At 41.4% G+C, this 40,875-nt stretch carries 38 protein-coding genes and 1 pseudogene; 16 read left to right on the top strand and 23 right to left on the bottom strand.

Going from position 1 to position 40,875, the window contains the following annotated elements; all coding sequences use genetic code 11:
• Positions 1–115 (top strand): IS3 family transposase (locus tag MF4642_RS17385; protein WP_413772799.1); only part of this gene is annotated, 115 nt, incomplete at its 5' end.
• Positions 116–276: 161 nt separating this feature from the next.
• A complete protein-coding gene (locus tag MF4642_RS12710) occupies positions 277–630 on the top strand; it encodes a hypothetical protein (RefSeq protein WP_078426454.1) in 354 nt (117 codons plus the stop codon).
• Positions 631–711: 81 nt separating this feature from the next.
• On the opposite strand, the gene MF4642_RS12705 is transcribed toward MF4642_RS12710, so the two are convergent.
• The 8 genes from MF4642_RS12705 to acnD form a co-directional block, all read right to left on the bottom strand.
• Entirely contained in the window at positions 712–918 is a 207-nt protein-coding gene (locus MF4642_RS12705) for a hypothetical protein (protein ID WP_078389051.1), read from the bottom strand.
• A gap of 230 nt (positions 919–1,148) precedes the next feature.
• On the bottom strand, positions 1,149–1,724 hold the full coding sequence (locus MF4642_RS12700) for a DUF4126 domain-containing protein (RefSeq protein WP_004983081.1): 576 nt from the start codon (positions 1,722–1,724) through the stop codon (positions 1,149–1,151).
• 118 nt (positions 1,725–1,842) lie between these two features.
• A complete protein-coding gene (locus tag MF4642_RS12695; RefSeq protein ID WP_004695201.1) occupies positions 1,843–1,986 on the bottom strand; it encodes a zinc ribbon-containing protein in 144 nt (47 codons plus the stop codon).
• A gap of 130 nt (positions 1,987–2,116) precedes the next feature.
• Positions 2,117–2,536: a type II toxin-antitoxin system tRNA(fMet)-specific endonuclease VapC gene (vapC, locus tag MF4642_RS12690; RefSeq protein ID WP_005400269.1), complete on the bottom strand. Its 420-nt coding sequence runs from the start codon at positions 2,534–2,536 to the stop codon at positions 2,117–2,119.
• A complete protein-coding gene (locus tag MF4642_RS12685) occupies positions 2,536–2,766 on the bottom strand; it encodes an antitoxin (protein WP_078426453.1) in 231 nt (76 codons plus the stop codon). Before MF4642_RS12685 ends, vapC begins: the two co-directional genes overlap by 1 nt.
• 104 nt (positions 2,767–2,870) lie before the next feature.
• Positions 2,871–3,404, bottom strand: a complete 534-nt coding sequence (locus MF4642_RS12680; RefSeq protein ID WP_078426452.1) for a hypothetical protein — start codon at positions 3,402–3,404, stop codon at positions 2,871–2,873.
• 102 nt (positions 3,405–3,506) lie between these two features.
• On the bottom strand, positions 3,507–3,794 hold the full coding sequence (locus MF4642_RS12675; RefSeq protein WP_078426451.1) for a hypothetical protein: 288 nt from the start codon (positions 3,792–3,794) through the stop codon (positions 3,507–3,509).
• Between the two features lie 75 nt (positions 3,795–3,869).
• Entirely contained in the window at positions 3,870–6,476 is a 2,607-nt protein-coding gene (acnD, locus tag MF4642_RS12670) for a Fe/S-dependent 2-methylisocitrate dehydratase AcnD (RefSeq protein ID WP_078426450.1), read from the bottom strand.
• Positions 6,477–6,737: 261 nt separating this feature from the next.
• Between acnD and MF4642_RS12665 the strand changes: the two genes are divergently transcribed.
• A complete protein-coding gene (locus tag MF4642_RS12665) occupies positions 6,738–7,460 on the top strand; it encodes a YgfZ/GcvT domain-containing protein (RefSeq protein ID WP_078426449.1) in 723 nt (240 codons plus the stop codon).
• A 74-nt stretch (positions 7,461–7,534) separates the two neighbouring features.
• Here MF4642_RS12665 and MF4642_RS12660 read toward each other — a convergent pair whose 3' ends face one another.
• Both MF4642_RS12660 and MF4642_RS12655 read right to left on the bottom strand, forming a co-directional pair.
• The gene (locus tag MF4642_RS12660) at positions 7,535–8,725 is read right to left on the bottom strand and encodes a PQQ-dependent sugar dehydrogenase (RefSeq protein WP_078426448.1); all 1,191 of its coding nucleotides are present in this window, start codon (positions 8,723–8,725) and stop codon (positions 7,535–7,537) included.
• Between the two features lie 342 nt (positions 8,726–9,067).
• Complete coding sequence (locus MF4642_RS12655; protein WP_004695190.1) at positions 9,068–9,313, bottom strand: hypothetical protein; 246 nt, start codon at positions 9,311–9,313, stop codon at positions 9,068–9,070.
• Between the two features lie 292 nt (positions 9,314–9,605).
• On the opposite strand from MF4642_RS12655, the gene MF4642_RS12650 reads away from it, so the two are divergent.
• A complete protein-coding gene (locus MF4642_RS12650) occupies positions 9,606–10,412 on the top strand; it encodes a tetratricopeptide repeat protein (RefSeq protein ID WP_078426447.1) in 807 nt (268 codons plus the stop codon).
• A gap of 40 nt (positions 10,413–10,452) precedes the next feature.
• Here the strand turns inward: MF4642_RS12650 and MF4642_RS12645 are convergent, their stop codons facing one another.
• From MF4642_RS12645 to MF4642_RS12635, 3 genes are all read right to left on the bottom strand, one after another.
• Positions 10,453–11,376 carry an AEC family transporter gene (locus tag MF4642_RS12645; RefSeq protein ID WP_078426446.1) on the bottom strand — a complete coding sequence of 308 codons (924 nt, stop codon included), beginning with the start codon at positions 11,374–11,376 and terminating at the stop codon, positions 10,453–10,455.
• Positions 11,377–11,485: 109 nt separating this feature from the next.
• Entirely contained in the window at positions 11,486–12,601 is a 1,116-nt protein-coding gene (locus MF4642_RS12640; RefSeq protein WP_078426445.1) for an NADH:flavin oxidoreductase/NADH oxidase, read from the bottom strand.
• A gap of 108 nt (positions 12,602–12,709) precedes the next feature.
• Positions 12,710–13,990 (bottom strand): carbohydrate porin, encoded by a 1,281-nt coding sequence (locus tag MF4642_RS12635; protein ID WP_078426444.1) that lies wholly within the window; start codon positions 13,988–13,990, stop codon positions 12,710–12,712.
• A 344-nt stretch (positions 13,991–14,334) separates the two neighbouring features.
• Here MF4642_RS12635 and mutM point away from each other — a divergent pair, with 344 nt between their 5' ends.
• Together mutM and MF4642_RS12625 are read left to right on the top strand one after the other, a co-directional pair.
• Positions 14,335–15,189, top strand: a complete 855-nt coding sequence (gene mutM, locus MF4642_RS12630; protein ID WP_078426443.1) for a bifunctional DNA-formamidopyrimidine glycosylase/DNA-(apurinic or apyrimidinic site) lyase — start codon at positions 14,335–14,337, stop codon at positions 15,187–15,189.
• The gene (locus MF4642_RS12625; protein WP_004695176.1) at positions 15,186–15,470 is read left to right on the top strand and encodes a peptidylprolyl isomerase; all 285 of its coding nucleotides are present in this window, start codon (positions 15,186–15,188) and stop codon (positions 15,468–15,470) included. The genes mutM and MF4642_RS12625 overlap by 4 nt, the downstream gene beginning before the upstream one ends.
• A gap of 57 nt (positions 15,471–15,527) precedes the next feature.
• On the opposite strand, the gene MF4642_RS12620 is transcribed toward MF4642_RS12625, so the two are convergent.
• From MF4642_RS12620 to typA, 3 genes are all read right to left on the bottom strand, one after another.
• On the bottom strand, positions 15,528–15,857 hold the full coding sequence (locus MF4642_RS12620; RefSeq protein ID WP_078426442.1) for a gamma-glutamylcyclotransferase family protein: 330 nt from the start codon (positions 15,855–15,857) through the stop codon (positions 15,528–15,530).
• A gap of 126 nt (positions 15,858–15,983) precedes the next feature.
• On the bottom strand, positions 15,984–16,418 hold the full coding sequence (mscL, locus tag MF4642_RS12615) for a large conductance mechanosensitive channel protein MscL (RefSeq protein WP_078426441.1): 435 nt from the start codon (positions 16,416–16,418) through the stop codon (positions 15,984–15,986).
• A gap of 200 nt (positions 16,419–16,618) precedes the next feature.
• The gene (typA, locus tag MF4642_RS12610) at positions 16,619–18,457 is read right to left on the bottom strand and encodes a translational GTPase TypA (RefSeq protein WP_004695169.1); all 1,839 of its coding nucleotides are present in this window, start codon (positions 18,455–18,457) and stop codon (positions 16,619–16,621) included.
• Between the two features lie 171 nt (positions 18,458–18,628).
• Here typA and MF4642_RS12605 point away from each other — a divergent pair, with 171 nt between their 5' ends.
• The 3 genes from MF4642_RS12605 (at position 18,629) to MF4642_RS12595 (ending at position 22,565) form a co-directional block, all read left to right on the top strand.
• Positions 18,629–19,999 carry a uracil-xanthine permease family protein gene (locus MF4642_RS12605; RefSeq protein WP_058870215.1) on the top strand — a complete coding sequence of 457 codons (1,371 nt, stop codon included), beginning with the start codon at positions 18,629–18,631 and terminating at the stop codon, positions 19,997–19,999.
• 67 nt (positions 20,000–20,066) lie between these two features.
• Positions 20,067–21,092: a class I SAM-dependent methyltransferase gene (locus MF4642_RS12600; RefSeq protein ID WP_058870216.1), complete on the top strand. Its 1,026-nt coding sequence runs from the start codon at positions 20,067–20,069 to the stop codon at positions 21,090–21,092.
• Positions 21,093–21,101: 9 nt separating this feature from the next.
• The gene (locus tag MF4642_RS12595; protein ID WP_078426440.1) at positions 21,102–22,565 is read left to right on the top strand and encodes an amino acid permease; all 1,464 of its coding nucleotides are present in this window, start codon (positions 21,102–21,104) and stop codon (positions 22,563–22,565) included.
• 692 nt (positions 22,566–23,257) lie between these two features.
• On the opposite strand, the gene omp38 is transcribed toward MF4642_RS12595, so the two are convergent.
• Entirely contained in the window at positions 23,258–24,283 is a 1,026-nt protein-coding gene (gene omp38, locus MF4642_RS12590) for an outer membrane protein Omp38 (RefSeq protein ID WP_078426439.1), read from the bottom strand.
• A gap of 374 nt (positions 24,284–24,657) precedes the next feature.
• On the opposite strand from omp38, the gene MF4642_RS12585 reads away from it, so the two are divergent.
• The 3 genes and pseudogenes from MF4642_RS12585 to MF4642_RS12575 all read left to right on the top strand — a co-directional run bounded on the left by MF4642_RS12585 (position 24,658) and on the right by MF4642_RS12575 (position 27,095).
• Positions 24,658–25,182, top strand: a complete 525-nt coding sequence (locus MF4642_RS12585) for a GspH/FimT family protein (RefSeq protein WP_078426438.1) — start codon at positions 24,658–24,660, stop codon at positions 25,180–25,182.
• A gap of 100 nt (positions 25,183–25,282) precedes the next feature.
• A complete protein-coding gene (locus tag MF4642_RS12580; protein WP_078426437.1) occupies positions 25,283–26,458 on the top strand; it encodes a thiolase family protein in 1,176 nt (391 codons plus the stop codon).
• Between the two features lie 184 nt (positions 26,459–26,642).
• Positions 26,643–27,095 (top strand): annotated as a pseudogene (locus tag MF4642_RS12575) (VOC family protein).
• Between the two features lie 14 nt (positions 27,096–27,109).
• On the opposite strand, the gene MF4642_RS12570 reads toward MF4642_RS12575, so the two are convergent.
• The 6 genes from MF4642_RS12570 to MF4642_RS12545 all read right to left on the bottom strand — a co-directional run bounded on the left by MF4642_RS12570 (position 27,110) and on the right by MF4642_RS12545 (position 35,175).
• A complete protein-coding gene (locus MF4642_RS12570; protein WP_058870222.1) occupies positions 27,110–27,463 on the bottom strand; it encodes a DMT family transporter in 354 nt (117 codons plus the stop codon).
• 106 nt (positions 27,464–27,569) lie between these two features.
• Complete coding sequence (locus MF4642_RS12565; RefSeq protein WP_058870223.1) at positions 27,570–28,055, bottom strand: DUF934 domain-containing protein; 486 nt, start codon at positions 28,053–28,055, stop codon at positions 27,570–27,572.
• Positions 28,048–29,691 carry a nitrite/sulfite reductase gene (locus tag MF4642_RS12560; protein WP_078426436.1) on the bottom strand — a complete coding sequence of 548 codons (1,644 nt, stop codon included), beginning with the start codon at positions 29,689–29,691 and terminating at the stop codon, positions 28,048–28,050. Before MF4642_RS12560 ends, MF4642_RS12565 begins: the two co-directional genes overlap by 8 nt.
• Before the next feature lie 381 nt (positions 29,692–30,072).
• On the bottom strand, positions 30,073–32,475 hold the full coding sequence (locus tag MF4642_RS12555) for a glucose/quinate/shikimate family membrane-bound PQQ-dependent dehydrogenase (RefSeq protein WP_078426435.1): 2,403 nt from the start codon (positions 32,473–32,475) through the stop codon (positions 30,073–30,075).
• Between the two features lie 184 nt (positions 32,476–32,659).
• The gene (locus tag MF4642_RS12550) at positions 32,660–33,937 is read right to left on the bottom strand and encodes a carbohydrate porin (protein ID WP_078426434.1); all 1,278 of its coding nucleotides are present in this window, start codon (positions 33,935–33,937) and stop codon (positions 32,660–32,662) included.
• A 119-nt stretch (positions 33,938–34,056) separates the two neighbouring features.
• Positions 34,057–35,175, bottom strand: coding sequence for a CaiB/BaiF CoA transferase family protein (locus tag MF4642_RS12545; RefSeq protein ID WP_078426433.1), 1,119 nt, complete (start codon positions 35,173–35,175; stop codon positions 34,057–34,059).
• Positions 35,176–35,384: 209 nt separating this feature from the next.
• On the opposite strand from MF4642_RS12545, the gene MF4642_RS12540 reads away from it, so the two are divergent.
• The 4 genes from MF4642_RS12540 (at position 35,385) to MF4642_RS12525 (ending at position 40,737) form a co-directional block, all read left to right on the top strand.
• Positions 35,385–36,395, top strand: a complete 1,011-nt coding sequence (locus MF4642_RS12540; protein ID WP_004695134.1) for an AraC family transcriptional regulator — start codon at positions 35,385–35,387, stop codon at positions 36,393–36,395.
• Between the two features lie 190 nt (positions 36,396–36,585).
• Positions 36,586–37,791: an acetyl-CoA C-acetyltransferase gene (locus tag MF4642_RS12535; protein WP_078426432.1), complete on the top strand. Its 1,206-nt coding sequence runs from the start codon at positions 36,586–36,588 to the stop codon at positions 37,789–37,791.
• Positions 37,792–38,074: 283 nt separating this feature from the next.
• Complete coding sequence (locus MF4642_RS12530; protein WP_078426431.1) at positions 38,075–40,207, top strand: 3-hydroxyacyl-CoA dehydrogenase NAD-binding domain-containing protein; 2,133 nt, start codon at positions 38,075–38,077, stop codon at positions 40,205–40,207.
• Between the two features lie 188 nt (positions 40,208–40,395).
• Positions 40,396–40,737 (top strand): hypothetical protein, encoded by a 342-nt coding sequence (locus tag MF4642_RS12525; protein ID WP_078426430.1) that lies wholly within the window; start codon positions 40,396–40,398, stop codon positions 40,735–40,737.
• The last annotated feature ends 138 nt before the right edge of the window (positions 40,738–40,875 follow it).

Raw genomic sequence — 40,875 nt, 5'->3', positions numbered from 1 at the left:
CTGGGTATATTGGTTCAATAAAAAGCGTGTACACAGTGCACTGGGTTATGTATCGCCTTTTGAGTTTGAAGCAATGTACTATGATAAGATTAACCCGTTAGGTCAGGTGGCCTAACTTAAATAAAAAAGTCTCCGACAAACCCGGTACGGTTCAGAAGTCTATTTGTAGAATGTTCTACAATTAAAAACAGATGACTGTATCCATGTCATGTTTTGATTGCTGCCGTTGAAAACTTTCGGCTAAAGTGAAGAAAGACCATTCAAATACGCTTCATCATGAAAACCAAAACTGCCCTGCTGATGCTGTGCCTTGCGCTTTCCCTCAGTGCATGCAAAGTGTTAAAAACACATATCGTCAAAGTTACTAGCTCAACCGAAGCACAGCCAAATGAAGTATTGTTAAAAACCACCAAAGGCTATGTGTACTTATCGACACAGAACATGACGGATAAACAAAAGCACATCCTAAAAAATCTGCGTCCTTTTCAGTGCTTAGAAGTTAGAACACCTGAACAGTTTGCTATGCAAAATCGAGTGGTTCGATTTTCTGACTTTAAAATTCGTGCTTTAGTCGAAGCTGACCGAGAGTGTCGAAAAATTAAGGTCACGACCCGAATTGAAATTCATTAATGTTGTAATACTTAAAAAATAGAACATCCATATCCAACAATGAAAAGCTCAGCATAATTTGCAGAGCTTTTTTGCTTTTGGCTATTTGAAACAACACTTGTCACAGCCTTCGACTTTTTCTCTGGGCCAGTTCATTCTTGCCCGTTTATAAGCCAGCTCGTAATTGGCAAAATAACCAATCAGAATTTGATCCTCCGAGCTGGGTAAGTCGGCACAGCCTAAGGATGCATTATGAATATGATGGATGCCTTTTTCACTAGGGTGTTCATTTACAATAAATTTTATCATTTACAGTTCCCCAAATAATTTTTATAAAGTTCAACTACAAACAAAACCATACAAAAAGTATGTATTTATAAAATTAAACGGATGCCGTATGAAAATCAATCATTATTTTAAAAGTGAAACTGACCTCTAAGCCATATCAAGTTAAAAGGATTGATGTCCACTAACCAAAAAATTAGCCACGCTATCTTTAAATTTAAAGACCCAACAACACCATAAGAAAACTGCTGAAACTATAAAGGTGTGCTGATACTTTCTTGTTTTTTACGTTTAAACCAACGTACGGCCCAGATCGCCAAAATAATGCCTACAATCACCACCAAGACAGGAACCAGTAGTGAAAGCACGGACAGTAAAACGGCTCCGACCCACTCCACTGTAGACACCAGTGGGTTGGCAACCCCGCCTGTCGTCGCGGTTGAAACCCCACGGACAGCAACGGTACTCATTTGCACAGCACCTGCTGTACCGCCACCGATAATGATTGCCGCTGCCCAACTGGCAAACTGCGACATTTCCCCACTACTGACTGCCATAGTGGTGAGTGTGCCTGCGACCATCGCGGCTGGCGTTGCAATGGTGTCTAAAGCGTTGTCGACCCATGGTATGTAATAGGCTGCGATTTCACAGACAGTTGCAATCGCTAATGCGATACATACCGATGGCATACTTAACCATTCAAAACCTTGCATGGGTTCGAACCATCCCATAATAGATGCAAGGCTCATGACCAAGAGTGGGACAAAGACACGAAAGCCACAGGCAGCACTTAAGCCAATGCCGATACAAAGTCCTAATATGGTTTCCATGTACTTTTCCTATATCGCCTAAGTCGGGATGTTTTTATCTTTTTTATAACTTAGCAAAAAGCCCTATCGGGTGATAGGGCTTTTCTTTTAAACAGTGGGTAACTGTTAAATCTTTGGCTTAGGCATTCTTATTGTTAAATTGATTGCCTTGGCATTTGGTACACGGGGGTAAACGATCTGTACCAATTTCTAAGTAGACGCGGTGTCCGCATTGAACACAAAAATAGAAGCCTGTTCCAGGTTTTTCGCCAGCAGTAACCATTTTTGTTCTCCATATGTTTAGAAAATGGTCTTACTAGTATATGCATTTTATGATGAATGTCTATTGATCATTTCGACAAATGATGATGGCATTTGGGCAAGAAATAATTTCCATAGAAAATCTAAACGTCTTACAAGGTGTTAGTCACCCAATTTTCGATCTGCAATCCATCGACACGCAAAAATTCTTTTTCATTATTGGTCACCATCACCCAATTATTCGCACGTGCATGCGCGGCAAGCCACAAATCATTCGCACCAATAATCTGCCCCTTGGATGAAAGATCGTGACGTATTTGCGCATAGTGGTCAGCGACATATTCATCTAACTCAACCACTTGAATCATTGAGGTTAATTCATCTATCACTTTGAGGGCTTTTTCTTTTTGCTGACTTTTCTCTGCACCAAAACGCAACTCCCCCAAAGTAATGACTGAAATTAAAATATTTCGATGTGGGAGATGTTTTTCAAAATGCTGACGGACAATTTCAGGTTGATGTTTGATGATGTAGATACAAATATTCGTATCCAATAAATATTGTGTCTGCATTAGAACTCTTCTCGTTCCTGTGGTGGTTCATCCACTCTTTCTTCTGCATAAAAGTCATTCGGCATTTGCGCTAATACTTTAAATAACCGATCTACGGTAACTGATTTTTCACGCAGAATCACTTCATCGCCACGACGGAAAATTTCGACTTCTGTACCTTCAAAGCGAAATTCTTTGGGTAAGCGAACAGCTTGACTTCGACCAGTCATAAAAACTTTTGCGGTAGTCATAAGGCTACTCCATCAGTTTTGATATATATCTTATGATAGGTATTTTTTGAGTGTTTTTCAATCAACCATCTTGAATAATTGTTGAATTCAGTTCGATTTAACTTTTATTTCAATTCATCAGGATCTTTTAAATTTAATCTAATTAGATCCCCTTTTTCCAAAGTAAGATTACTATTAGATAAATCCTTGCGTATAGCCTGATAAACTTGATCAACTGCAAACAGAATATTTTCTGAACTCTGACCTGCTATTCTTCTAAAGTTTAAATATGCTTTAATCACTTCGGGTGATGCCCATAATATTAAACCTCTATTCAATTGTACAAACTTCTTCTTTAGATCATCTGGTATTTCTGTACTTGGCATTTCTTCTTCATTAAATTTTTCAACAATTTCAAAAAACAAATTATAGACCTCAATTTTACTTGCCCTATGACTCTCTGCAATATCCCTACTTTTTGATTGCCATTGAGCATACCAAAGTCCTATAAAACCTAAAGATGCTGTAATTAAGGCCGCCCCAACACTTGGGTTTAGACTTTTGAGCCAACCTAGAAAAAAATATATAAAAATCGATAAAATAGCTAATAGTATAACTATTATAAAAATACCTAAAAATACTCGTTGTTTTTTTGTCATTAATTTTCTTCTTTAAAACTTGCTGAATACCAATATGCAACCAATGCATTAGGTCACCTAATTTTACTTCTCAAAAACATTACTAACTTCTACTAAAAGAATTTAATTTTCAAAGTATTCAACTAAATTCCTCAAAGCAATTTCATCATCTAAATAGCATTGAAAAATATTAGAAATAGTATTGATTTTTACCCGATTAAGTGCCGTTGAATAGTCAAATTTGAATCGACATTTTCCAATAGTTTTAGCATCAAAAAAAATTTGAACTTTACTTTTCGAATTAGCTATTTGATAACATCTAACTTTATCAGTTGCATCTATTCTCTGAGACTCTTTGATTCTCGCCCCCATCGCTTTTAAAAATATTGACGCTCGTTGTCCACTTAACATTTACTTCTACCATAAAAAACCCCACATAAATGTAGGGTCTTTTTACAACAATATCAATTATTTCAGCTTAAAGTCTTAAGCCACATTCCCTTCCAAGAAATCTTGCGCAAAGCGTTGTAATACACCACCCGCTTCATATACAGACACTTCTTCTTCAGTATCTAGACGACAGGTTACAGGTACCTCAATAATTTCACTCTTACCATCTTCCGTCGCACGCTCAATGACTAAAGTTAACGTCGAACGCGGCGCAATATTACCAATCACGCTATAAAGTTCAGTACCATCTAAACCTAAAGTTTTACGGTCAACACCCGCTTTAAACTCAAGCGGTAACACGCCCATACCCACTAAGTTAGTGCGGTGAATACGCTCAAAACCTTCAGCCACAATCGCTTCAACACCAGCTAGACGCACACCTTTTGCAGCCCAGTCACGGCTAGAACCCTGACCATAGTCTTTACCTGCAATGATAATCAAGGGTTGCTTACGATTCATATAAGTTTCAATCGCTTCCCACATACGCATCACTTCGCCTTCAGGCTCAACACGTGCTTTCGAACCTTGCTTGATCGTACCGTCCGCACGAACCACCATTTCATTAAACAGTTTCGGATTCGCAAAAGTTGCACGTTGTGCCGTCAAATGGTCACCACGGTGCGTTGCATACGAGTTAAAGTCTTCCTCAGGCACGCCCATTTTATGTAGATACTCACCTGCTGCTGAATCCATCATAATTGCATTCGATGGTGACAAATGATCTGTAGTGATGTTGTCAGGCAAGATTGCAAGCGGACGCATATTTGCCAGTGTACGAGGTGCAGCCAAAGCCCCTTCCCAGTACGGCGGACGGCGGATATAGGTACTTTGCGGACGCCAGTCATACAAAGGACTTGCCGCTTTCTCAGTGACACCCAAGTCAAACATTGGAATGTACACTTTACGGAACTGTTCAGGTTTTACCGCTTCTTTGACCAGCGCATCAATTTCTTCATCTGAAGGCCAGATGTCTTTGAGGTAAATTGGGTTACCGTCTTTGTCGTTTCCTAATGCATCTTTTTCAATATCAAAACGAATGGTTCCTGCAATCGCATACGCAACAACCAGCGGAGGAGATGCCAAGAACGCTTGTTTTGCATAAGGATGGATACGACCATCGAAGTTACGGTTACCTGAAAGTACCGCAGTTGCATACAGGTCACGGTCAATAATTTCTTGTTGTAATTTAGGATCTAAAGCACCTGACATACCGTTACAGGTGGTACATGCATACGCCACGATACCAAAACCGAGTTTTTCTAAATCAGTCAATACGCCTGCTTCTTCAAGATATAAAGCAGCAGCTTTAGAACCCGGTGCAAAAGAAGATTTCACCCAAGGTTTACGTGTTAAGCCCAATTCATTGGCTTTACGAGCCAACAAACCTGCTGCAACCGTATTACGTGGGTTTGATGTATTGGTACAAGAGGTAATGGCAGCAATAATCACAGCACCATCAGGCATTAAGCCATCGGTACGATTTTCAACAACACCTGCAATGCCTTTTTCTTTTAAATCAGCAGTAGATACACGTGCATGTGGGTTTGATGGACCTGCAATATTACGTGTTACTGTTGAAAGATCGAAGCGAAGTACACGTGGATATTCTGCTTGTTTCATATCCGATGCCCAAAGACCAATTTCTTTGGCATAGTTTTCAACCAGTGCAACTTGCTCAGCTTCACGACCAGTCAGGGTTAAATAATCAATCGTGTTTTGGTCAATATAGAACATTGCCGCAGTTGCGCCATATTCAGGTGTCATATTGGAAATCGTGGCACGATCACCCACTGACATGCTGTCAGCACCTTCACCAAAGAACTCAAGGTACGCACCGACAACACGTTCTTTACGTAAGAATTCAGTCAATGCTAAAACGATATCTGTTGCAGTGATCCCCGCTTGACGTTGTCCAACAAATTCAACCCCGATAATGTCTGGTAAGCGCATCCAAGAAGCTCGACCTAACATCACATTTTCAGCTTCTAAACCACCGACACCAATCGAAATGACACCGAGCGCATCGGTATGTGGCGTGTGTGAATCTGTACCGACACAAGTATCTGGGAATGCCACGCCATCACGGTTTTGCACCACTGGAGACATTTTCTCCAAGTTGATTTGGTGCATGATGCCATTCCCCGCAGGAATCACATCGACATTTTCAAAAGCGGTCTTAGTCCATTCGATGAAGTGAAAACGGTCTTCGTTACGACGGTCTTCAATAGCACGGTTTTTTTCAAAGGCATCTGGATCAAAACCACCGTATTCCACAGCAAGAGAGTGATCGACAATCAATTGTGTTGGCACCACAGGATTCACTTTAGATGGGTCACCACCTTGGTCTGCAATCGCATCACGTAAACCTGCAAGGTCAACCAATGCCGTTTGTCCAAGAATGTCATGGCACACCACACGTGCAGGATACCAAGGGAAATCGTGATCTTGTTTTGAGAAAATCAGTTCTTTTAGTGACTGCTCCAAAATAGCAGGATCACAACGACGCACTAACTGTTCAGCCAATACTTTTGAGGTGTATGGAAGTTTTGCATAAGCGCCTGGCTGAATCTGTTCAACGGCTTCTCGCACATCAAAGTATTCTAGCTGGGTGCCTTGCAGTGGTTTGCGGTGATTATTGTTCATAGCGTTCCTGCCTTTGGTGTTTCATTTTTCTTCACTGTCTTTACTAGACCATTCATCTTTGTCTGCTAGGCATACTACACTGTCGAAAACCCATTTCCCAAATCGTTTATATTTCATAAACTTAGATATAAAAATAGGGGGTTTTGAAATATTTAGTTACATTAACTTTTAAATATTTACTCTAAATATGATTTTTTCTGAAAAATAGCGGAAAATAGCCCTAATTCTTTAGTATTAGATTTTAAGGTAGGCGAGCAATTCATGAGCGATCTAGCTTTCTCCTCTTTCACTTTAATTGGTGTAGATGCACTCAAATTTTTACAAGGCCAAGTGACGGTCAACGTTGAAACTTTAGCTGAAAATACAACGCAATACACCGCCATTTGCGACTTGAAAGGCCGTATTCACTTTGGTTTGTGGCTGACAAAACGTAACCCTGAACATTTTGAAATTGTCACCACTCAAGACCAGTCGGAAGAGTTTGCCAAGCACATTAAAAAGTTTGGTGCTTTCTCTAAAATGAAACTTGAATCTATGGGTTCAGTTTTTCCAACCTTCACGCAAGACCGTACCACCTTCTCTGCTGAGCCTACAGATATTGCAGCATGGCAAGTGCAAGCCATCACCCATGGTGAAGCGTTTATCGAACAAGCGATTGAGCATGTGTTTCAACCTCAAGAGCTACGTTTACACCAACGTGAGGGCGTGCACTATGACAAAGGGTGTTACTTGGGTCAGGAAGTGATTGCACGTTTATGGTTTAAAGCCAAACCCAAAGCATGGTTGCATTTAATTCAGGGTACAGGCAGCGCGCCTGCACAAGCTGAACAGTTGAATAAAGGTATTCAAGTGGTGAATAGCGCTGCGATTGATGGCGGTTATGTCGCGTTGGTGGTGGCACGTCCTGAGTCTTTGAGTGAACTGGATGTGACAGTTTTAGACTTACCAGAACGCTTAAATGGTGATGTGGCAAGACCACAGTAAATCTTTAAATTTTATGCTGTTATGATAAATGAGCCTCTAAAACTTATTCTTGCTTTTAGGGGCTTTTTTAAAACTTAAAGTGATGAGGACTCTTTCTTCCTCACATAATAAATCACTCCACCCTTATCATCTGAAAAATAAAATGAATTTGCATCTATACGGTAAATATCCGCAGGTCGACCATTCACCTTATTCCCCACTAAAAAACCATCCATAAAGGTTTCAAGTTTTTGCCCTTTACGCATAATCACAATTTTATAGCCATGACCAATTGTGGCATCCGTAGAACCATGAAGAGCCACTAAAAAAGAGTTTTTAATGAGGTCATCCGTATTTGGATGATCAAAATAGTCAAAGCCTAGTGCTGATGAATGTGATGGGAAATAGGCATAAGGAGATGGTACATTTTTACATCCTGTTGGACGTTTAAAATTTGGATCTGCAAAAATTTTACCATTAAACGAATAACAAGATGGCCAACCATAATCTGCATCACGCTTGAGTGCATAAAAAGTTTCATCAGGTTTATGTTTACCCAAATGGTCTGCACCTTGATTGGTGGCAAATAAAAATTTACCCACCCATTTCAAACCGACGGCATTACGCAAGCCTGTGGCATAAATCTTTTGTTCCGAACTATCGGGATTCATTTCTAAAACTGTTGCTCGAACTTTTTCTTTCTCAGTACAAGCATTACAACTTGAGCCGACTGAAACATAAATTTTCCCGTTTCCACCCACGGCAATAGTTCGTGTTAGATGCCAGCCACCATATTTATAACTTAAACCATAATCAGGAAAAGTCGCTAAAACTTCAGCTTTGGCCGTGGGTTTAATTTCGCCTTGGGTAAATTTCTGTCGGGTGAGCTGATGCGTTTCAGCTAAATATAACCAATCTTGCCCTGAAGAATCGGTATAAAATTGGACTGAATTTGGATTTTTCAAACCTGTCATATAAGGAATAATTTTGCCGAATTTTCCTGTTTCAGCATTCCATTCATCCAAAATATAAACGATGCCTTTATTATTGTCGGTCAAATCGTGCATGTCTGTGACAAACATTCTACCGTCAGGTGCTTTGCTAAAAAAACGAACACGTTTTAAACCCTCAGCCGCAGGAATGATGTCGTAATTTGCTGGAAGGTTTAGAGAAAAACGCTTCCCATTTTTCAAGCTGATTTGATGAGGCACAAGATTTGGCTGCCCTGCTAAAACTGCCATTGAACCAACTAAACATATGAATAAGATTGAGAATATTTTTATCATTTTAGAGACGTCTCGATTCATCTTATGAAAAGTAACCTTCTTTTTTATATGATATAACTTGGATGATGAGCACATAGTCAAACGCTTTTGCTAGAAAATCGTATAGGCTCTTCATATACAAAATATTATTTTATATTATCTTTTAGCCTAACCACTGCAAGTGTCTTTACAGTGGGTTAAAGCCTTCATTCTCGTTCTGTGGCTATAAAAAGAACATAAAAAAGTATTGCTTTAGAACGCTATAGTAACCATCAGTCCTTGGATAAAAAAGGCTCATACAAGGACTTAAACCCTTTTAGAGCCTTATTTAATAGTTCACTCATTTACAATGAATATTAAACATCAAAAATCATGAAACAGCTTATTCATGTCTTTGCAGAGATAGTCTTTAAATGAAAAGTCTCGTGCATGTTTAGCATCAAATTTTGCGGTCACACCGTCTTTTTCAAAGATATATACACGGTCATCTTTGCTCACTAAAAACTCACCACCCAATTTCATCAATAAGGCATCAATTTTTTCACCATCTGGAATCGACTCATCGGCCAAAACTTTTAAATAATTTCGCTTAATTGACTTAATAAACATGCTGAACTCACTACTCATTTTCAGCGCTATTTAAACAGAATCTAAGCCAGAATCCTAATAAAACCCGAAGCCATCACCTACAACTACCAATAACCCATTGCACTCCTTTCCACTGTACATCACGCGGGTTGTATTGGAAAAAGATATACCGATCAACACAATCAACGAAAATTTGTAAGACCAAGACACAATTCAGATATTTACATTCACACAATTCAACTTATGATGTGAAATGACTCAAAACAAATACACACATAGATGGACTTATGTGTAAGAAAAAGGTTTATAAAACATGAAGAAAATCGTACTTGCAAGCTTAATTGCACTCACTAGCCAGCTTGCACTTGCAGCCACCACTCAAGAGACCATCAACCCCGAATTTGCCAAGATAGAGGAAATGGTCAAAGCCAACAATATGACGGGGGCATATCAGGCTTTAGAAAAACTGGCAAAGTCTGGCAACCCACAAGCCATGTATAACTTGGCTTATTTGACTCAGACTGGCCAAGGCACAGCGAAGAATGAGAAGAAAGCCATTCAGCTCTATCAAGATGCTGCAAACAAAGGCTACCCTGTTGCGCATTATGTGCTTGCGAAAAACTATGTCACGGGTACTTTAGGCTTACCTCAAGACATTAACAAAGCCAAACAACACTTTGAAGCCGCATCTAAACTAGGCTTTGATGATGCAACCGTTGAATATGCCGTGCTGTTATTTTCTGAAAATAAACCAGAGTCTGAAAAGTTAGCCCTTAAAAAACTTGAGCCTTTGGTGAAAAAAGGCAACTATCAAGCCATTCATGCACAAGCTTTATATGACATCAGCACAGGCTTTAAAAACAAACAAGAAGCACCCATTCAAAAAGGCCTCAACAGCATTCAAGACTTAGCCAAAAAAGGTTACATTCCTGCCCTGATGGCCGTAGGCAATATGTTTGCTAATGGCAATATCATTCCTCAGAACTTGCCTGAAGCGAAGAAAATTTTTACCGCTTTAGCTAAAGAAAATGTGCCACAAGCGAAAGAATCATTAGCGCAGGTTGAAACCATGATGGCGAATCAAGCTAAGTCCCCTGCAACAGCAGCAGTCAAAAAATAAATCGCTTCTTCAAAAAATACTCTCCTCGGAGAGTATTTTTTTACCACCAAATACCAATCAAGACACTGACCACCACAAAACTCAATAGCGTGCTAATCATCAGTGGAGTGAGTGCTTTTTCATTCAAACCATACACTTGCCCAAAAATTCCAAACAAAGACGGCATCGGCAAAGCCGCAATCAAGGTCCCTGCATAAATCATCTTTGGGTCCAATTCAGTCAAATAGGTCAGCCCTAAATAAACCAAGAGTGGCATACAAATATTTTTGGACACCACCAGATAAACGGTTTGTAAGTTAAACGATTGAATGGTTAGCCCGACCATTCCCCCACCAATAATAAAGAGCGCTAAAGGTGCAGCGGTCTGACCTAACATCGCAAATACTTGGTCGATTAAATGTGGAATTTGAAGTTCGAAAATCGCACAACCCATACCAATCATCACCGACAAAAACAGTGGATTTTTAAGTAGCGTGAGAAATGTGGTTTTTAAAATGGAGGCTAAATTGGCTTGTCTTTGTCGCCCTATTTCCGCCAGAGTGAGCATCAGCGGTACAAGAAATACACTTTCAATGATCACCACCAATGAAATATAAATCATCGCTTCACTTCCCATTAGCAGCGTCAAAATCGCTGCTCCCAATAACCCCGTATTGGACATGGATGCTCCCAGTGAAAAAACTGCGGCGTGGGTAAAGTGATTCTTAAACAGCTTTTGACCTAAAATAAAAGCCGTAATAAATAAGCCAAAGGTCACAGCGGCATAAACATAAAAATATGACGGATACCAAATTTCATGCAGATCTTTTGATGCTAAGGCATGCAACAATAAAGCAGGTAATGCAATTTTGATGACAAAAGCACTGATCGCGGTCATTTGCTCTTTAGCGAGCAATTGGATTTTGACAGAGGCAAAACCAAGGAAGAGTAGGAAAAATACTGGAAAAATTACCGAAAAAATCATTCAAGCTGTTCCTTTTCCAGATGATGTAAGTAAAGACCTATCCTAGGATACACCTTTACTCAGTTGAAATATTTTTAAAGCCCAATGGCGAAGCAAAATGCTTATGCGATTAGAACGCAGAAAACAAATCTTTGATCCCATGTGGCTGACACCGTAAATACTGCGGTGCAATAGAGACTTTCCCACCCAATTCTGCAGCGGCATGCCACGGCCATCGTGGGTCATACAACATGGCACGCGCCAGACCAATTGCATCTGCTTCTTGCGCTTCTAAAATATGTTCAGCCTGCTTAGCTTCTGTAATCAAGCCCACCGCAATGACTGGAATTTTCACCGCTTGTTTCACTGCATGGGCAAAAGGCACTTGATACTTGGGCTTAATCTGAATGTCTTGTTCCACGTGCAAGCCACCACTTGAAACATGAATATAAGCCGCACCGAGTTGCTCTAACGCTTTCGATAGCCCAACCGTTGAATCAATATCCCAACTTTCTGTTGCAGTCGACTCCATCCAGTCGGTCGCAGATAAACGTATACCCACGGGATAGTTTTCAGGAACAGCTTGTTTAATGGCTTGAAACACTTCTAAGGTAAATCGAATACGGTTTTCAAAACTTCCACCATATTCATCGGTACGTCGGTTCGACAGGGGTGACATAAACTGATGCAACAAATAGCCATGCGCTGCATGTAGCTCGATCAGCTCAAAACCTGCATCTACTGCGCGCACTGCTGCGCTAGCAAAATCATCGATAATGTCTTGCATCTCCTTCACACTCAAAGCATGTGGTGCATGTTCTTCAGGCTTAAAGGGGACATCACTGGCAGACACCGTTTGCCAACCATGCGGTTCATTCGGTTTGATCTGACCTTTTCCCGACCAAGGTCGGTCGGTCGATGCTTTACGTCCCGCATGTGCCAGTTGGATGGCAAAAGGCATCGGAGAGAGTATTTTGACTTTTTGAAGTAAGGCCTTCATTTGCGCACGTTGCAAATCATTCCACAGTCCTAAATCCGCAAAGCTGATCCGTCCTACCGCTTGTACGGCTGTCGCTTCAACAATACATAGACCCGCACCTGACAAAGCATAATTGGCCCATTGTTGCTCATGCCAATAGCTCAGCTCACCCGCATCATTGGCTGAGTATTGGCACATCGGCGCAATCACGATTTTATTTGTTAAGTTTAGATCCCCAAATTGAATGGGTTGAAATAATAATGGCATCACAGCTCTCCCTGTACTCACTATGATCTATAACAAATAAAGTGCCTTGCATTCAATGCTAAAAGTGCAAATCTGCTGTCAAACCTTTGCACTTTTATGGCTATCCATTTAGAAAGTAATGCGGCTTCCAAGCCCCAAGACTAATGCATTATCCACCACATGGCTTGAACCTGAGTTGATCACATACTGAATGTTGGGACGTAACATTAACCACGGCATAGCGTTATAGCTATAGTTCAGTTCAATATTGTATTCTGCGCTCGCATCATACTGTGCTTTACCCGCAGTAAATCGCTCATTCAGATGTACACGATTCACTCCCAAACCTAAAATATCCGTCGGATGCTGCTCAAATAAACCAATATATTTCAGCCCCACTTGTTGTGAGTTGTCTACTTTATTGGTGATGCGATCATGCCATGTAAAATTGGCAAAACTATGCAAACCTTGGCGCCCTGCACCCGTTGAAGTCAGTTGCTGTTCGATGGCAATCCAACCTGCAAACGTCCGATCTTCGCCCACCACACCTTTGCCATAAGCCACGTCATATTGGTTGTTTGGGTCATCTGCGGTGTTATATATTCCACCGACCCGATAGCTCCCCGCCAAACCATTGAACAGTGCTTTCGGTGCCCAAATCACTTCTACTGGAATAGTCACACCATCGGCATGTTCTGTGTCTAGACTCCAACCCTGTCCCTCGGCTTTGCCATTGCCATTATCTGGATTAAATTCGTACACCCCAATTTGCGTTGCCACTTCAGGAGTCACTTGATATTTAATGCGACCGCCCCATTGTGAAACCGGCGTATTCATCCAGATATTGCCCTGCCATTTCCCCATTTGTGCGGCACAAAAGGCATTACTGACAAAATCACAGGCCATCACATCAAAGTCAGAACCCAAACCCAGTCGCCCAACTTTGACACTGAGCCCTTGTTCTTTAAAACGCTTTTCAATCGAAAGCTCTGACAAACGGCTGTCTTGGTTTCCACGGCCATAGGTGGCTTGTACATTGGCTAATTGCGGTGCAGAAGGATCTTGTAAATCGCGAATAGAGGTACTTTGTCCTTGACGCGCAGTCGCAACAAAACGAACGGTGACCCCTTCCCAGCCGGCTAGCTTCTCTAAATCAAATTGTGTTCCTAGCCAAAACTGCGAAGCAGTACTTGGGCTTGCACCTGCATTGCGACCACCATCCGCCAAATAGTTGGTATCTGTTAAAGCATTTGCTTCAAGCTTAATGCCTTTTTGCGCCAATTCAGTTCGTTTTCCCTGCCAGTCACCAAACAAATACTGACCCTGTACATCCAACATTTGCTCCGCATGACACACTGTCGCCCAAGCACACATTGCTGTTGCAAATAAAGAGAAAGAAAACTGTCGCATAAAACCTAAGCCCCAAACTAAAATGAAGAACAATTCATTTTATTTAAATGAAAAATTTAATGAAAAGTACATAATTTTTAAACAAAGATCTCAGCAAAATTTTTATCATTAAGTCAAAAAAAAGTTATCAATATCGTCCACAGCTATAAATAGAAGATTGGATTCGGGTGATTCATAGCAGTTTTCACTCAATTCAAGAGTGTAATTTAAGGAAGATGATTCCTGATCACACTTGCACTCTAGCTCCGTACAAATGTGCTAAAGGCAAGCCTCTCGTTGAAATCACTTGCAATCTTGCGTGTACACCGCAATATTAGCCTCAAGTTTTATCAGCTCATGTTGCCATGCCAGAATTACCCGAAGTTGAAACCACCAAAGCCAGTTTAGCGCCGTTATTAGATCAACAAGTACTCAGTATTGAAGTTCGCCAGTCGAGCCTGCGCTGGCCGATTCCCGCCGATCTCAGCAAACTGGTGGGACAGCGTTTAATTCAACTCAAACGCCGTTCTAAATACATTTTGGCCGTTTTTGAACAAGACACGATGCTTTGGCATTTGGGCATGTCCGGGAGTTTCCGTATTTGTGAGGTCGGTGAAACGCTGCGTAAACACGATCATTTGATTATTCGTTTTGAAGATGTCGAGCTACGCTACCATGATCCGCGCCGCTTCGGCTGTATTTTATGGCTGGATGAATATTCGCAAACCAAGTTAATCGATACCCTTGGGCCTGAACCGCTGAGTGCTGATTTTAACGCTGAATATTTAAGTCAAAAGTTGAAAAATAAACAGGTCGGCATAAAAGTTGCAGTCATGGATAATCATGTGGTGGTTGGTGTCGGAAATATCTATGCCACAGAGAGTTTGTTTAATTTGGGCATACACCCTGCGCAAGTGGCGTCTAGTTTAACGCCCAGCCAAATTGAAAAATTGGTGGTCGAGGTTAAACGTATTTTGCAGCAGGCCATCAATTTAGGTGGTTCTACCTTGCGGGACTATTCCAATGCGATGGGTGAAAATGGTTACTTTCAACAAACCTTATTGGCTTATGGCCGAGCAGGTGAAATGTGTGTGAACTGCGAAACCACACTTGAAAACATCAAACTAGGACAGCGTGCTTCTGTATTTTGTCCCGAATGCCAACCGCTAAAAAAAGTGCAACCTAAGCCCAAAGCCACAGCTCGAGGAAAAACCAAATGAAAACTGCCATTGTTCGTCATATTTTGGTCAAAGACAAAGACCTCGCTGAACAACTGAAAAAGAAAATCCACGATGGTGCCGATTTCGCCAAAATTGCCAAGCAATACTCCACCTGTAATTCAGCTAAACGCGGTGGTGAACTGGGTGAAGTCAAAAAAGGCCAACTGGTGCCTGTGATTGATAAATTGGTCTTTAGTGCTGCTGAAAAAGTACTACATGGTCCCATCAAGAGCCAATTTGGTTTTCATTTACTAGAAATTAAATTCCGTATGGATTTTTAAAAGCTGCGCGTTGTGTGATGTGTTTAAGCCTAAACACATCACGAACACTGTATTTGATTAAGCCTCTTTCATCTCATATGTCCAAGCATCAACGCGTTCGCCAGACTCCAACGTCCCTTGTACCCTCACCCGTTGATACTGTATCCCTTCAAACTCATCCAACGCATCCCAATGTTCGGTTAATTTTTCACTGCTAAAAAAATATCCTTCAACTGCTGCTGCTTGCGGATCTAAAACAATGGCGAATAAGCCTTTGTCGGGTCCCCAATCTAAAATATGCACCACGCCATGCACATAGCCTTTTTGCCATGTTCCACCTATACGCTCTAAAAGATGGGCATTTTCATGATTTGGACGGAGCGTCCCGTAGACAAATAATTGGTTCATTCGGCATCACCACAGCTATTCAATCAGCGCGCATCATAAAGTCAAAATTGTACAAAAACCAGTCTTTCGATAAGTCTCAGACATAAAAAACGGCACTTGATGTGCCGTTTTATTTTAACCGTTCGATTACTGACGTTTTTTCAATTCATCACGAATTTCACGTAGCAACGCGATATCTTCTGGCGTTGCTGCTGGTTCTGGCGCTACTTCTTCTTGTTTACGGCGCATACGATTAATCATTTTCACCATTAAGAACACCACCCATGCCAAAATGATGAAATTAATTAAAATCGTAAGGAAGTTACCATAAGTCAGGACGTTCACCCCAGCTTTGGTCAACTCATCTAAAGACTGTAAATTGTTTGGGTTATCCCCTAAAACAAAGAATTTCTGTGTGAAATCTACACCTCCACCAGTCACAACCGTGATCAATGGCATAATGATGTCTTTCACCAAGGAATCGACAATTTTACCAAATGCACCACCGATGATTACACCGACAGCCAAATCAATCATGTTGCCTTTTACCGCAAATTCGCGGAACTCTTGAACAATACTCATCTAAATCTCCAGTTATTTTTTGACTTTAATTTATGTGACGAAGTATACATTAATTTTATAGCTTCATTTCCACGTAATTTACTCGGAAATCATCTGCTTTTATATATTGGTTTGCTAATTTTAAACAAAAAAATGCCATCAATAAATTGATGGCATTTTTAAATGTCGCGGCCCCGATGGGGCAACATCATTTTTAAAACTTATTTACCAGAACGGTTACGTTTACGTTCGTTTTCAGTCAAGTAACGCTTACGGATACGGATTGACTTAGGTGTTACTTCAACTAATTCATCATCTTCAATGAATTCAAGCGCTTGTTCAAGCGTATATTCAACAGCAGGAACAAGAGTCAACGCATCATCAGTACCAGAAGCACGTACGTTTGTTAACTGTTTTGCTTTAGTTGGGTTAACTGTCATGTCATCTGAACGAGAGTTAATACCAATGATCATACCTTCGTAAACTTCTAACTGAGGTTTAGCAAATAGACGACCACGGTCCTGCAATGTGAACAATGCATAGCCAAGGCAAGTACCTTGAACCATAGAAATCAACACACCGTTTTGACGTTTCGCAACAGTACCTTGTTTCATTGGACCGTAATGCGAGAAGCTTGAAGTCATGATTCCTGTACCAGAAGTCATGGTCAAGAATTCAGAGCGGAAACCAATTAAGCCACGTGAAGGAACAGTTGCTTCAATACGGATACGGCCTTTACCGTCAACTTCCATATTCGTCATTTCGCCTTTACGGTGACCCATTTGTTCCATTACAGAACCTTGGTGCTGTTCTTCAACGTCAAATGTTACGTTTTCGTATGGCTCTTGCTTTTCGCCATCAACTTCTTTCAAGATTACTTGTGGGCGAGATACGCCCATCTCGAAGCCTTCACGACGCATGTTTTCAATAAGAACTGAAAGGTGAAGTTCACCACGACCAGATACTTTGAAACGGTCTGGACTATCAGTGTCTTCAACACGTAACGCTACGTTATGAATTAATTCACGATCTAAACGCTCACGGATGTTACGTGAAGTTACGAACTTACCTTCTTTACCAGCAAACGGTGAGTTGTTTACTTGGAAAGTCATCGTTACTGTAGGTTCATCTACAGACAATGGTGGTAAAGCTTCAACATTTTTCGGATCACAAATTGTGTCAGAGATATGAAGTTCATCAATACCTGTGATACATACGATATCGCCTGCTTGAGCAGAATCAACATCAACACGTTCTAAACCGTGGTAACCCATGATTTTTAAGATACGACCGTTACGAGTCTTACCTTCTTTGTCAATTACAGTAACTTGAGTGTTCAGACCAACTGAACCACGTTGAATACGACCAACACCGATAACACCTACGAAGCTGTTATAGTCAAGTGAAGAAATCTGCATTTGGAATGGACCATCAACATCAACTGCTGGTGGCTCAACAATGTCTACGATAGTTTGGAACAATGGAGTCATATCTTCAGCAAGTTCTTCTGGAGATGGACCAGCAACACCACGAAGACCTGAAGCGTAAACAACTGGGAAGTCTAACTGTTCGTCAGAACCACCAAGGTTATCAAACAAATCAAATACTTGGTCAATAACCCAATCTGGACGCGCGCTTGGCTTGTCGACTTTGTTGATAATTACGATTGGCTTCAAACCACGTGCGAACGCTTTTTGCGTTACGAAACGAGTTTGTGGCATTGGACCTTCTTGAGAGTCAACAAGAAGAAGTACACAGTCAACCATCGACATTACACGTTCAACTTCACCACCGAAGTCCGCGTGTCCTGGGGTGTCGACGATGTTAATACGGTATTCTGTATTGGTACGTGCATCTAACCATTTGATTGCAGTGTTTTTTGCAAGAATGGTAATACCACGTTCACTTTCAATCGCGCCTGAATCCATGACACGCTCAATCTCACCTGCACGATCGCCAAGTGCACCTGATTGCTGTAAAAGTTTGTCTACTAGAGTGGTTTTACCGTGGTCAACGTGCGCAATGATGGCAATGTTGCGGAGAGTTTTGATATCTGACATGTAAATTCGATACGCCTAAAGTTTGAGGGCAAATTATACAGAAAAATAATAGAATTTAGTAGTGACAGTTTATTGACAGACTCATTTTTTTTGATAAGTGGTGTGTAATTAATTTTGTAAAGCTGTGTAAAGCGATTAGAATAGCGCCACCTTGCTAACACCCTTTGACATATGTCTGATCAGAAACTCTCTCCCAATCAAACAGATCAACTCGATTTGGTCTATGGTTTAAACGACCGCCCTCGCCCAATCATTGCTTTTCTTGCTGCCTTTCAACATCTCCTTGCAATTATTGTCCCAATTGTTACTCCGGGCTTACTCATCTGTCTAGCGCTTGGTGTATCGAAAGAAGACACCAACATGATTTTATCCATGTCTTTGGTCATTTCAGGGATTGCAACCTTCTTACAATGTAAAAAAGTTGGACCTTTTGGTGCAGGCTTATTAATTGTTCAGGGCACCAGTTTTAACTTTATCGGCCCGATTATTGGAATTGGCTCTGCCATGGTTGCTGCAGGTACTCCTGTAGAATCCGTCATGGCTGCAATTTTTGGTGTGGTAATCGCAGGTTCATTTATTGAAATGGGCGTGTCACGTATTCTGCCGTGGGTGAAAATGCTCATTACCCCATTGGTAACAGGCATTGTGGTGTTATTGATTGGTTTGACTCTCATTAAAGAAGGTCTGATCAGCATGGGTGGTGGCTATCAAGCCATGTCAAACAATACCTTTGCCAATGCAGACAACTTAATCATGTCCTGTACAGTACTGGCACTGATCATTATATTGAACCGTATTCGCATTACTTGGGTAAAAAGTTCGGCTATTTTAATCGCACTGATTGTCGGTTATGTGTTGGCAGGCTTTATGGGGCATCTCGACTTTTCAGGTCTTCAGGATGCACCTCTGGTTCAAATTCCAACCCCAATGCACTTTGGTTTAGACTTCTCTTGGAGTTTGTTTATTCCAATGGCCTTTATTTACCTTGTGACCTCTTTAGAGGCGATTGGTGATATTACGGCAACCTCTAAACTCTCGAACCAACCTGTCGATGGTGCAACATGGATGGAGCGTATTAAAGGTGGTGTCTTGGTGAATGGTGCAAACTCTTTCCTTGCGGGTATTTTCAACACCTTCCCTAGCTCGGTCTTTGCACAAAACAATGGCGTAATTCAACTCACTGGCGTTGCGAGCCGTTATGTCGGCATCTGGATTGCCGCATTATTGGTGATTCTAGGTTTACTCCCTGCTGTTGCAGGTGTGATTCAGGCAGTGCCTCAAGCTGTTTTAGGCGGCGCTGTGATGGTGATGTTTGGAGCTGTAGCAGCTTCTGGAATTAACATTCTGTCAGGTATTCATCTTGACCGCCGCGCACTACTGATTATTGCCATTTCATTGGCACTCGGTTTAGGTGTTGCACAAGTTCCACAAATTTTGGAACACTTACCTGAATTATTCCGTAACATCTTCAGTTCAGGTGTTGCGACAGGTGGTATTGCAGCTTTGTTATTAAATATTATTCTTCCTGAAACGAAGAAATAATTGTTCATTTCAGTATGCACTTTGCCCAGCACTGTCTGGGCATCGTTTTTACAATGGAGTATATAAAATGGATCCACGAAGTGAAGTTGTTCTTCGCCAGCAAGAATTTCTCTCTGGTTCAGTTTTACTGGTCAATGCACCGTGTGACGAATTAAATACACAGCTGATTGGTGCTGTAGAGCCACATTTTTGGACATGGAATTTTAACGAATTACAATATTTCCAAAACCAACAAAGTGATGTGCATTTTGGTACAGATTTACCTGATGTCGCTTTTGATCAAGCCATCGTGTTTGTTCCAAAGTCAAAAGAACTACTCAATTATGTCCTACACCAACTGGTGAGTCGTTTGGCCGTAGGCGCATCGATCTTTTTAGTCGGTGAAAAGAAAGGCGGTGTAGAACGCGCGTCTAAACAGCTGCAACCTTTTGGTAAAACCCTCAAATTAGACAGCGCTCGACATTGTCAAATGTGGCAGTTAGTCACCGAAAAAACCGTAACCGCAAAACCTTTGGCCGATTGGGCACAACTCTATACCGTGCCCACCCCGAAAGGTGAATTACAGATTTGCGCATTACCGGGTGTGTTTAGTCAAAATCGTCTGGATGTGGGTACAGCCGTGTTATTGCCTCACCTTTCACAGGTCACTTCTGGAAAAATTGCAGACTTTGGCTGTGGTGCAGGCGTGATCAGTGCTTATTTGGCCAAGTTAAATCCGAAAAATCGCATTTTTGCACTGGATGTCGATGCCTTTGCACTCGCTTCAACAAAAATGACTTTTGAGAAAAATAACCTTTTGCCAGAACAACTTGAGATTAAAGCGGTACACGGAATTGAGGATGCCCCTCTGTTTTTACACGCAATCGTCAGCAATCCCCCATTCCATCAAGGCATTCATACAGATTACAATGCCAGCGAAAATTTATGCAAAACATCCCGTCGCCATCTTAAATCGGATGGCGAGTTGTGGATTGTTGCCAACCGCTTTCTGAATTATCCATTACTCATTGAGCAAAGTTTTGGCCAATGTACAACCAAAGCCGATCAACAAGGCTTTAAAGTGCTGTTTGCCAGCACACAAAAGAAATCTTAAGGAACAATGATGAGCGAAACGACTCAACCAGCTCAACTCAAGCGGAAGCTTGGAGCTCGCCATCTGAATATGATCGCCATTGGTGGTTCAATTGGTACAGGTTTATTCCTTGCCTCAGGTGCAACCATTGCAAATGCTGGCCCTGGCGGGGCGTTATTGGCCTACTGCTTAATTGGTGTGATGATTTACTTTCTCATGACCAGTCTGGGTGAGTTGGCAACACACAACCCAACATCGGGTGCATTTTTCACCTATGGCACCAAGTATGTTGAAGGCGGTTTTGGTTTCGCCCTTGGCTGGAACTATTGGTATAACTGGGCCATTACGGTTGCATTTGAATTGGTTGCAGTTCAATTCATCATGAAATTCTGGTTTCCCGACCTGCCCGGTTTCTACTGGAGTGCTCTCTTCTTAGCTGTTGTCTTTGGGATCAATGCACTGACAGTCAAAGGCTTTGGTGAAAGTGAATTCTTCTTTTCCTTAGTCAAAGTCCTTGCCATTATTGTGTTTATCATCATTGGTATTTTCATGATTGCTAAAATCATGATGACGCCTGGTGTCGCAACTTTTGCCAACTGGACTAAAGATGAAGCACCCTTCGTTGGCGGCTTATCTGCACTGATTGGTGTCGCGATGATTGCAGGATTCTCGTTCCAAGGTACTGAGATGGTCGGTGTTGCTGCAGGTGAATCGAAAGATCCACAAAAGACGATTCCGATTGCCATCAAACAGATTTTTTGGCGCATCCTACTGTTTTATGTGGTGTGTATTTTCATTATCGGTACACTCATTTCATATGATGATCCACTTTTGTTACAAGCGGCTTCATCAGAGAATATTGCACTCTCTCCATTTACCCTCCTCTATGAAAAAGCAGGTTTTGCCTTTGCTGCCAGCGTGATGAATGCTGTGATTTTAACCGCGATTCTATCGGCAGGTAACTCAGGGATGTATTCATCGACGCGCATGCTGTTTAATATGGCCCAAAATGGCAGTGCACCTAAAGTGTTTGCCAAATTAGACCCTCGCGGCGTACCCATGAATGCGCTTTATGCGACAACAGCAATTGCTGCTCTCTGTTTCTTAACTACTTTCATTGGCGAAGAACAAGTCTTCAACTGGTTGCTTAACATGTCGGGTATGTGTGGCTTTATTGTTTGGTTAGGAATTGCTGTTTCACACTATCGTTTCCGTAAAGGCTATGTTGCCCAAGGTCATAAGGTTGAAGACTTAGCTTATCGTGCGAAATTCTTCCCTTTTGCACCGTGGTTTGCCTTTATTCTGTGTGCAATTGTTGTTTTAGGTCAAAACTACCAAGCAGTACTTGATGGCGAATGGCTCTCTGTTTTATCGACCTATATCGGTATTTTCTTATTCTTGGCGATTTGGCTCGGCTATAAATGGAAATACAAAACCAAACTGGTTTCTTACCAAGAAATGGATGTCAGTCCAATGAATCCTGATCGCGAATAAAAACCATTCATAATAAAAGACAGCCTTCGGGCTGTCTTTTATTACCCTCATTTCATTTTTTATTCTTTCATTCAAAACATAATACATTAATTAATAAAGAAATTTTCAATAAGGCAGTCCAATTATTGACGTCACATAAAAGCGATACACATGATTCGGATCTAGCCTAAAATTAGTTAATATTCTGCAACCTGCATCCGTTCACTTATGCGATAAACAATTGACATACTTAGGCATTAAAAAGGACATACTTGATTTAGCTCCCTCCCTATTCGCACTGCCATAACCAAATGTTACGGATCATTGAGTACTGATCTCTATCTAATTTTTAGACAGAAAATAAAGTAACTTCAAATTATCCCAAGCTAGAAATGTTATCTCGATGGCAAACAAATCCCTGTAAAACCAGATAACTAAAAATATCCATTCATTCTAAAGGCAAAGTTATTATCAATGTCGTGAAGCATGAGTGACTAAAATCCACTCTTCATTCTTCTTATATTCATCCTCTAAAATGAAATACTTCTAACTGTATTTAATATCCTATACGTAAATAAACATGAACACCGTAAGCCTTAAAGGCTCTTGTATTGAGCTTGAGTTTATTTTCAACGATGTGAGTTAACATAAATTTCATTATTTTAGACATAAAAAAACGACTCCGAAGAGTCGTTTTTTAGTTAAAACTCAGATTATTGAGCTTGAACTGTACGGCTGCCAGAAATTGTCGCGAATACACGACGGTTCATAGCACGACCTTCTTTAGTTTTGTTGTCAGCAATCGGTTGGTCCCAAGCGAAACCTTGAGTAGACAAACGAGCTGGGTCAACGTTGTATTCGTTTACTAGAGACGATTTAACAGAGTTAGCACGAGCTAAAGATAAACGTTCGTTCAATGCACGTGGACCAGTGTTGTCTGTGTGACCTTCGATGCGAGCAGTAGCATTTGGATATTCCACTAACTTCTCAGCAACTTTAGCGATTTCTGGCTTGTATTGATCTTTGATGTTTGATTTGTTTGTATCAAAGAACACACGAAGTTCCATGTTAAGGTCTTCAGTTAACTCTTGTGGTTGAACTGGAGCAACTGGCTCAACTGGAGCAACTTCTACTACTGGAGCAGCAGGTTTCAAGTGACCACCAAGAACTACGTTAAGACCAGCAAGCGCTGTGTAGTTCCAGAAATCTTCATCGATGTTGTAAGTAGCACGAGCTTCAGTACGTAGAGATAAAGCATCGTTCAAGCGCCAGAAAGCACCGAAACCAGCATTACCTAAAGTACCTTCATCTTTCCAGCCTTCGCCAGAAAGTGAACCATCACCTTTATACTTGTAGTGACCAGCACCTAAAAGTACATACGGCTTGATTTTGCTGTCGTAGTTTTTAGTGATCAAATCAGAAGTAGCGTAGAAGTTACCGTTGATTTGAGTTTGTTTGTATTCAGCACCAGCAGGTACATCACCTTCAACATCACCTTTAACTTGGTTGTATTCAGCTTCGAAACCTAACCAAGGAGTCAATTCAACACCAAGCGCTGCACCAACGAATAAATCGTCTTGTAGCTCAGGACCACCTGTTAAATGATCATCCCAGCTATTATTGTGTTTACTGTCTTGGAAAGTGTAACCAAGCATTAATGGAGTAACAGTTACGCCCGCGTTTGCAGCAGCTAAAGGAGCAGCTACGAGCATTGCTAATGCAATACGACTCATTTTCATGGATTTATCCTCCAGAGATAACAATTGTTTTTCAAGCTTAAGCTTAAAATTATTTAACCATTCTGAGATAGGCTTTTTTATACCCCAGTTTTATTTTTAAGCTATTCGCAATGAATCATACAAACACTTTATTTTTTTTCCAAGTGCTTGATAACTTTAATCAAGTAAATTATTGACAAAATTACTTACAAATTCCGTTGTAATTCGGTAATTTTTTACTCAATTTTTACTTGCGAATAGCTTATTTTCACTTGTCTTACATTTTAACAGTTTTTTAAACAAGTTGAGTACTACTAATTATGTATAAAATTTGTTTGATAAACAAAGCTTTAATAAATTAAAAATAGCCCACAACAATAAAACTGGATAACCATATGTTTTTTATAAATAAAAAAGGGTTCACATTATTTGAACTCATGATCACCATTAGCATTATTCTGATCATTTGTACAATCGCACTTCCTCACTTTCATCAGTATATGGCCTCACAAGAGCGAAGCAAAACACTGAATACATTAAGAAATAGTATTCAGGCAGCCAAAAACATGGCTAACCTGCAACGTCAAAATATCACCATTTGTCCGAGTCAAGACCTTGTTCAATGCCAAAATCATCAATGGAACACAGGTTTTATTGTATTTATCGATAATAATAAAAACCGACGAGTAGATACCAATGAAACGATTATTCGGACAGAACAACAACAGCTTAAATATGGCAATCTTGATTGGCGCGGCACCCTCAGTCTTCCATCCTTAAGCTTTAAAGCTGAAAATGGCCTCCCCCTTGGCTCAAATGGAACCTTCTATTACTGCTCTATACAAAGTCAGGATCACTTTAAACTGGTCATGAGTAAAATGGGGCAGACCCGAACAGAACTCATCAATACTTGTAACTAGACCCATGAGTCCATAATCACGTTTTCAGCTTTTCTCGCTAGCAAATTTGCATATACTGCTTAAGTTTCCAACAAAACGCATAAGTGATTCGGAGAAGAAAATGACAGACATCGTAATTGTGAATGGTGCTCGTACGGCAATGGGCGGTTTTCAAGGCAGTTTAGCCAGTGTAACCGCGCCTGAACTCGGTGCTGTGACGATTAAAGAAGCGATTGCTCGTGCTAGCCTACACGCAAACGATGTAGAAGAAGTAATCATGGGCTGTGTTCTACCTGCGGGATTAAAGCAAGGTCCAGCACGTCAAGCTATGCGCCAAGCAGGTTTACCTGATTCAACAGGTGCCGTGACCATCAATAAATTATGTGGTTCTGGCATGAAAGCGGTAATGCAAGCTGCGGATATGATCAAAGCTGGTTCAGCAAATATCGTGGTTGCAGGTGGCATGGAGTCGATGACCAATGCTCCTTATATTTTAACCAAAGCGCGTGCGGGCTACCGTATGGGACATGGCGATGTCAAAGACCACATGTTCCTTGATGGCTTAGAAGATGCAGAAACAGGTCGATTGATGGGTTCTTTTGCACAAGATATGGCCAATACCCGTGGCTATACGCGTGAGCAAATGGATGCCTTCGCGATTCGTTCTTTAGAGCGTGCACAAACAGCGGTCAACGAAGGTTACTTTGCAGATGAAATCGTGCCTGTGACCGTTTCATCTCGCAAAGGTGATGTTGTCGTTGATAAAGATGAACAACCGTTCAATGCCAATATTGCAAAAATTCCAAGCCTTCGTCCTGCTTTCGCTAAAGATGGAACTATCACTGCTGCAAATGCAAGCTCAATCTCGGATGGTGCATCCGCACTGGTTTTAACTTCAGCAGAAAATGCATCGAACAAAGGTTTAGCACCATTAGCGAAAATTGTGGCTTATGCATCGAACTCACAACATCCATCAGAGTTCACTATTGCACCAGTCGGTGCAATTGAAAAAGTGCTTAAGAAAACAGGTTGGAATGCACAGGACGTAGACCTTTGGGAAATCAATGAAGCTTTTGCAATGGTGACCATGTGTCCAATCGATGACTTCAAACTTGATCCAGCAAAAGTGAACATCAATGGTGGAGCTTGCGCACTGGGTCACCCTGTCGGTTCAACTGGTTCACGTATTATCCTAACTTTGATTCATGCGCTTAAACGTACAGGTGGTAAAAAAGGGATTGCGACACTATGCATCGGCGGTGGTGAAGCAACGGCTGTAGCGATTGAATTACTTTAATATGCAAGTAGCCCTCTTTTATTGACATATTTTATACAATAAAAGATTGGATGATTAGTTGATATAAAAGCGACATTTATGAAAATCCCTCGACTGCGAGGGATTTTTTATTACAGGATTGTATTAGGGGGCGATCTTAACGACTTGTTAAAATAACGACGAAAAAAACAACAAGGATAAGACAATGCAACTGAATCACTACCTCAACTTTAATGGTCAAACTTAAGCCGCTTTTAATTTTTACAAGTCTGTCTTTGGTGGAGAGTTTGCAACGTTCATGCGTTATGGAGACTTACCTTCAGATGAAAGTTCAGTTACCCTTTCCGACGCTGACCAACAAAAAATCATGTATGTTTCACTTCCCATCAATGCCAGCACGATTCTGACGGCTTCGGATACTAACGATCAGTTTTGTGCTCAGAGCAATACTGTTTTTACTGTAGGCAACAACCACTATATTTCGATTAACTTAGATGCCCATGAACAAGCCGATGCAAAACGCTTATTTGATGCACTTTCAGCCAATGGAAAAATAGAGATGCCTCTAGAGAAAACATTTTGGGGCGCACTCTATGGTGCATTTACCGATCAATTTGGAGTGAAGTGGATGGTGAATTGCCAATTAGAAGAAGGATAAAATGCATCTTCTTTTTAAACATCAATATTTGAGAATTGCGCAATAATAGTGAGCCCCAAGGTAATAAAACCGATACCGAGCCATCCAGCCAAATCGATGTTCTGCCCTAAAAATGCTTTAGCAAGGAGTGCTGTAGCGATGACACCAATGCCAGACCACAGCACATATAAAATTCCCGCTTGCATAAATTTCAAGGCATAGGCTGCACACGCAAAAGAAATCATATAAAGCACCAGTGCAATACCTTGATCCAACTTATTGACCAAGCCATTACCTTTGGCGGAATAAAAAGTCGAAAGGACATCTGTAGCAATAGCAATAAGTAACCAAATGACACCGGGATTAATTTTTGCAAAAAGTGCCATCATGTCCAATTTACCTGCTTCTTTTGCTTCAATTTGTTCATCAAAAATGCTGCATATAAATACAAAAAAGCTGAACCGAAGTCCAGCTTTTCATTGCTTGCTTAAAAAATTAAGCGCCCGTTTGATAACTGGCTTGTGCAACGGCTGTTGATGCTTGATATGGATTTCTAAAATCATTTAAACCCACTGCAGCCTCAAGAATGTCTTTACCTTCTTTAATGACAAAGGTATCAAAGCCTGAACGTTTCATGTAGTTCAAGACATCTTTAAACACATCACCTGTTGCACGTAGTTCACCTTGGAAACCTTGGCGACGTAATAGCGCTGCAAATGAATAGCCACGACCATCGTTAAAACCGGCAAAATCAATAAAGATGGCATCTAGCTGATCTAAAGGGAACTCATGCGTTTCAGGAGAAGCATCGACTGTAACCAGTAGTGCTTTTTTACCCGAAACTTCAGCTAATTGATCTAACTGCTCAACCGTTAAAACCACATCACCTTGCGGTAAAACACCATCTTCACCAATCACTTGGTAAGTATTGTCTGCAATCGAACCATCTTTAGAGAGGACTTGTAGTGCTGTATTAAGCATATGCACGCTCCTTAAAAGGTTGAATGCCTACACGGCGATAAGTATCAATGAATTCTTCACCCTCAGCACGAAGGTCAAGATAAGTATTTAAAATTTCTTCAACGATGTCTGGCACAACTTCAGCTGCAAATGAAGGGCCTAAAATGTCACCAATTGAAGCATCATGATCGGCATTACCACCCAAAGTGATTTGGTAGAATTCAGCGCCTTTTTTGTCTACACCTAAAATACCAATGTTGCCCACATGGTGATGACCACATGCATTCATACAACCTGAAATATTCAGATCCAGTTTGCCAAGGTTATAAATGGTATCTAAGTCATCAAAACGGCGTGAAATCGCTTCTGAAATAGGAATCGATTTCGCATTTGCCAGTGAACAGAAGTCACCGCCTGGGCAGCAGATAATGTCGGTTAAGAAACCAATGTGTGCACGCGCTAGATTGTTTTTCTCAAGAATAGTCCACAGTTCAAATAAATCCTTCTGTGGCACATCTACCAAAGAAATATTTTGCTCATGCGTGGTCCGCAGTTCACCAAAGGTGTATTTGTCTGCAAGATCTGCAATCAAATTCATCTCTTCCGTGGTCACGTCACCCGGTGCAATACCCGTACGCTTCAACGAAATCGTTACAATACGGTAGCCCTTCACTTTATGCGCACTGGTATTGATATTGAACCACTGTTTAAATTTCGGATGTGCAGCAAACTGTTCAGAAAAATCTTCATCTGCATAATCTTGATAATCAAACGGTATAAATTCTTCGTCTAATTTCTGCAAAATTTCAGGCTTAATTTTTAAAGTTTTAATGGTGTGCGCAAACTCAGCTTCGACTTTCTCAGCAAAAACTTGAGGCGTCAACGCTTTCACCAAAATCTTAATACGTGCTTTGTATTTGTTATCACGGCGACCGTGTAAGTTATAAACACGCAGTACGGCTTCTAAGTAAGCAATCAGGTCTTCACGTGGCAAGAACTCACGAATGAAACTACCAATCACAGGGGTACGACCTAAGCCACCACCGACTTTAATTTTATAGCCAATTTCGCCCGCTTCATTTTTAACGATATACACCCCAATATCATGGAATGATGTCGCTGCACGATCAGTTTCTTCAAGTGCTGATACAGCAATCTTGAACTTACGTGGCAAGAAGGCAAATTCTGGGTGGAAGGTTGACCATTGACGGATCAATTCACACGTTGGACGTGGGTCAGCCACTTCACCAGCAACCACACCTGCATATTGGTCTGTAGTCGTGTTACGAATACAGTTACCCGAAGTTTGGATCGCATGCATTTGTACAGAAGCTAGCTCTTGAAGCATGTCTGGAACATTTTCTAGCGCAGGCCAGTTAAACTGAATATTCTGACGCGTTGAAACGTGTGCATAACCACGGTCAAACTCAGTTGCAAGTTGTGCAACTTTGCGCAATTGCGTTGAGTTCATCAAGCCATAAGGCACAGCAATACGTAACATTGGCGCATAGCGTTGTACATATAGACCGTTTTGAAGACGTAATGGGCGGTACTCATCTTCAGTGAGTTTTCCAGCTAAATAACGTTCCGTTTGGTCACGGAACTGTGCAACACGTTCATTGATCAGTTGCTGATCGAAATCAGTATATAAATACATGGCGTACAGCTAGTAGTTTCATTATAACGGCTGACAGCATAACGAGATTTAAACTATCAACAAAATGCGTTTTTTACATATTTCATAGCTGTTTTATTGATAAGGATAAGTAGATGTACTGTTTGTCCCTAATCCTAAAGGTTTTTTCTGATTAAAGTATTTTTTATTAGATACTTATACATTATTCAGCTAACTCCGTTCACCTGATCACATACACACTAATTCATTCATTGCTACCACGTAAATTTTAAACTCGGCTTATCTGGGTAGAACTCAATTTTTCTATTCTTTCCTCCTCGTCACTTTGCCCTTTTAAACCGACTGCATATAAAAATAGCCTGACGAATCAGGCTATTTGAAAGTTTAAATGACTACAGCAGATTATTTTGCATCGGGTAAGGCATATGCCACCAAAGCATCTCCCATCTTGGTGCCAAATGAACCATGACCACCCGCCATAATGACCACATACTGTTTGCCATTGGCTTCATAGGTCATTGGTGTTGCTTGACCGCCCGCTGGTAGACGACCTTTCCAAAGTTCATCACCATTGGTCACGTTGATGGCACGGATATAATTATCCTGCGTACCACCGACAAACATCACATTACCCGCAGTTGAGATTGAACCACCAAGCATAGGCACCCCCATTTTAAATGGTGGTAATTGAATCCCCGGTAAGCTGTCACGGATCGTACCAATACGACGCTTCCATGCAACTTCATGGGTATTTAAATCTACACCCGCCACAAAGCCCCAAGCTGGCTGTTTACATGGCAAACCAAATGGAGACAAGAACGCACTGATCTCAACACCGTAAGGCACACCATACATCGGTTGTACACCCGCTTCGGTGCCTGCACCTTTGGCTGTTTTCGGACGGTTTGGATCGGCTGGAATAAGCTTAGATACAAACGGTAAACCGATTGGGTTCATCACCGCGATTTGACGATCAGGGTTAACGGACATACCGCCCCATTCAAATACACCCAAGTTGCCTGGGAAAACCAAAGTTCCATTTTCTGAAGGTGGGGTATAAATACCGTCATAATTCAGTTTGTGGAAAGACACACGGCACATCAACTGGTCAAACATGGTTGCGCCCCACATTTGCTTATCCGTCAATTTCTCTTTTGGCGCAAGGTCAAAGTCAGAGAAAGGTTGTGTCGCAGAGTAACGCTCACCTTTGGTTTGCGGCCCACGTTTCACTGTTTGTGGTACAGGTTTTTCTGTAATTGGAACAATGGCTGCACCAGTACGACGGTCTAGAACAAAGGCATTGCCTGTTTTCGTTAACACGTAAATGGCAGGAACCATTTTGCCTGACTTATCTTTAATATCCGTCAACGTCGGTTGTGATGGTACATCCATATCCCACAAATCATGATGCGTGGTTTGGAAATTCCACACCAATTTACCTGTTGAGGCATTCAGTGCCAGCATTGAGTTGGCATAACGCTCATGCAACTCAGTACGGTTACCACCCCAAATATCTGGCGTACCCACACCCGTTGGAATGTAAACGATATCCAAAGCTGCATCATAGGCTAATGGGGCCCATGCATTTGGTGAGTTTTGAACATACTTTTGACCCGGAGCTGGAATCGCGTTCGGATCTTCTGCACCTGTGTCAAAGACCCACAACAATGCACCCGTATTCACATCATAACCACGGATCACACCTGAAGGTTCTTCAGTTGAATAGTTATCTGTGGTTGAACCCGCAATAATAATCGTCGTTCCTGTGACCACAGGTGGCGACGTTGGGATATAACCGCCTGGATAAGGGAACGGCATATCTTTTTGTAAATCGACTTCACCATTTTTACCAAAGTCAGTACAACGCTCACCAGTATCAGCGTTGATGGCAACTAAACGGCCATCATTCACAGGTAGGATTACTTTACGTGGACATAGCGCAGACGATGACTTTTTATTCTGCAAGCTGGCTTCAAAACCAGCCGTATTGTTCGCATCATAATAAGACACACCACGACAGGTTAAATGCTGAAAAGTATTGTCCGCTTTGAGTTTCGGATCAAAAGTCCATTTCGCCTTACCTGTAGCTGGGTCAAGTGCAACCAGTTTTTGGTGCGTGGTACAGATATACATATTGTCCCCAACTTTAATTGGGGTGACCTGATTGGTGGTTTCACCAGAGTCATTTTCTGTTTTAAAGTCGCCTGTGTTATAGGTCCAAGCGACTTTTAAATCCTTAACATTCTCAGAATTAATTTGCGTTAAAGGAGAATAGCGCAAGCCCGATTGAGTACGGCCATATGCAGGCCAGTCGCCATCAGCAACACCTGGAATGGACTGCGCGGTTGCAGGCTGCTTACTGCTCAGCTCACCTCGAATTTCTTGAGGGTCATTAAATACAGCATAGATCATCACTGCAATGGTAATTGCCAGTGAACCTGTTAAAGCAATTTTTGCACCTTTAGCATTGTCAAAACCACGTGTGACTGCTGGAATGAGTAACCATAAGCCAAATAAACCAAGGATATCTAAACGTGGCGCCAAGGCAAAGAAGTCTGAACCCACTTCCCATAAGCCCCACACCACTGTACCCAAGACCAACAACGCATAAACGATTAATGCCGTACTTTTTAATTTTTGCAGTAGAACTGCAGTCACGATGAAGAGTAAACCTGCAATGATGTAGTACCAAGACCCACCAAGCACTGCAAGATAAATCCCTCCTATCAGCAGGACTAAACCAAAGATCACAGCAATCACAGCTGTAAAAGTTTTAAGTCCTGAACCTGAAGACGGAGTACTCATATTGACCACCTTTTTCTTAGATTCTGTTAAAAGCTCATATCGTTTCAATATCGATATGAGCACCTAGACAGTTTTTAGATTTTAAGTATCTGTCCAAACGACGTATTTCGAACAGTTTTATGCTTTGAACAACCGTAAAAAGTATTTATCAATATTGTTGGACAAATACTTATCGATCTAGAAACTAAAATGCGGTCTGGAATTTAATTCCGCCGACCCATGCATTTTCACCATTTTTATACGCGCCTACATGGCGAATATATTGGATATTGGGACGAATGGTTAACCAGTTAGCTGCATGTATACCGTAGTAAATCTCGGCATCATATTCTTCACTTTGTAAGCCACGAGTATCAACGCTGTTATTGGCAATATTCGCGTCATTGACATCATCATTGATATTAATACGGGCTAGGCCAATCGCGATTTCATCTTGCGGACGAGCATCAAAAGCGCCTTTATAGACCAAACCAATGTTCTGCATGTCTCGAACCGTATTGGTATCGGAATCATGTAGTGTGAGATTCACAAAACCTGTTAAACCACGTGCAGTATCACCGTGATGTGCTGTGAGTTGCTGCTTAGCAACAACCCAGCCACCTTGTTTATGAGAGGTTTGCTGTGGGTTTTGAATGTCTGTGGCATCTGCCGAACTGTAGTAATAACCCGCACGATATTCACCAGGTAACTTATTTACACCTACAGCAGGTTGCCACACCACTTCAGCAGGAATAATGGCTCCCTGCGAACCGTCAGTACTTAAGTTCCAGCCTTTGCCACGTTCTAAGTTTTCAGGGTTATATTCATACACCCCGACTTGTGCATACAGGTCTGGCCGAAAGTTATATTTGACTCGTGCAGCCCATTGGCTGACAGGCCAGTTGTACCACTGGTCACCGACCCAGTTACCAACTTGAGAACCACAGAGCGCAAGGTTTTGGAAATCACAGTCGAAACTGTTGAAGTCTTCACCTTCACCAAAACGACCGACTTTGATGTCTAACTTTTGATCCATGAACTTTTTCTTAATCCACAAATCCGTTAAACGCCACGTTTGACCACGTCCCCACACTTCTTGAGTGGAACTTAAATGTCCATCTAAAGCATCGGATGTTTGAGAAAGTGAACGCCCATTGCGTTCGGTAATGGTGATTTGGGCCTCAGTATCCTGCCAGCCCAAAATCTTGTCTAAATCGAAATGCGTACCAAATGCAAACTGGTCTGCATATTCGGTACCATGACTTGAAGAATGTGAGGCATCGAGCAATGTTGCCATTTCACCCGTATAGCCAAAGCTAAAGTCGTAGCCTTTTTGCTGTAATGCGCTGCGCTGACCATTCCAGTCACCCAGCATCCAAGGGCTTTGTGCCTCAAAGGCATTTGCAGCATACACACTTTGAAAACAGCAACTGAGCGCTAAGAGACTGAGGTTAAAACACCAACTTCTTTTACATTTATTCATAATTGGTGACCTTTCTTACAAAATTACAACTAATCGATATGATACGCTTTATTTGTATAAAAACCCATTTTATGACGTTTTTTTGTTTTAAATATATCCAAATTATCGTTATATGATATTTACAAGGAATCAAAACCAAGTGGTTTGCCTATAAATTCATATCTTATTTTTGAACGTGAAAACTTAATTGGACAAGCTAATTGTTGTTCGCTTTTTGTACTCCCCTCTTGTAAAGGTACAGAAACCACCCATGTACGATCTTTTGCTAACTGCGAATCGAGTGCTTCATCCAACTTTAATACAGGCTCAACGCAGACATCTTGCTGCTGAAAAATTGCATTCCACGTGGCAAAATCTTGGGTTTTAATTTTGTCTTTTATTGCTTGTTTCACCACCTGACGGTCTTCGGTTGCCAATGAGGCTCCTTTTTCATCCACAATCGGCAAGTCTAAAATCTGGGCCAACCCATGTAAAAACTGTGGCTCTAAACTCCCAATCGATAAATAACGTCCATCTTGCGTTTCATAATAGTCATAAAAAGTCGCACCATTAAGGTAGCTTTGCTCAGGCCCTTGTTTTTCCTGTCCTGCTAAGCTCGCAGCTGCGGCCATGCTACTGAGCCCCACCACACAGTCGGTCATGGAAATATCAATATACTGTCCCAAACCACTCCGCTGCCTTTCAATTACTGCGGCTAAAATTCCAATCACACTATGCAAAGAGCCGCCTGCAATATCCGCAATTTGAATCCCCATTGGTGGTGGTCCACTGTGCTGCCGACCACTATGTCCCGCGATCCCTGACAAAGCCACATAGTTGATATCGTGTCCTGCTTTATTTTGATACCCCCCTGTTTGCCCATAACCCGTAATGGAACAATAGATCAAGCGTGGATTAATTTCAGATAAGGTCTGATAGTCGAGTCCCAATCTTTGCATCACACCTGGACGGAATTGTTCAATCACAATGTCATAGTCTGAAATTTTCGATTTGATCAGTTCAATATTGGCAGGATCTTTCAAATCCAGAGCGACAGCATGCTTATTTCGATTGAGATAACTATGTGCTGTGGCCTGTCCATTGGCATAAGGTGGCATTAAACGGATCAGATCGGGGCGGGTTGGAGACTCGATGTGGATCACTTCTGCACCTAGGTCTGCTAAGTACATTGTCGCAAAAGGTCCGGGTAAAAGTGTAGAAAAATCGAGAACTTTCAATCCTTTCAATGCCATATCCATGTTTATTTTCTCTTTTTATGTTGATTTTTTAGCTATTTTAGAAATATAAAAGCAACAAAACAATGTCATGTTCAGCCATTTACCTTGATCATTTCGGCAATTTAACATGTAAAAAGGCAAAAAACTTTAGTGTAAATTGCCTAAAATACTTTTTTTAGCGTCATTTAGGTCAAACGCAAGTGAATATAAAAGAGACTGAAGGATTAAATATGAGCCGCGATACCATTAGTATCCATTTCGTCAATGCGGCTTTAACTGGCGTAAAACGTCTCGGCATGGATGTCGAAACATTACTTTCTCACGTAGGGATTGAGGCAGAACTTCTGCGTCAACCTAAAGCCCGTATTTCTCCAGAACAATATACTCGCTTCGTTAAAATGTTATGGATGGTGACCCAAGACGAACATGTTGGCTTCGATAAGCAACCACGGCGTTTAGGTACGTTTGCCATCATGTGTCAGCTGATTATTCATGCCAAAACCTTAGGTGATGCTTTAGAACTGTCTTCACAGTTTTATAAATTGTTTGGCGATGAGTGGTCGGTGACATTAGAGCGCGACAAGCATGAAGCTCGTCTTGTTCCTCAGATTCCAAAATCGATGGACCCAGATCACTTCATTACCGAAAGTATGCTGATGATTTGGCATGGTCTCGCGTCTTGGTTGATTGAACGTCGTTTACCGCTGGAACGTGTGCACTTTGGTTATGAACGTCCGACCCATGCAGATGAGTACGATGCCCTGTTCTTCGCACCTGTGATGCAGTTCGACATGCCGCGTACCGAAATCACTTTTGCCGCAGATTATTTGGACTTACCAATTCGTCAAAATGAAGAAACGTTAGAAGAGTTTTTAAAAGCCGCGCCTGCACAGTTGCTGGTGAAATTTAAAAACACCAACTCACTTACTTCACGTATTCGTGATGTATTGAAGAGTCAAATTGGTGAGGAAATGCCAACTCTGAATGATGTGGCTTCTATGCTGTATTTATCTCCACAAACGCTGCGTCGCCGCTTAGCTGCTGAAGGTAAAAGTTACCAAGGCGTGAAAGATGCATTACGTCGTGATGCTGCAATCCACCTACTATTGAACCCAGGTTTGACTTTAGAAGATGTGGCACAACAAGTGGGCTTTAGTGAAACCAGTACCTTCCACCGTGCCTTTAAGAAATGGACTGGAGTCACACCCGGTTTATATCGCCAACTACACGGCTATCACTAATTTTTTAGTTTAACGACGGTTCGGCACATTGCTAAACCCAAGATTTCGATCTTGGGTTTTTTTATGCCCAAATCTTCAGTCTATTGGCAAAAAGACTCATCTGACCTGACCCGTTCTAGTCATTGCATCACGGCCATTAATTTGTACACTCAAATGCATAACAACTTAAAAGTCATAAAAAGGAACAGCTATGAGCGAGGCTTATATCATTGACGCCATTCGCACACCACGCGGAAAAGGAAAGAAAGATGGTTCATTGCATGAAGTAAAGCCGATTACGTTACTGACAACATTATTGAATGAACTCAAAGATCGTCATCAGTTAGATACCTCTAAAGTAGACGATATTGTCTTAGGGTGTGTTACTCCAATTGCAGACCAAGGTGGTGATATTGCAAAAACTGCGGCAATTGCAGCAGGTTGGGACAATGATGTTGCTGGTGTGCAAATTAACCGTTTTTGTGCATCAGGCTTAGAAGCGGTCAACATGGCTGCGCAAAAAGTACGTTCAGGTTGGGAAGATGTGGTTGTTGCAGGTGGTGTTGAGTCAATGTCACGTATTGCAATGGGTTCAGATGGTGGCCCGTGGGCATTAGACCCTGAAACCAATTTAAAATCACACTTTGTTCCGCAAGGGATTGGCGCAGATTTAATTGCAACATTGGATGGTTATACACGTTCAGATGTGGATGCATTTGCAGCAAATTCGCAACGCAAAGCAGCAGCTGCGCAAGCTGCGGGTTATTTCAATCAATCAGTGGTTGCTATTAAAGACAAAGCCGGCGTGACTATTTTAGATCAAGATGAATTTATCAAACCGTCAACAACAGCAGAAGGTTTAGCAAAACTCAATCCAAGTTTTGAAATGATGGGTGCAATGGGTTTTGATGCGATTGCATTACAACAATATCCAGAAGCGCAAAAAATTAACCATGTGCATCACGCAGGAAACTCATCGGGTATTGTCGATGGTGCAGCACTTGTATTACTTGCTTCCGAGAAAGCGGTCAAAGAACAAGGTTTAAAACCGCGTGCCAAAGTATTGGCGACCGCATTGGTGGGTTCAGATCCAACCATTATGCTGACAGGACCTGCACCTGCTGCTCGTAAAGCATTGGCAAAAGCTGGTTTAACCATTGACGATATTGATCTATTTGAAGTCAATGAAGCCTTTGCATCTGTGGTGATGCGCTTTATGACAGAATTAAAAGTGCCTGCTGAGAAAGTCAATGTGAATGGTGGTGCAATTGCAATGGGGCATCCATTGGGAGCAACAGGTGCAATGATTCTCGGAACTTTATTGGATGAATTAGAACGTCAAGGCAAAAAGCGTGGCTTGGCAACATTGTGTGTGGGTGGTGGCATGGGTATTGCGACCATTATTGAGTTGGTATAACCACCTAAATTTTATTGAGTATTTGATACACAAATCAGTCATACGCAACCTACCCATTTTTTGAATCTAATATTTTTGCAATCCTTTCGATAGGAATAGTCATTAAAACAGGTTTTGCGTATGACAATGGTTTTGCCTACTTTTGCCGAAACAAAAGTAGGTCGAACCGAAGGTTAAACCCGAAATTAAAATAAATTTGGAATGACTCTGCGATGCTGAAAATTCATACAACTATGCAGAAGTATACATTTCAAGTTCAAAAAATCATTTGGATAAAAACTTTATGAGCGCAATTCAATATCTAAAAAATGACGATGGCATTATTATTTTGACTTTAGATTCTCCAAACCAATCTGCAAATACCATGAATGGTGATTTTCGTGTGGCTTTGGAAAATATTGTTTCTAAACTGAAATCTGAAACTTCTATTACAGGGATTATTTTCCGTTCAGCGAAAAAAACTTTCTTTGCAGGCGGCGATTTGGATGAGTTGATCCAAGCACGTTTGGAAGATGCTACACCATTTTTTGAAATGATTCAGAAAATGAAAGCAGAGTTTCGCCATATCGAAACTCTAGGTGTTCCTGTCGTTGCAGCATTGAATGGTACTGCTTTAGGTGGTGGTTGGGAAATCGCTTTAGGGTGTCATGCGCGTATTGCATTGAATGATCCTAAGACTAAATTTGGACTTCCAGAAGTAACTTTAGGTCTACTACCGGGTGGTGGTGGTATCGTGCGTATGGTACGCCTTTTAGGTCTACAAAATGCTTTTCCATTCTTAATGGAAGGTAAGCAGTTTGGTGTGGATAAAGCAAAATCTCTCGGTTTAATTCAAGACATTGCAGAAACACCTGAAGAGTTGATGGATAAAGCCATCGCTTGGGTAAAAGAACATCCAAAATCACAACAACCGTTTGATGTAAAAGGTTATAAAATTCCGGGTGGTGATCCAAAAACACCTGCGGTTGCGCAAATGTTGGCGATTGCTCCAGCGATGCTACGTGATAAAACCAAAGGTTGCTATCCTGCACCTGAAGCAATCATGGCGGCTGCGGTTGAAGGTGCGCAAGTCGATGTTGATACAGCGCTGACTATTGAATCACGTTATTTTACTTATCTTGCTACAGGTCAAGTTTCAAAAAACATGATCGGTACTTTTTGGCATGGAATGAATGCAATTAAAGCAGGTGCGAGTCGTCCTAAAGACGTTGCAAAATGGCAAGCAAGTAAAGTCGGTGTACTTGGCGCAGGTATGATGGGGGCAGGTATTGCTTACTCTACAGCAATCAAAGGGGTTCCCGTTGTATTGAAAGATGTTTCTGTAGAAAATGCAGAAAAAGGTAAAGCCTATAGCCAAAAATTACTGGATAAAAAGGTATCGCAAGGTCGTATGACGGCTGAAAAACGTGATCAGGTTTTAAGTTTAATTACTGCTACAGCATCTGCGGAAGATTTAAAAGGCTGTGATTTAATTATCGAAGCGGTATTTGAAAATCAAGAACTTAAAGCGAAAGTCACTCAAGAAGCCGAAGCATTCCTTGTAGAAGGTGGTGTGATGGCTTCAAATACCTCGACATTACCAATTACTGGTTTGGCAAATGCATCGAAAGATCAAGCAAACTTCATTGGTCTACATTTCTTTAGCCCAGTCGATAAGATGCAATTGGTTGAAATCATTAAAGGTAAAAACACTTCTGCTGAAACTTTGGCAAAAGCATATGATTATGTACAGCAAATTGGCAAAATTCCGATTGTTGTCAATGACAGCCGTGGCTTCTTCACCAGCCGTGTATTTGGTACTTTTGTTCAAGAAGGTCTGCGTTTACTGCATGAAGGTGTACATCCAGCTCGTATTGAAATGGCAGCACTCAAAGCAGGTATGCCAGTTGGCCCATTGGCTATTCAAGATGAAGTCGCATTAACGCTTTCTGAGCATGTTGCCAATGAAACCCGTAAGGCGCTTCAGGCTGAAGGTAAAGATTTACCGCGTTCAGGTGCAGATGATGTGATTCAAACCATGATTCATACTTTTGACCGTAAAGGTAAAGCTGCTGGTGCGGGTTTCTATGATTATCCGGAAGGTGGAAAAAAACATCTTTGGGAAGGTTTGAACCATTGGAAGAAAGATGTAGATATTTCTGAACAAGAAATGATTGACCGCTTCTTGTTTGTACAATCACTCGATACGCTACGTTGTTATGAAGAAAATGTCCTTGAGTCTGTGATTGATGCCAATATCGGTTCGATCTTTGGGATTGGTTTTGCGCCGTGGACAGGGGGTGCAATTCAGTTTTTAAATCAATATGGTTTAGACCAAGCTGTACAACGAGCTAGTCAACTTGAAGCGAAATACGGTGAGCGTTTTAAAGCACCGCAACGTCTGGTTGAGTCGGTATCATCGGGTCAGATTCGCTAAAACTTTAATCTTAAAAAAGGGATCAGCAGATCCCTTTTTTGCGCTCGCAGCACACAACAAAATTAACCTGCTGATTCAGCATCTAATTTTGACTTATTTTAGTGCATTCTTTTCAAGCCCGACGCAGTTTTTTGTGTTATAAAGTTACATAGTTTTAGATTTATTTTTATTCAATTGGGCTGTTGCACATGACTGACAATACTTCTCCTGAAAAATCACCATGGGGTTGGAAAGCACTGATTATTGCTTTCATTTTAAGTGGAATTTTCTTAGGTATCTTCTACCTTGCGATCACCAATGAGCCTGACTATATGCCAAGTCAGCAAACACAACAAAACTCTCAGCAACATGCTTTTAAAAATGCGCCTGCAATGTCTGAAGAAGCCATGGCCAAAGCACAAGCGGATAAAGAAGCGCGTGAAGCAAGAGCTCAAGCAGTTTCTGAAGATACCACAGAACATGCAAGCTCTGATGAGCACGGTATGAATGCCGATGAACACGCGAAAATGTCATCTGAACATGGTCACTAATATGCTGTGACTAGGGCTTGTTGAGAATTAACAAAGGCTACTGATTAATTTATAATAGTACTATGGATAGATACATACTTACTGATGCCCAATGGGCAAAAATGGAACCTTTTTGCCTAGGTAAAGTGACCGATCGAG

Source organism: Acinetobacter sp. MF4642 (assembly GCF_002018925.1).
In the GTDB taxonomy this organism is placed as follows: Bacteria; Pseudomonadota; Gammaproteobacteria; order Pseudomonadales; family Moraxellaceae; genus Acinetobacter; species Acinetobacter johnsonii.
This window is presented reverse-complemented; position numbering and strand designations above follow the sequence as displayed.

Bases quoted from the DNA above. Each gene is read 5' to 3' on its own strand.
- MF4642_RS12560 (WP_078426436.1), bottom strand. From the start codon at position 29,691: ATGTATTTATATACTGATTTCGATCAGCAACTGATCAATGAACGTGTT.
- MF4642_RS12695 (WP_004695201.1), bottom strand. From the start codon at position 1,986: ATGGTTACTGCTGGCGAAAAACCTGGAACAGGCTTCTATTTTTGTGTT.
- MF4642_RS12700 (WP_004983081.1), bottom strand. From the start codon at position 1,724: ATGGAAACCATATTAGGACTTTGTATCGGCATTGGCTTAAGTGCTGCC.
- acnD (WP_078426450.1), bottom strand. From the start codon at position 6,476: ATGAACAATAATCACCGCAAACCACTGCAAGGCACCCAGCTAGAATAC.
- MF4642_RS12625 (WP_004695176.1), top strand. From the start codon at position 15,186: ATGAAAACTGCCATTGTTCGTCATATTTTGGTCAAAGACAAAGACCTC.
- MF4642_RS12580 (WP_078426437.1), top strand. From the start codon at position 25,283: ATGACAGACATCGTAATTGTGAATGGTGCTCGTACGGCAATGGGCGGT.
- MF4642_RS12675 (WP_078426451.1), bottom strand. From the start codon at position 3,794: ATGTTAAGTGGACAACGAGCGTCAATATTTTTAAAAGCGATGGGGGCG.
- MF4642_RS12540 (WP_004695134.1), top strand. From the start codon at position 35,385: ATGAGCCGCGATACCATTAGTATCCATTTCGTCAATGCGGCTTTAACT.
- MF4642_RS12595 (WP_078426440.1), top strand. From the start codon at position 21,102: ATGAGCGAAACGACTCAACCAGCTCAACTCAAGCGGAAGCTTGGAGCT.
- MF4642_RS12685 (WP_078426453.1), bottom strand. From the start codon at position 2,766: ATGACTACCGCAAAAGTTTTTATGACTGGTCGAAGTCAAGCTGTTCGC.
- MF4642_RS12525 (WP_078426430.1), top strand. From the start codon at position 40,396: ATGACTGACAATACTTCTCCTGAAAAATCACCATGGGGTTGGAAAGCA.
- MF4642_RS12620 (WP_078426442.1), bottom strand. From the start codon at position 15,857: ATGAACCAATTATTTGTCTACGGGACGCTCCGTCCAAATCATGAAAAT.
- MF4642_RS12710 (WP_078426454.1), top strand. From the start codon at position 277: ATGAAAACCAAAACTGCCCTGCTGATGCTGTGCCTTGCGCTTTCCCTC.
- mutM (WP_078426443.1), top strand. From the start codon at position 14,335: ATGCCAGAATTACCCGAAGTTGAAACCACCAAAGCCAGTTTAGCGCCG.
- MF4642_RS12650 (WP_078426447.1), top strand. From the start codon at position 9,606: ATGAAGAAAATCGTACTTGCAAGCTTAATTGCACTCACTAGCCAGCTT.
- MF4642_RS12680 (WP_078426452.1), bottom strand. From the start codon at position 3,404: ATGACAAAAAAACAACGAGTATTTTTAGGTATTTTTATAATAGTTATA.
- MF4642_RS12530 (WP_078426431.1), top strand. From the start codon at position 38,075: ATGAGCGCAATTCAATATCTAAAAAATGACGATGGCATTATTATTTTG.
- MF4642_RS12535 (WP_078426432.1), top strand. From the start codon at position 36,586: ATGAGCGAGGCTTATATCATTGACGCCATTCGCACACCACGCGGAAAA.
- MF4642_RS12565 (WP_058870223.1), bottom strand. From the start codon at position 28,055: ATGCTTAATACAGCACTACAAGTCCTCTCTAAAGATGGTTCGATTGCA.
- MF4642_RS12600 (WP_058870216.1), top strand. From the start codon at position 20,067: ATGGATCCACGAAGTGAAGTTGTTCTTCGCCAGCAAGAATTTCTCTCT.
- MF4642_RS12585 (WP_078426438.1), top strand. From the start codon at position 24,658: ATGTTTTTTATAAATAAAAAAGGGTTCACATTATTTGAACTCATGATC.
- omp38 (WP_078426439.1), bottom strand. From the start codon at position 24,283: ATGAAAATGAGTCGTATTGCATTAGCAATGCTCGTAGCTGCTCCTTTA.
- mscL (WP_078426441.1), bottom strand. From the start codon at position 16,418: ATGAGTATTGTTCAAGAGTTCCGCGAATTTGCGGTAAAAGGCAACATG.
- vapC (WP_005400269.1), bottom strand. From the start codon at position 2,536: ATGCAGACACAATATTTATTGGATACGAATATTTGTATCTACATCATC.
- MF4642_RS12545 (WP_078426433.1), bottom strand. From the start codon at position 35,175: ATGGATATGGCATTGAAAGGATTGAAAGTTCTCGATTTTTCTACACTT.
- MF4642_RS12635 (WP_078426444.1), bottom strand. From the start codon at position 13,990: ATGCGACAGTTTTCTTTCTCTTTATTTGCAACAGCAATGTGTGCTTGG.
- MF4642_RS12660 (WP_078426448.1), bottom strand. From the start codon at position 8,725: ATGATAAAAATATTCTCAATCTTATTCATATGTTTAGTTGGTTCAATG.
- MF4642_RS12645 (WP_078426446.1), bottom strand. From the start codon at position 11,376: ATGATTTTTTCGGTAATTTTTCCAGTATTTTTCCTACTCTTCCTTGGT.
- typA (WP_004695169.1), bottom strand. From the start codon at position 18,457: ATGTCAGATATCAAAACTCTCCGCAACATTGCCATCATTGCGCACGTT.
- MF4642_RS12655 (WP_004695190.1), bottom strand. From the start codon at position 9,313: ATGTTTATTAAGTCAATTAAGCGAAATTATTTAAAAGTTTTGGCCGAT.
- MF4642_RS12705 (WP_078389051.1), bottom strand. From the start codon at position 918: ATGATAAAATTTATTGTAAATGAACACCCTAGTGAAAAAGGCATCCAT.
- MF4642_RS12640 (WP_078426445.1), bottom strand. From the start codon at position 12,601: ATGCCATTATTATTTCAACCCATTCAATTTGGGGATCTAAACTTAACA.
- MF4642_RS12555 (WP_078426435.1), bottom strand. From the start codon at position 32,475: ATGAGTACTCCGTCTTCAGGTTCAGGACTTAAAACTTTTACAGCTGTG.
- MF4642_RS12605 (WP_058870215.1), top strand. From the start codon at position 18,629: ATGTCTGATCAGAAACTCTCTCCCAATCAAACAGATCAACTCGATTTG.
- MF4642_RS12550 (WP_078426434.1), bottom strand. From the start codon at position 33,937: ATGAATAAATGTAAAAGAAGTTGGTGTTTTAACCTCAGTCTCTTAGCG.
- MF4642_RS12570 (WP_058870222.1), bottom strand. From the start codon at position 27,463: ATGATGGCACTTTTTGCAAAAATTAATCCCGGTGTCATTTGGTTACTT.
- MF4642_RS12665 (WP_078426449.1), top strand. From the start codon at position 6,738: ATGAGCGATCTAGCTTTCTCCTCTTTCACTTTAATTGGTGTAGATGCA.